Origin of the sequence: Amycolatopsis plumensis (assembly GCF_042652605.1) — a bacterium.
GTDB classification, from domain to species: Bacteria; Actinomycetota; Actinomycetes; order Mycobacteriales; family Pseudonocardiaceae; genus Amycolatopsis; species Amycolatopsis plumensis.
Window position 1 is genome coordinate 1,428,374 of sequence record NZ_JBHSJY010000001.1, and the last position, 55,784, is coordinate 1,484,157.

The window sequence follows — 55,784 nt, forward strand, 5'->3', positions numbered from 1 at the left end:
CGCGCTCGGCGAAGGCGCCGGACTGGCGCAGCATCGCGTCGACGAGGGTGGTCTTGCCGTGGTCGACGTGGGCGACGATCGCGACGTTGCGCAGGTCGGGCCGGGTCTTACCGGTCGGCCGGCCGGTTTCGACGGTAGCGCTGGCTGCGGGCACGCGAGAACTCCTGAACTTCAAGGGTTGGATGGCCGCGCACACCGTTCAGGCATCCCGTGACCGGCTCTGGTCACACGCGGACCTCACCCAGGATACCTGCCACCCCGTTGTGAGCGGCCCCACGCCCCCCTGGCGATTAGGCTGACCTAACGTGGAAACCCGGTGAAGTCGCCGATCCGGAAGGTGCGTGCGCGTGGGCAAGAAGCCGAAGGACCCGCGGAAGGTCGTGCGCAAGCTGATGAAGGCCGGCAAGGTCAAGAAGAAGTGCTGCCGGTCGAAGCCGCGCTGCAAGAAGTGCCCAGTATTGGCTCTGCAGAAGGCGAAGGCGAAGCAGGAGGTGGCCGCGTAGCCCTCAGTGGGGCACGGCCTCGTTGAGCAGCCGCAGCTCGGGTGCGGTCTTCGTCGGCGAGAACTCGATGACCTCGTACTGCGCCAGGTGCTTCACGCAGAAGGGGTCGGACGCCAGGATGGCGTCGAGCTTCCCGCGGGACATCGGCCGCGTGATGATCACACCGCCGGTGCGCGGGTTCCGCCGCCCGGACGCCAGGAAGTGGCCGTGCTCGTACTGCTTGTTCAGCCAGTTCTGGTGGTCCGGGAGCGCGTAGTCGATTTCTTCGATCGGTGCTGTGTAGTGCAGCAGGACGACATACATGGTTAGACGGTAGACCCGCACGCCCCCTCGCGCCTATGCTCGCCGTATGCACGCGCAGACGTCCAGCTGGTGGCCGCCCTCGGCGGCCGTTCCAGTCCTGCGCTGATCACCAGCGGCCGCCCCGGACGGGCGGCCTTTTTCGTTCCTTCTCCGGGGTGGTCCCACCGCGAAGGGAAGACACGATGAGCAAGCTGTCCGGTATCACCCCCTCCGGCCACGTCCACCTCGGCAACTACCTCGGGGCGGTCCGCCGCTGGGCCCGCGAGGGCGGTGCGGACGACCTGTACTTCGTCGCCGACCTGCATGGCATGACGACCCCGCACAACCCGGCGAAACTCCGATCCCTGGCCCGTGAGCAGCTGGCGGTGCTGATCGCCGCCGGCATCGATCCCGAGCACGTGTTCGTCCAGTCCGACCTGGCCCGCGAGCTGGGCGCGCTGACCTGGGTCCTGGAGTGCACCTGCAACTACGGCGAAGCGGCGCGGATGATCCAGTTCAAGGAGAAGTCCAAAGGTCAGGCCGGGGTGCGGCTGTCGCTGCTGACGTACCCGGCGCTGATGGCCGCGGACATCCTGCTGCAGGGCGCGGACGAGGTGCCGGTCGGCGAGGACCAGCGGCAGCACGTCGAGCTGACGCGGACGCTGGCCAAGCGCTTCAACAGCACGTACGGAGACGTTTTCACCATCCCGCGCGCGGTGCTGCCGCCGGCCGGCGCGCGGGTGAAGGACCTGGCCGACCCGACGCGCAAGATGTCGAAGTCCGCACGGGACGAGGTGGGCGTCGTGTTCGTGCTCGACGAGCCCGACCAGATCCGCCGCAAGATCCGCCGCGCGGTCACCGACGGCGGCTCGGTGCCGGTCCACGCCCCGGAGACCCGGCCGGGGATGGCGAACCTGCTGGAGATCCTGGCCGCCTGCCGGGGTGGCTCGCCCGCGGACCTGGCCTCGGAGTTCACCTCGTACGGAGCGGTGAAGGACGCGGTCGCCGACGCGGTGATCGAGGAGCTGCGGCCGTTGCGCGCGCGGGCGTCGGCGCTGCTCGACGACGTCGCCGAGCTGGACCGCGTGCGGAAGGCGGGCGCCGAGCGCGCCCGCGAGCGCGGCTCCCACCGGCTCGACGCGGCCCTGCGAATGATCGGCGCTGCTGCGCCGATCGGTTACCACTCCGGCCACAGCCACGGCCGCATGACTTCGTAGCAACGGTTACGTACCGAGCGCGGGGCGGCCTACTTTTGGCCGGACTGGTAACTGAGCAGCGCGCGGAAGGCCGGGAGCAGGATCCGGTCGGCGGGCAGCCAGTCGACGTCGTCGAGGTCGTCGGGCCCGAGCCAGCGCACGGCTCGGTGCTCGACGGCCCGCGGCTCTTCCCCCGGCGAAACGAGCGTCGCGGCGTAGATGCGGAGCACCTTCCCGCCGGGCAGCGCGATGTCCTCCCCGACCCGGCCGCCGACCTCGACGACGACGTCGAGCTCCTCGCTGCACTCGCGGGCCAGCGCGAAGGCCTCGGACTCCCCGTCTTCGACCCGGCCACCGGGCAGTTCCCACTGCCCCGCGTGCTTCGGCGGCCAAGCCCGCTGCTGGGCCAGCAGCTTGCCGTCCCGCACCAGGGCGGCTCCCACGATCACAGCGTTCACAGTCCCGGAACTTACCCGGAAGCCCCACCCCCAACCCGTCGTGAGTGGCAAAGCGGGTTCTAACCCGCCTTACCACTCACGACACGGGACCGGCCGCGCGCCAGACGACCACGAACCGGGCGCCGCCGTCCGGTGATTCGCTCACCTGGACCCGTCCTCCGCGGCGGCGCACCGTCTCCGCCACCATCGCCAGGCCCAGCCCCGTCCCACCGGACGACCGGGCCCGGTCGTCGGCTATCCGGTAGAACCGGTCGAACACCTTCTCGCGGTGCTCCGGCGCGATCCCGGGGCCGTCGTCGTCGACCACCACCCGCACCGAGGACCGCGACGCCAGCACCGACACCACGATCTGCCCGCGCGCGTAGCGGCACGCGTTGCGCAGCAGGTTGTCCAGCACCAGCTCCACCTCCGCGTGCGCCGAAGACGCCCACGCCTGCGCGACCGCCGTGCTCACCCGCGTCTCCGGCGCTCCCGCGGGCAGCCGCGCCACCGCCGAACGCACTTCGCTCACCAGCTCCACCGGGGAAGCCGGCGGCACCTCCCCCGCGTCCGAGCGGGCCAGCGACAGCAGGCCGTCCAGCAGCGACGACAGCCGTTCGGCCTCGGTCAGGATGTCCGACAGCGTCTCCTGCGCCAGCTCCGGATCCGGGTTGGTCACCGCCACCTCGGCCTGCACCCGGATCGACGCGACCGGCGACCGCAGCTCGTGCGCGGCGTCGCCGGTGAAGCGCCGGAGCCGGTCGCTGGCCTGTTCCTGCCGCTCCAGCAGCGCGTTGAACTCCTCCGCCAGCGCCCGCAGCTCGTCGTGCGAGTCCGGCAGCGCCAGCCGCGCCCCCGGCGGCAGCGACCGCACCGATCCCCGCATGCGCGCGACCGGCCGCAGCGAGAGGCGCACCACCAGCCAGGTCGCGAACCCCGCCACCAGCGCCCCGATCGCCGCGACGACGACCAGCCACACGCCGCCGTAGTGCACCGCGGCCGCGAACCCGACCAGGCCGGCCCCCGCGACGACCAGCCGTTGCGCCCCGTCCGGCGCGCTGACGACCGTGCCGAGGTACCGGGCGCCGTCCCGCTGCACCGGCTGCCCGGCCTTGAGCGTCGAGACGTCGGCGGGAGCCAGGCCCGTCGGCGTGCCGCCGTCCACCGGCGTGCCCGCGATGTCCAGCACCCGCAGCGTCACCGGCGCCGCGCCGGACAGCGGCCGCCCGGCGCCCACCTCGGCGCCGGCCGGGCCGAGCGCGGAGGAGAGCTCGCGGTCGACCGAGCCGATGAGCAGCGGCGAGAGGTTCGACGCGGCCAGTGTGGCCAGCCCGAGCAGGCAGGCCAGGGTGATCGTCGCGGCCAGCACGGTGATCCGGGCCTGCAGGGACCGGCCCCGCCACCAGGAGATCACGGCGTGATGACCTCGTCGAGCTGCGCGTCGGAGGCCAGGTAGCCGTGCCCGCGCACGGTCCGCAGCAGCGCGCCGGCCCCGACCGCGTCCAGCTTGCGGCGCACGTACCCGACGTAGACCTCGACGAGGTTGCGGGTCACGGCCTGCTCCTCGCCCCAGACCGCGCGCAGCAACTCGTCCTTCGTCACGACCGTGCCCGCCCGGCCGACGAGGACCTCCAGCAGCGCGAACTCCCGCGGGCTCAGCGCCACCTCTTCGTCGTGCCAGTGCACCTGCCGCAGCCCGCGGTCGACGGCCAGCGCGCCGAGCCTCAGCGTGCCGCGACCGGCTTCCGGCCCGGCCCGGCGCAGCACCGCGCGGACCTGCGCGACCAGCACCACGAACGAGAACGGCTTGACGAGGTAGCCGTCGGCGCCGAGGTCGAGGCCGTCGGCCTGGTCGATCTCGCCGTCCTTGGCCGAGACGAGCAGCACCGGCGTGGTGACGCCGTCCTTGCGCAGCCGCTCCAGCACGCGGTAGCCGGACAGGCCCGGCAGCATGATGTCGAGCAGGACGACGTCGAACGAGCCCGTGCCCGCCAGCTGCAGGCCGGTGGGCCCGTCCGCGGCGGTGACCACGTCCATGCCCTCCGCACGCAGCCCGCGTTGCAGGGCCTTGCGCACGCCCGGTTCGTCGTCGACCACCAGCACCCGAGGTTTCACGAGACTCATCATGGCCGGTTTGCGCAGGTCGTGCGTCGGTTCTCAGCGCGATCTCAGCCGGGGAGGGAGAACCTTCAGGGGTATCTCAGCCTCGAGAGGGAAGCGTCGGTGCCAGGGAGCCGGGCACACTCGAGCCCGGGAACACCACAGGGAGAGACGCATGAAACCGAAGACGAAGGGCATCACCGCCGCGGTCCTCGGCACCGCGCTCGGTGCCGGCGGGCTCGCGTTCGTCGCGATGCCGGCCAGCGCGGACGACAAGCCGGCGCTGCCGCAGGTGAGCGCCGAGGACCTGGTCCAGTCGGTGGTGAAGGCGAAGCCGGGCGCGTTCGACGGCACGCTGAAGGTGAGCAACGATCTGGGCCTGCCCGCGGTGGGGAACGCGGTGCCGGGCGCGCAGGCGCTCAACATGGACTCGGCGCACCTCTTCACCGACGGCGCGGGCAAGAGCCGGCTGGCCGTCACGCAGGGCGCGAGCCAGGAGACCGTGGTCCACGACGGCACCACCGTGTGGGACTACAGCTCCAAGACCAACACCGCGACCAAGGTGACCATCCCGGCCGACGTCGCCCAGCGGAAGGGCGCGGGCAGCGACAAGACCGCCGACCCGCTGGCGGCGTCGACGGAACTGCTCGCGAAGGTCCGCGAGAGCAGCACCGTCTCGGTCGACGGCACCGCGAGCGTGGCCGGCCGCCCGGCCTACGAGCTGGTCCTGACGCCGAAGCCGACCGAGCGGACGCTGCTGCGCGAGATCCGCGTCGCGGTCGACTCGCAGACGCGGATGCCGCTGCGGGTGTCGGTGCTGAGCAACGGCACGGCGACGCCGGCGCTCGAGGTCGCGTTCACCGAGATCGAGTTCAAGCAGCAGCCCGCCGACCTCTTCACCTTCACCCCGCCGAAGGGCGCCAAGGTGCAGGAGAAGACGCCGCAGGTCGACCAGCACGCCAAGGACCTGGCCGAGCAGGCCAAGCAGGACGTCAAGGTCGTCGGCGACGGCTGGGACACCGTCGTCACCGGCAAGGTCCCGGCGGACGCGCTGAACGCGGCGCCGAAGCAGCAGTCCGGCCGGGAGGGCCGGGGCGCCAACGCCGACCCGAAGGCGCTACTCGAGCGGTTCGGCAAGAAGGTCAACGGCGCCTGGGGCAGCGGCTACCTGTTCACCACGAAGGTGGGCAGCGCGGTGCTGACCGACGACGGCCGGTTCGCCGCCGGCGCGGTGCCGGAGCAGGTCCTGTACGAAGCGCTGGGTCAGAAGTGACCAGCACGGCTGTCCAGTCCGGGGCGGAGGTTTCTTCGGAGGCCTCCGCTCCGGCGGTCCCGCTCGCCGCGCGCACCCGGGGGCTGCGCAAGGTGTACGGCAGCACCGTCGCGGTGGACCACGTCGACCTCGACATCCCGGCCGGTGCGGTCGTGGGAATGCTCGGACCGAACGGCTCTGGCAAGACGACCACGATCCGGATGCTGCTCGGCCTGGTCCGGCCGACCGAGGGCGAGGTCGAGCTGCTCGGCCGTCCGATGCCGGACGCCGCCGCGCACGCGCTGCCGGACGTCGGCGCGCTGGTCGAGGGGCCGGGCTTCCACCCGTTCCTGTCCGGGCGCGACAACCTGCTGCGCTTCGCCGCGGCGGAACCGCGGCTGTCCTCGGCCGGGATTCCGTCCGCGGTGGACTCGGCGCTGGAGCGCGTCGGGCTGACCGGGGCGGCGCGGCGGCGGTACAAGGGGTATTCGCTCGGCATGAAGCAGCGGCTCGGGCTCGCTTCGGCGTTGCTGGTGCCGCGGAAGATGGTCGTGCTCGACGAGCCGACCAACGGCCTCGATCCTGCGGGTACCAGGGAGATCCGCAGGATCGTCGCCGAGCTGCACGCCGAGGGCGTCACCGTGCTGGTGTCGTCGCACCTGCTGGCCGAGGTCGAAGCGACCTGCACGCACGTCGCCGTGCTGCAGTCCGGGAACGTCGTCGCGCAGGGCGAGCTGGCGGAGCTGCTGGAGTCCGGGAACGCGGCCCTGCTGGTCCGCACGCCGGACGCGGAACAGGCGGTGGAAGTGCTGCGGGAGAACCGGATCGGCGCCCGGCTGACGCCGGACGGCATCCGGGCCGACCTCACCGCGGCCGAGGCGCCGCGGGTGCTGCAGGTCCTGGTGGGCGCGGGGGTCGCGGTCCACGAGGCGACGCGGGCCCGCACCGGCCTGGAAGACCTGTTCGCGCGGCTCACGGAGGGGGCGGAATGACGGCCGTCTTGGAGGCACCGGCGGTCCGCACGGGCCACGACACGGTGCCGTTGCCGCGGTTGCTCGCGGCGGAGCTGCGCTGGATCTTCCGGCGCCCGCGCACGCTGGCCGTGCTGGGGCTGCTGGCGCTGATCCCGGTGGTGATCGGCATCGGGCTGACGCTGGTCGACGACACGGGTCCGCAGGGTGGCGGCCCGAACGACGGCGGCGGAGCGCTGCTGGCGTCGGCGGTGAACAACGCGTTCGTGCTGCCGATCGCGGCGATCGTGATGTCGCTGGCGCTGCTGCTGCCGCTGGCGTCGGCGATGGCCGGCGCGGACGCGATCGCGGGCGAGACGTCCCACGGAACGCTGCGCGGCTGGCTGATCGCGCCGGTCGGCCGGGGGCGCCTGCTGGCGGTCAAGGCGTTCGGCGTCGCGACGGTGTCGGTGGTTTCGGTGCTGGCGATGTGCGTGACGGGCGTGGTGACCGGCCTGATCATCAACGGCACGGATTCGCTGTTCACGCTGTCGGGCACGACGTTGTCCCTCGGCGGCGCGCTGGTGCGGATCCTGCTGGTGGCCGGCTGGGTGGTGCTGCAGCTGTGGGCGGTCGGCGCGGTGGCGCTGGCCATCTCCAGCTGGACGGAACACCCGATGCTGGTGGTGGCGTCGGTGCTGGCGGGCGACATCGTGTTCACCATCCTCGGGTTCCTGACGTCGCTGGACTGGCTGCACCCGTTCCTGTTGACGCAGAACTGGTCGATGGCGCCGGCCGAGGTGCTGCAGGACCCGATGGGCACGCAGATGCTGGGCGAGGGCGCGTTGCGCGCGGCTTGCTACATCGTGATCGGGCTGTCGCTGGCCTACGCCCGCTTGTCCACCCGGGATGGCTGAGACCGGGTCGTGAGTGAGAAACAGTGTTAGAACACTGTTTCTCACTCACGACCTGCCGACCACCGCGAGGCCGTCGGGGTCCAGCTCCAGGTGCACTGCGTCGCCGGCGCGCAGGTCCGAGGCCGCGGGGGCGACCGCGTCCACAGTGGACTCCTTGAGGCGTACCACCAGCCGCACGTGTTCGCGCCGGTGCACTGCCGCGACGACCTCGCCCGGCACTCCGTCGGTCGCGACGCGCAGCGCGTGCGGCCGCAGGCCCAGCCGCACCGGGCCGTCGCCGACGTCCGGGAGGGTCACTTCGCCGAGGGACGTGCGCACGCGCCCGTCCGCGGCGGTGCCGTCCACGAACGTCGTCACGCCGAGGAACCGGGCCACGGTGTCGTCCGCCGGGTTCCGCCAGACCCTCCGGACCGCGCCCTCCTGGCGAACCTCACCCGCGTCCAGCACCGCGACCCGGTCGGCCAGCGTGAACGCCTCCTCCTGGTCGTGCGTCACCAGCAGGGCCGTGATCTTGCTGCGCCGCAACAGGTCCGCGAGGTCGATCGCCAGCTGCTCGCGCAAGCCCGCGTCCAAACCGGACAGTGGCTCGTCCAGCAGGAGCAACCGCGGCTTCGGCGCCAGAGCCCTGGCCAGCGCGACCCGCTGCGCCTGCCCGCCCGACAACTCCGTCACCCGGCGCTTCTCGAAGCCGGACAGCCCGACCAGCTCTAGCAGCTCGGCGACCCGCGGCGCCCACTGCGCGCGAGGGACGCCGTGCATGCGCAGGCCGAACGCGATGTTCGCGGCGACGTCGCGGTGGGTGAACAGCTGGCCGTCCTGGAACACCAGGCCGAGGCCGCGGCGGTGGACCGGGACCGCGCCGAGATCCTCGCCGTCCCAGCTCACCGAGCCGCGCGCGGACGGCTCGAGGCCGGTGATCGCGCGCAGCAGCGTCGACTTGCCCGAGCCCGACGGGCCGAGCAGGGCCAGCACCTCGCCGTCGGCGATGTCCAGCCGGACGTCCCGGACCGCCGCGAACGTTCCGTAGTGGACGGTCAGGTCCCGTACCGACAACGCCATCAGAACTCTCCCACCCCGCCGCGCCCGAGCCGGTCGATCAGGGCGACCGCCAGCACCGTCACGAGCATCAGCAGCGCGCACGCCGCGTACGCCATCTGGTTGTTCAGCTCGCCCGGGCGCGCCATCAGCGTCGCGACCGCGACCGGCAGCGTCGGCGCCGTCGGCCGGGCGAGGAAGCTCGTCGCGCCGAACTCGCCGAGGGCCACGACGAAGCCGAAGCCCGCCGCCGCGACCAGCGGCCGCAGCGTCAGCGGCAGGTCGATCTCCCGCCACACCCGCAGCGGGCTCGCCCCGAGCGTCGACGCAGCCTGCCGGAGCCGGACGTCGACCGAGCGCAGCACCGGCAGCACCATCCGCACGATCAGCGGGATGATCACCAGCGCCTGGGCCAGCGGCACCAGGTAGGGCGACGTCCGCAGGTCGCCGGGCAGCGCGTCGAGCGTCACCAGGTAGCCGAACCCGACGGTCACCGCGGACACCCCGAGCGGCAGCATCAGCACCGCGTCCATCGTCTCGCCCAGCCCGCGCGCGGCTCTGGCGGGCGAGCGCCGCAGCGCGACCAGCACGACGGAGGCGAGCACGCCGACGACCAGCGCGAGCAGCGTCGCGTCGATGGCCACCTTCAGCGAGTTCACCGCGGCGTCCCAGCCGGACACCTGGAGCGCGCCCTTCTCGCCGGTGCTCGTCAAAGCCCGGTATCCGGCGAAGCTCCAGCCGTCCTCTGTGGACACCGATTCGGCGAGGAGCGCGACGATCGGCGTCACCAGCAGCGCGAGCACCACGCCCGCGGCGCCGACGACCCACCATTCGCCGCCCCTCGGCCGCCGGGGCCGGACCGAGCCGATCCGGGCGCCGTCCCGGCGCCGCCGGGCCAGGCCGCCGACGACCAGCGCGGCGACCACAGCCGTGAACTGGATCAGCGAAAGCGCCGCCGCGCCCGAGAGGTCCAGGAGGTCGACGGTCCGCAGGTAGATCTCGGTTTCCAGGGTCCGGTAGCGGGCGCCGCCGAGGATCAGGACGACGCCGAAGCTGGTGGCGCAGAACAGGAACACCACGGCCGCGGCGGACGCGATCGCCGACGCCAGCGCGGGCAGCGTCACCGAGCGGAAGGCCCGCCACGGCGACGCGCCGAGCGCCCGGGCGGCGTCGGTCGTCCGTGCGTCGAGCCGCGCCCACAGCCCGGCCACGGTCCGTGCGACGACGGCGACGTTGAAGAAGGCGTTGGCCAGCACGATGGGCAGCACGCCGCCGTCCGGCCACAACGCCCGGAACGCCAGCCCGACGACGACGGTCGGCAGCACGAACGGCACGAGCACCAGCGTCCGCGCGAGGCCGACGCCGGGCAGCCGCACCCGCGCCAGCAGGAAGGCGACCGGCAGCCCGGCGACCACCGCGACCACCGTCGAGGCGGCCGCACTGGCGACGGTGAACCCGGCCAGCTGCCAGGTCCGCGGGTCGCCGAGGACGACGTCGAGGCCGCCCGCGGCGAACCCGCGGCCGATGATCGCCAGCACCGGCCAGGCGAAGAACACCACCAGGAATCCGATCGGAGCCAGGCCCAGCAGGGCCAGGCCGAGCCCGCGGACGGTTCGGGGCGGGGCTACTGCTGCACGAGCGTGCGCCATTCGCCGATCCACTTCTCGCGTCCGGCCTGCACCTGGTCCGCGGGCAGCGTCTGCGGCTTCTGCGGCAGCGGCGCGACCTGCGCCCAGCCCGGCGGCAGGTCGACGCCCTGGCGCGCCGGGTAGACGTACATGTTGGCCGCGACCGTCGCCTGGAACTGCTGCGACAGCAGGAAGTCGACCACCTTGCGCGCGTTCTCCACCTGCTTGCCGCCGGCCAGCACACCGGCGTACTCGACCTGCCGGTAGCAGGTGTCGAGCAGCGCCTTGGTGCGCGGCTTCCCGTCGTCGCCGACTTCGGCGGCCGGCGACGACGCGTACGAGACGACGATCGGCCGCGGCCCCTTGCCGGAGGAGCCCGAGAACTGCTTGGTGTAGGCCTCTTCCCAGCCGCTGACCACCTGGACGCCGTTGGCCTTCAGCTTCGTCCAGTAGTCCTTCCAGCCGGTGTCGCCGTACTTGGCGATGGTGCCGAGGAGGAACGCCAGCCCGGGCGACGCCGTCGCCGGGTCCTCGGCGACCAGCAGGTCCTTGTACTTCGGGTCGGCCAGGTCGTCGTAGGTCTCCGGCGCGGGGATGCCCTTGGTGGCGAAGTAGTTCGTGTCGACGTTGACGCAGACATCGCCGACGTCGACCGCGGACAGCCGGTGCTCGGGGTCGACGGCGTAGCGCTGCGGCCCGCGGTCGGCTTCCGGGCTGGTGTACGGCTCGAAGACGCCCTCGCTGAGCGCGCGCGAGGCGAAGGTGGAGTCGACGCCGAAGGCGACGTCGCCGATCGGGTTGGCCTTCGTCAGCACGAGCTTGTTGGTCAGCGATCCGGCGTCGCCCTGCTTGAGCACGGAGACCTTGATGCCCGACTGCTTCTGGAAGGCGTCGAGCACCTCCTGCGGCGCGAGGAACGAATCGTGCGTCACGAGGGTGACGGTGGGCGTCTGCTGCGTGCCACCGTCACCGCTCGACAGCGAGCACCCCGCGGCGACCACGCCGACGACGGCGATGGCCGTCGCAGCCCTGCTCTTCATCTACCCTCCTGCACTTCGCCGGACGCGGAGGGGAAGCCCTCCCGTCGCCGGCATGATCCGGTCAGGTGCGAACGGTCGCGGGTGACCCGCCTCTCAGCCCGGCTCACCGGACTCCCGTGGCAACCGTGCAGCGTAGTCCAGGACGGACGACCATGGAGACATGACGGAAATCTTGAGCGACTCCGAGGCCGATCTCCGCCTGCGCACCGGCTGGACCCGATCCGGCTCGGTGATCTCCCGCGAGGTGGAGCTGGCGAGCTTCCCCCAAGCGATCGAGGTGGTCGACCGGGTGGCGGAACTGGCGGAGGCCGCCGACCACCACCCGGACATCGACATCCGCTGGCGCACGCTGACCTTCCGGCTCTCCACGCATTCGGCGGGCGGCTTGACGGCGAAGGACTTCGACCTGGCTGCTCAGATCGACGAGGTCCTGGGTTCGGTGTGATCCTGGTTACCCTGGGTGCACTTTTGCCTGTTCGCGACGTCTCTCAGTTACCGGAACCTTTGGGAGGGAGACGAGAGATGACTCAGGCAATCGTGGTCGGCACGGCGGCGTTCGCATCGATGGTGGCGGCGGCCGGCGGGGTGCTCTGGTTCACCGCCCGCAACCGCCGTCACCAGGACGGCTGAGAGTTCGCTCACAGCTGTTAACGCGGGCCATGATCGGCGCGCTGATCCTGCGGAAGCATCGGTTCGACTTCGGGGATCGCCATGAACAGCACTCTCACCGCCGCCCAGCGCGCTTGGATCAACGCTCTCGCTCCGGCGGTGGTGCTGATCGCGATCGCGCTGCTGGGCCTGCTCGGCTGAGTTCGCTTCGGCCTGCCGGATCCACGGGTCCGGCAGGCTACCGGGCAATCTGCGCCGGCGGCGGGAACTCGGTCGCGGGCCGGTCTTCGAAGGTCCAGTACTCCAGACACGACAACCGGCCGCCGTCGACGAACACGATGAGCCCGCCGCCGGGAACGTCGGCCTCGACGGCGACCGATTTCCTCAGGGGCGCGCGTGGTGTTGCTTCGTTCACGACGAGGTCGATCGTGGGGCAGCCGCAGTCGCACCGGCCGATCACGCGGGCGGTTGGTGCCTGGGCCCGCAGTTCCGCGGCGCCGGGGAAGTCGCCGGACAGCAATGTGTCGAGGGTGATCCGCTCGTTCGGCGTCAGCGGCCGCGGGTTCCCCACGGTCAGTAGCGTGCCATGGCCGGGATCGTCACTCAGACGTTGAAGCGGAACTCGACCACGTCGCCGTCGGCCATGACGTAGTCCTTGCCCTCCATGCGGACCTTGCCCGCCGCCCTCGCGGCCGCCATCGAGCCCGCCTCCATCAGGTCGTCGTACGAGACGATTTCCGCCTTGATGAAGCCGCGCTCGAAGTCCGTGTGGATGACGCCCGCCGCCTGGGGGGCCGTTGCGCCCTGGGGGATCGTCCACGCGCGGGACTCCTTCGGGCCCGCCGTCAGGTACGTCTGCAGGCCGAGCGTGTGGAAGCCCGCGCGGGCCAGCGAGTAGAGGCCCGGCTCCGGCTGGCCGACCGACTCGAGCAGCTCGCGCACCGACTCCTCGTCGTCCAGCTCCAGCAGCTCGGCCTCGACCTTCGCGTCGAGGAACACCGCGTCCGCCGGCGCGACCAGCTTGGTCAGCTCCTCGCGGCGGGCCTCGTCGGTGAGCACCGACTCGTCGGCGTTGAAGACGTACAGGAACGGCTTTGTCGTCAGCAGGCTCAGCTCGCGCAGGGCCTCGAAGTCGACTTCCTTCTGCGCCTGGAAGAGCGTGCGGCCGGCGTCGAGGATTTCCTTCGCCTTCTGGGCGTTGTCCAGCGCCGGCTTGTTCTCCTTCTTCGTCCGGGCTTCCTTCTCCAGCCGCGGCAGCGCCTTGTCGAGCGTCTGCAGGTCGGCGAGGATCAGCTCCGTGTTGATCGTCTCGATGTCGCTCGAGGGGTCGATCCGGCCGTCGACGTGCACCACGTCCGGGTCGTCGAACACGCGGATGACCTGGCAGATCGCGTTGGCCTCACGGATGTTCGCCAGGAACTTGTTGCCCAGCCCGGCACCCTCGGACGCGCCCTTGACGATGCCCGCGATGTCCACAAAGGACACCACAGCCGGGACCGTCTTCTCCGACTTGTACAGCTCGGCCAGCTTGTCCAGCCGGGGGTCCGGCAGCGGCACGACACCGACGTTCGGCTCGATCGTCGCGAACGGGTAGTTCGCGGCGAGCACGTCGTTGCGGGTCAGCGCGTTGAACAGGGTGGACTTGCCGACGTTGGGCAGGCCGACGATACCGAGGGTGAGGCTCACGACCCCGCAGTCTACGTGGCTGCCCCGGCCGGGGCCCACGCACCCAACGCCGTGGCGGATTTCCGCCAGCGACCGCGCTGACCTGCTGGCATGCTCGGATCCATGGTCACCGAGACGCTCTCACTCTGGCGCGACGCCGAGCGCTGCTACCGCGTGGTCACCGCCCGCGACTCGCGCTTCGACGGCCAGTTCATCATGGCGGTCCGCACCACCGGGATCTACTGCCGCCCGTCCTGCCCGGCGTCGACGCCGAAGGTGCAGAACGTCCGCTTCTTCCCGACGTCGGCGGCCGCGCAGGCCAACGGCTTCCGCGCCTGCCGCCGCTGCCTGCCGGACGCCGTGCCCGGCTCGCCGGACTGGAACGTGCGCGCCGACCTGGCCGCGCGGGCGATGCGCCTGATCTCCGACGGGACCGTCGAGCGCGAAGGCGTCCCGGGGCTCGCCCGGCGGCTCGGGTACTCGGAACGCCAGCTCGGCCGGGTGCTCACCGCCGAGCTGGGCGCGGGCCCGCTCGCGCTGGCCCGGGCGCACCGCGCGCACTCGGCGCGGCTGCTCATCGAGATGTCGGAGCTGCCGCTGACCGACGTCGCCTTCGCGGCGGGGTTCTCCAGCGTGCGGCAGTTCAACGAGACGATCCGCGAGGTGTTCGCGACGACGCCTTCGCAGCTTCGCGTCTCCGCGGCTTCTCGACGCGGCCGACAGAGCGACGTCACCGGGACCCGGCTCAGCCTGCGGTTGCCGTTTCGGCCGCCCTTCAACGCTGCGGGATTGCTTCGCTTCTTCGCGGACCACGCGATTCCGGGCGTCGAGGAAGTCACCTCGGAGTCCTACGCGCGCACCCTGCGGCTCGCTCACGGCACCGGCGTCGTGCGGCTGACGCCTTCGCGCGACCACGTGCGCTGCGAGCTGATGCTCACCGACCTGCGCGACCTCGGCAGCGCGGTCAGCCGGGTGCGCCGGCTGCTCGACCTCGACGCCGACCCCGCCGCGGTCACCCGCGTGCTCGCCGCCGATCCGGCGTTGGCCCCGTTGGTCGCGGCCGCGCCGGGGATCCGGGTGCCGGGTGCGGTGGACGGCGAGGAACTGCTGCTCCGCACCCTCCTGAGCGAGGTGCCGCCCGGCGAGGAGGTGCCGGGAGAGTGGGGCGTGACGCGGCTGTTCCCGACCGCGGCCCAGGTCGCGGCCACCGGACACCCCGTCGCCGCCGCGCTGGCCGAAGGACGGCTGGACGTGCACGTCGGCAGGGACGCCGCGGAGCTGCGAGCGGAGCTGCTGACGTACGTCGACGCGTCGACCGCGGACTACGTCGTGATGCGGGTCCTCGGCGCGCCGGACGTGCTGCTCGCCGACGACGCGGAAGTCCGGCGTGGCGCCGAGGCGCTGGGCCTCTCCCCGGATGCGCTCGGCGAGCGGGCCCGCGCGTGGACGCCGTGGTGCTCCTACGCCGGGATGTACCTCCGGCGCGCGGCCGCTTAGCCCTGTTCGCCCCGCCACAGCACGGCCTGGGCGGCGATGACCTGTTCACCGTCGTAGGTCACCGCCGGCGAGCCGTAGAGGCGGTAGCCCATCTCCAGCGCCTCGCTGACCCGGTGGCAGAACTTCGCGTCGTCCGGGCCGGTGAGCATGCGGTAGCGGGGCAGGCCGTTCGGCGGCTGGTCGGTCATGGCTTCATCTTGGCCGGACGATCAGCCCGCGCGCACCTCCAATGTCGAGCCCGTGCGGGACTTGCGGACGCGCAGCCGGGTGGGGATGCGCTGCCGCAGCTCCTCGACGTGCGACACGAGCCCGACCACCCGCCCCCCGGCCCGCAGCTCGTCGAGGATGTTCATCACGACGTCGAGGGTTTCGGCGTCCAGCGTGCCGAACCCTTCGTCGACGAACAGCGTGTCCAGGAGCGCGCCACCGGCCTCGCCCGCGACGACGTCGGCCAGCCCCAGCGCGAGGGCCAGCGACGCGAGGAACGATTCGCCGCCGGACAAGGTCTTCGCCGGGCGGATGATGCCCGAGTAGTCGTCCAGCACGTCGATGCCGAGCCCGCCGCGGGTGCCGCGCGCCCCGGCCGCGTCCGAGTGCACGAACGAATACCGGCCCTGGCTCATCGTGCGCAGCCGGTGCGTGGCGGCCACGGCGACTTCTTCGAGCCGCGCGGCCAGCACGTACGACCGCAGCGACATCTTGCGGCTGTTCTGCCCGCGCCCGTTGACGACCTCCGCGAGCGCCCGCAGCTCGGCGTACTCCGCTTCGGCCGGCGCGAGGCCGGCCAGCGCCGTGCGCAGCAGACCGGCCAGCCGGCTCAGCTCCTCGTGCTGCGCGGTGGCCGCCCGCAGTGCCGCGTACGCGGAATCGGCGCGCGCCCGGGCCAGCTGGGCCGCGTCGGCCGCGCGCCCGACGTCCGCGACGTCGTCCGGCGCGATCCCGAAGAGGTCCGGTTCGGCCAGCAGCGCCCGCGCGCCCGCGGCGGCCGCCTCGGCTTCGGCGATGCCCTGCTCCAGCTTCTCGATCTGCTCGTCCGGCAGCATCGCGGCGCGCGCCTTCTTCAGCGACGTGAACCCCTTCGCCTGCACCGCCGCCTCGACCAGCGTCTTCTGCTGAGCCACGCGTTCGCGGGCGCCGACCACCGCCGTGCGCGCCTCCGCGACCGCCTCCAGCGCCTCCGCCAAGCCGAGCAGGTGCTGCCGCCGCGCGCCGACGTCGGCGAACTCGCCCCGCCCGGCGACAAGCCGACGTTCGCGCTCGGCCAGCCGTTCCTCCAGGGCGCGGACGTCGGTCGTGGCTTCGGTGGCCGCCTGTTCGGCCCGGCGCAGCCGTTCGCTCCGCGCTTCCAGGTCGCGCTCCAGCAGGACGACCTGTTGCCCCAGCTTCGCCTTGTTGGCGGCCTGACCGGCCAGCTCGGCGACGGTGGCCCGGGCTTCGGCCAGCTCCGCGGTGATCGACTCGGCCGTGCGCCCGGCCAGCCGCTCCCCCAGCCCGGCCAGCCGCGCCTTCGCCTCTTCCAGCGCGACGACGACACGCTGCCGCAGCACGTCCGCCGCCTGCTCGGCCTCCTCGGCCGCGCGTTCCTCGGCCGGATCGACCAGCTCGACGTCCCGGGTCGCCTTCGCCGGGTGCTCCGCCGACCCGCACACCGGGCACGCCTCGCCGTCGGCCAGCGCGGCGGCCAGTTCGGCCGCCATCCCGTCCAGCCGCCGCTCCCGCAGGTCGAGGCGGCGCTGCCGGGCCGCCTGGTGCGCGTCGACGACTTCGCGCAGCTTCGCTTCCCCCCGCAGAACCTTCGCCTGCGCCTCGGGCAGCTCCGCCGCGTCGCGCGCAAAGCCGCGCAACTCCTCCACCTTCGCCTTCGCGCCTTCGAGCTTCGCCTCGGCTTCGGCGGCTTCGAGGGCGTCTGCCCGCAGTTTGGCCAGCTGGCCGGGGATCGCGGCGAGTTCGGCGGTCAGCTCCTCGACCTGCTGCCGGGCCGTGACGGCGGCCAGCTTCCGGTCGTCCCGCCGCATGACGTCGAGCTCCTGCTGCTCGGCCTCGGCGACCAGCTCCGCGACCGCGCCCGCCTCTTCGCGCGCGGTGGCCGCCCGCGCCTTCAGGTCGCCGGTGGCCCGGGTGCCGAACTCCCGCAGCCGGGCACCGCGCTCCTTCTCCGCCTGCTCGGCCTCGACGAGTTCGGCGGCCCGCCGGTCGAGCAGGTCGGCCTCCACGGCGACACCCGCCGCCCGCCGCGCGGCCGCGACCTCCTGCGCCCATTCGGCCCGCTGCGGCGCCTGTTCGGTGATCTCGAGCAGCCGCAGGTGTGCCGTGCGGACGCGGCGGATCTTTTCCGCGCCCGCACGCTCCTCCTGCAGGTGGACGTCCGCTCGCTGCGCCGCCGACCGGGCCCGTTCCTCCTCGGCCGTCACCTGCCCGACGCGGGTTTCCGACTCGGTGAGCACGGCGCCGACCCACTCGGCCACGTCCGTCTCGGGCGGGTCCTGCTGGGCCTCCTGCGCGTAGCGGGCCAGCAGCTCCCGGACGTCCCGCTGCCGCGCCTCCAGCTCGCGGCCGCGCTCGGCACGCAGGTCGGCGAACCAGCGTTCGACGTCGGCGAAGCGCTCGGTGCCGAACAGCCGCTCCAGGAGCTTCTCGCGCTCGGCGGTGTCCGAACGCAGGAAGCGGGCGAATTCGCCTTGCGGCAGCAGCACGACCTGGAAGAACTGGGCCGCGGTCATCCCGAGCAGCCGCTCGACGGTGCGCGCGACCTCCTCGATCCGGATCAGGCCCTCCGGCGCCAGCCCGGCGGGCGCGGTGCCGATCCAGCTCAGCGACACCCGCGCCTGCTGGGTGGTGGTGCCCTCGCCGCGCCGCTTGGGCCGCTGGTACTCCGGGTTGCGCACGATCTTCAGGCGGTGCCCCTGCACGGTGAGCTCCAGCGCGACCTCGGTGACCTGGTCGGGCTCGGCGAGGTCGCAGCGCAGCCGCTTGGCCTCGTTGCGGGCGCCGGGGACCACGCCGAAGAGCGCGAACGCGATCGCGTCGAGCAATGTCGTCTTGCCCGCGCCGGTTTCGCCGTGCAGGAGGAAGAGACCGTCGGCGCCGAGCACGTCGAAGTCGACCACTTCGCGTGCGCAGTACGGCCCGAAGGCTTCCACCTCCAGCCTGTGCAGCCTCATTTCGCGAGGGCCCCCCGGTCGGCCGCTTCCAGGGCCTGGAACAGGAGCCGCTCTTCGCGCTCGGTCGGCGGGGCGCCCCGGCAGTCGTCGAGGAAGCTGCGCGAGACCTCGATGTCGGACCGGCCGCGGACGGCCTCGGTGTAGCGCAGCGGGGCGCCGGCGTGCCCGCCCGCGGGCTCCCACTCCAGGTGCACCGCGTGCGGGAACCGCTCGCGCAGCCGCCGCATCGCGTCGACCGGGCGCACCCGGTCGGTGACCGTGACCGACAGGAAGTGGTCGAGGTAGGCGTCGTGCTCCGGGGCTGTCATGAGGTCCTCGAGCTCGCCGGTCAGGGTGGCGAGCTTTCGCGGGACCGGCAGTTCGTGCCGGCGGACCTCGTGCAGGCCGTGTTCGTCCAGGTCGACGAGCCAGACGGATTTGCGTTGGCGCGCCTCGGAAAACGAGTACGCCAGGGGGCTGCCGGAGTAGCGCAGGTGCTCGGCGAGCGTCTGCGGGCCGTGGAGGTGGCCGAGGGCGACGTAGTCGACGCCGTCGAAGACCGAGCCGGGCACCTGCTCGACGCCGCCGACCGCGATGGTCCGTTCGCTGGCGGTGGGTTCGCCGCCGGTGACGAAGGCGTGCGCGAGCACGACCGATCGGACGCCGGGCCGGGTTTCGAGGTCCGCGCGGATGCGGCGCATGGCCTCGGTGAGCACGCCGGTGTGGCCGCGCGCCTCCGGCACGCCGAGTGCGTGGCGCGCCGGTTCCGGTTCCAGGTAAGGGATGCCGTAGACGGCGACCGGGCCGTGGGCGCCTTGGAGGAGCACGGGTTCGGCCAGCCCGGCGACGGTGGTGCGCAGGTGGAGGCCGCCGGCCGCGGCGAACTCCGCGAAGGCGCCGAGGCGGGGCGCCGAGTCGTGGTTTCCCGGTGTGACCACGAGTTGCGCGCCGGCCGCGCGGATCCGGGCGACGGCTTTCGTGGCCACCCGCACGGCTTCCGCCGAGGGCACCGCGCGGTCGTAGATGTCGCCTGCCACCAGGACGGCGTCGATCGCCTCGCCGGCCACGAGGTCGGCGAGGTGCCCGAGCACCGCTTCCTGTTCCGCGAGCAGGTCGGCGCCGTGGAACGTGCGGCCGACGTGCCAGTCGGAGGTGTGCAGGAATCTCACGGTGGCCAAGGTACGACCCGCCTCCGACGAAATCGCGCAGGCACGCCGCCGTCTCACTCGAACGTGTGTACTAACACGAGCGTGCAGGATCGGACACGCCCTGCGCGGAATCGATGTGTTCGCAGGTCAGCTACCCAGAGCGACGGATCGGGTGCGATTTTTGTCGGTGCGGTCCGCCATGATGTCTGCGAGCCCGGACCTCGGAGGGAGGCGACGAAGTGGCGACGGTGCTGACGACCGCGGCGATCGTGCTGGCGGTTCTGCTGCTGTTCGCCGTCGCGGTGCTGTGGCGGCTGTACCAGGACGGCATGCGTCGGGCGGACGCGGCGGCCCGGCTGGTGGCGGCCGAGCGGGCCAAGGCGGACCAGCAGCAGCTGGCGCTGCGGCGCTACGAGGTCGCGTTCGCGTCGATCAGCGGCCGGGGCGAGCTGGGCGAGCAGGTGCTGGTCGAGACGGCCCGCGCGCTGGGGCTGCGCGAGGACCTGCACTTCACGCTGCAGACGGACCTGGGCGGCGGCGGCTCGGCGAAGCCGGACATGGTGCTGCGGGTCGGCGGCGACCGCACGGTCCCGGTGGACGCGAAGGCGAGCATGGCGACGTGGTCCGAGGCGGTGGAGACCGACGACCCGGACGAACGGCTGGACGCGTTGCGCGCGCACGTGCGGCAGATCCGGTCCCGCGCGGCGGAGCTGGCGGGCAAGGGCTACCAGCGCTGGGCGGACGCGATCTACGGCACGATCATGTTCGTCCCGTCCGACGCCGCGGTGGTCGCGGCCATGGACACGGACCCGGAGCTGCTGCGCTGGCTGATCGACCGGAGGGTGTTCCTGTGCGGCCCGACGGGCTTCGGAGTGCTGGCCTCGGCGGCGTTGTTCGCGGCGAGCGACCGGACGCTGGAGGCGGACGTCGAGCAGGTCCGCACCGGAGCGGCGGCGGCCCACCGGGCGGCGGGCGGCGCAGTGGAGGCGCTGAACCTGTCGAGCACCCACCTGCAGCGGTTCCTGTCGGCCCGACGGCGGGAGCTGGAGGCGCTGGAGACGTTCCGGGCGACGGTGGCCCCGCTGACGGAGGCGTCAGGGAGTCCGGCCGCGTTGCCGACGGTGCGGAAGGGAGACGAGCTGGCGGCCAGCTGAGCGGTTCGCCAAGCCGCGTACCCCGAGGGTCGGCTTGCGTACCTGGACAGTCGGCTTGCGTACCTGGGGAGTCGGCTTCCTGCTCGGCAGATCGGTCGGCGAACCGACTGTGCGGGTACGCAGGCCGACCGTTCGGGTACGCAGGCCGACTGTGTGGGTACGCAGGCCGACTGTGTGGGTGCGTGAGCCGACTGTGTGGGTGCGTGAGCCGAGCGTGAGCGGAGGGGTCTGACCTGCGGTGATTGGGCCCGGTCGGGGTGCTTGCCGCAGGGTGGCGTGAACGTCCGGCCGATGGCGGGTTGGCCTAGGTGCCCTGGTCCAGGCACTCTGGGCTCAGCGGGCCGCCGGCTCGCTCCACCGCCGCTACCCGGCGCCACCGGATCAACCCGTCGGGTGGCTGTCGGCCCACGTCGGCGGCGGTGCTGGCAAGATCTTCACAACCACGAGATACGGTGTTGCCCTGTGACCGCGATTCGCGATCGCCAGAGCGATCCAGATGCCGACGACGTCCCCGTTCCGTGGGATGAGCGTCCCGTCGTCGGTTCGAGGCGCGGACTGCCCTGGTGGGCGGCGGTCCTGGTCGGCTTCGGCCTGGCCATCGTGGGCGCCCTCCTGGGCAAGCCGAACCAGGCGAACATCCCGGTGGTCTTCGTCGTCTGCTACATCGCCGGGGCCGTGATCGCGGTCTGCGTGGTGCGCCGGCGGGGGCTGTTCGGGCCCATGGTGATGCCGCCGCTCGTGCTGGCCGTCACGGTGCCCGGGGTGATCCTGCTGACCTCGGGCTCGGGCGCGCAGGGCGACGACATGCTGTCGAAGGCCCTGAACATCGGCACCCCGCTGATCAACAGCTTCCCCATGATGGCCATCACCACCGGCATCACGCTGCTGATCGGCTTCGTCCGGATCTTCCGCGAGCGCGACCCGGACGCCCCGAAGAAGATCAAGAAATCCGACCGCCTGCCCGACGAGGACGACGAGAAGCCGCGCGCCGCGGCCGGCCGCCCCCGTCCGGCCGGGTCGAACCGCACCGGCCAGACGCCGCTGCCCCAGGGCGCCCGCCGGGGCCGGGAAGGCGAACCGCCGCGGCGGCCCCGCCCGCCCGCGGAGGGTGAACGCCGTTCTCCCCGAGCCGGCGCGCCCGCCGAGCGCGAGCGTGACCGCGAGCGCGATGCGGGAACCCGCGGCACGCGCAAGCCGCCCCCGCCGAACCGCCGGACGCCGCGTCCGGACGACGGCGACCCGCGCCGTCGCGAGCCGCGTGGTGACGCCCCGCGGCGGCGTCCGCGTCCGCCCGAGGACGGCCGGGACACCCCGCCGCCCCGCCGCCCGTCCGGGGGGCGGAACGCTCCGCCGCGGCGGAATCGTCCCTGGGACGAAGAACAACGCTGACGAACGGCGGTCACCTCTCGCGAGGTGGCCGCCGTTTCGCGTGTGCCGAGAGGCATTTCGCGTGTGCCGAAAGGAATCACGCGTGATCAGAGAGGCATCACGCGTGATTGGAGGGGCATCAGGGCGGCGAGCCGGGGAAGCGACCCGCCGCCGGTGCCCTCAGACCTTGCGCAGTTCCTTCGGCGGGGCGAAGGTGATCTTCTCGTTGGCCGTGGTGACTTCATTGACGTCTCCGTAGCCGCGCTCGGCGAGCCAGGCCAGGAGGTCCATCACCAGCTCGTCCGGCACCGAGGCGCCCGACGTGACACCGACCGTCGTGACGCCGTCGAGCCACGCCTCGTCGACCTCATGCGCGAAGTCGACCAGGTACGAAGCGCGGGCGCCGGCCTTCAGGGCCACCTCGACCAGGCGCTTCGAGTTGGACGAGTTCGTCGAGCCGACCACCAGCACCAGGTCGCACTCGGCGGCCATCGCCTTGACCGCGACCTGGCGGTTCGTCGTCGCGTAGCAGATGTCGTCGCTCGGCGGGTCCAGCAGGTTCGGGAAGCGCTCGCGGAGCTGGTCGACACGCTCCATCGTCTCGTCGACCGACAGCGTCGTCTGAGACAGCCAGATCACCTTCGACGGGTCGCGCACCTCGACCTTGTCGACGTCCTCGGCCTTGTCGACCAGCTGCACCTTGTCCGGCGCCTCGCCGGCGGTGCCCTCGACCTCTTCGTGGCCTTCGTGGCCGATCAGCAGGATGTCGTAGTCGTCGTTCGCGAACCGGTTGACCTCCTTGTGCACCTTCGTCACCAGGGGGCAGGTCGCGTCGATCGTGCGCAGGTTCCGCTCGGCCGCCTCCTGGTGCACCATCGGCGAGACGCCGTGGGCGGAGAACACCACCAGCGCGCCCTCGGGCACCTCGGACGTCTCGTCGACGAAGATCGCGCCGCGCTCACGCAGCGTCTCGACCACGTGCTTGTTGTGCACGATCTCCTTGCGGACGTACACCGGCGCGCCGTAGACCTCGAGGGCCTTCTCGACGGCGATCACCGCGCGGTCGACACCCGCGCAGTAACCACGGGGTTTGGCGAGCAGCACCCGCTTGCCGGAAGCGGTTCCGGTGATCGTCGGGGTACCCGCGGGTTCGATTCCGGGACTCGCTGAACTCATGCCTCCAGGGTACGGGCAGCCCCGACACGGCCTCGAAGTCCCTTTCGGGTGAGCTTCGTCCCTCTCCCGGGCTGTGCCGCCCGTCACGCACTGCGCCCGTCCGGTTGGGCAGGAGCGGCCGTCATGCGGCAGGCTGGACCCCATGAAGCCATTCCCGCTCCCCCTCCGGGTCGCCGCGGGCCTCGCCGTCTCCACCGCCGAGCGGGTTCGCGAACTTCCCCGGCAGCTGGCCGGGCTCCCGGTCACCGTGGTCAGCCAGGTGCTGCAGGCCTCCATGCGGGTCCAGCAGCACGTCACCGAGCTGGCGATCAAGGGCGACAGCGCCCTGTCCAGCCTGCGCCCGATCGAGGACACGCCGAGCTGGGCGACCTTCGACGAGGACGCCGAACTGGGTGACGTCCCGCCGGCCCGGCCGAAGTTCGCCGACGTGCCCGAGCCGCGTTCGGAGATCAACGGCCGCGTGCCGTCGGCGGCCGAGCTCGAAGCCGAACTCGGCGATCCGTGGGCCGACGAAGAGCGCGCGCTCGCCGAGGACCACGCCGACGGTGAGAACGACAGCGAGGACGAGCCGCCGAAGAAGCCGAAGCCGGGCACGCCCAAGGTCGACAAGAAGACCAAGAACGAGACGCCGCGGACCAGCGCCGCGGGGTACGAGGGTCCGGCCGGGCTGACCGGCTACGACCAGCTCACCCTCCCGCAGCTGCGGGCCCGGCTGCGCCAGCTGTCGATCGAGCAGCTCGAGACGATCCTCGAGTACGAGCGCGCCCACGCCGACCGCTCGTCGTTCACCGGCATGCTGTCCCGCCGGATCGCCAACGCCCGCAAGACGGAGCAGGACAAGGAAGACGGCGCGGAAGACCGGTGAGCACCGAGTCCGCACAGGCTCCCGCGAGCACCGCGGAAGCGCCGTGGCCGGTCCGGACCGTCGCGCGCAAGATCGGCGACTGGATCCACCGGCTCGGCGCGGTCTGGGTCGAGGGTCAGGTCACCCAGGTGAACTCCCGGCCCAACACCCAGACCGCGTTCCTGACCCTGCGCGACCCTTCGGCGGACGTCTCGATGTCCGTGACCTGCCCGAACTGGCTGATCCGCGAAATGGAGCCGCCGCTGCGGGAGGGCGCGAGCGTCGTCGTGCACGCCAAGCCGTCGTACTTCTTCGGCCGCGGCACGATCAGCCTGCGCGCCGACCAGATCCGCGCCGTCGGCATCGGTGAGCTGCTGGCCCGGATCGAACGGCTCAAGAAGCTCCTGACCGCCGAAGGGCTCTTCTCGGCGCAGCGCAAACGGCCGATCCCGTTCCTGCCGAAAGGCGTCGGCCTGATCACCGGCCGCGCGTCGGCGGCCGAGCGGGACGTCCTGGCCAACGCGCAGGGGCGGTGGCCGCACGTCCGGATCAAGGTGCTCAACACGGCCGTGCAGGGCTCGCAGGCCGTCCCGCAGGTCATGCGCGCGCTGCGGATCTTCGACGCCGACCCCGAGATCGACGTCATCGTCATCGCCCGCGGCGGCGGCAGCGTCGAGGACCTGCTGCCGTTCTCCGACGAAGCGCTCTGCCGCGCGGTGTCGGCCGCGGGCACGCCGGTGGTCAGCGCCATCGGGCACGAGCCCGACACCCCGCTGCTCGACTACGTCGCCGACCTGCGCTGTTCGACGCCGACCGACGCCGGCAAGCGGATCGTGCCCGACCTCCGCGAGGAGACCGAGCGGGTCCGCCAGATGCGCGACCGCGGGCGCCGCGCGCTGCACGGCTGGGTCGACACGCAGGCGCGGCTGCTCAACCAGATCCGCAGCCGCCCGTCGCTGGCCGACCCGCTGGGCCCGGTCGAGCGCCGGCAGGACGACGTCGACGTCCACCGCGAACGCGCCCGCCGCGCCATGCTGACGCTGCTGGCCAAGGACCAGGCCGAGATCGCGAGCGCGCGAGCCCGGCTCACCGCGCTCGGCCCGGCGGCGACGCTGGCCCGCGGGTACGCGGTCGTGCAGTTCGTCGATTCCGAAGGCAACCTCCAGGTACTCCGCTCCGTCTCCGAAGTCGAGGCCGGTGCCCAGCTGCGCGTGCGCGTGGGCGACGGCGCGATCAAGGCGGTGGCGGAAGGAGAGCAGGAGTGAAGGTGACGTTCCTCCCGCTCACCGTGGACGCCGCCCGCAGGCTGGGCGCGCGTCCGCTGCTGGACCAGGCGGTCCGCACCGACCGGGCGGCCGCCGAGTGCTGGACGGCCCTGCTGGCCGGCTGCGGCACCGCCGCCCGCCGCGACCTCGGGCCGCAGCTGCGGCGGCTGTCCGAGGCGACGTCGATGCAGGTCGGCTCGCGGTGGTGGTTCGCCGAGGGCGCGGGGCACCGGAAGCGGGTGGCGGGCGCGCAGGAGAACCTCGAAGAGGCGATCGCGGACGGTGACGGGCAGGAGTTCGCGCTGGCGTTCGTCGGGTACGACCACGCCATGGCCAGCGCGGTAGTGTGCGCGAACAGCGTGCAAGCCCGGAAGGTCGGAGAACACCGAGCGTGAGTGAAACAACCGGCGAGGAACTCGGCTACGAGCAGGCTCGCGACCGGCTCGTCGAGGTCGTCCGCGAGCTCGAGGCGGGTGGGCTGTCCCTCGAGCAGTCGCTCGCGTTGTGGGAGAAGGGCGAGAAGCTCGCGAAGGTCTGTGAGCGCCATCTCGAAGGTGCCCGCGAGCGAATCGAGGCTGCATTGGCGTCCGTGGAGGACGACTCCGAGCAGTGAGGTAGGCCATGCCGTCGGTATCTGGAAACACGGCCGGTATCTGACAGACTGGCTACCCGCCAGTTCCACGATCCGGGAGGCACAGATGCCCGCCGCAGACAGTCGTCGTGAAGCGCCCGACCGCAACCTCGCGATGGAGCTGGTCCGGGTCACCGAAGCCGCCGCGATGGCGGCCGGCCGCTGGGTCGGCCGCGGCGACAAGATCGGCGGGGACGGCGCGGCTGTCGACGCGATGCGCCAGCTCGTCTCGACGGTGTCGATGCGCGGGGTCGTGGTGATCGGCGAGGGCGAGAAGGACGAAGCGCCCATGCTGTTCAACGGCGAAGAGGTCGGCAACGGCGACGGACCGGACTGCGACGTCGCGGTCGACCCGGTCGACGGCACCACGCTGATGGCCAAGGGCATGCCGAACGCCCTCGCCGTGCTCGCGGTCGCCGAACGCGGCGCAATGTTCGACCCGTCCGCGGTGTTCTACATGGAAAAGCTGGCCGTCGGGCCGGACGCGGCGGGCAAGGTCGAACTCGGCGCGCCGATCGCGGAGAACATCCGCCGCGTCGCCAAGGCCAAGCACAGCAGCGTCAGCGACGTCACCGTGTGCGTCCTGGACCGCCCGCGGCACGAGCAGATCATCAAGGAGATCCGCGACGCCGGCGCGCGGATCCGGTTCATCTCCGACGGCGACGTCGCGGGCGCGATCGCCGCGGCCCGCCCGACCACCGGCGTCGACATGCTGATCGGCATCGGCGGCACCCCCGAAGGCATCATCGCGGCCTGCGCGATGAAGTGCCTCGGCGGCGAGCTGCAGGGCCGGCTGTGGCCGAAGGACGACGCCGAGCGCGAGAAGGCCCTCGCCGCCGGCCACGACCTCGACCGGATCCTGCTCAACGACGACCTCGTGCGCGGCGACAACGTCTTCTTCTGCGCCACCGGCGTCACCGACGGCGACCTGCTGCGCGGCGTCCACTACCGCGAAGGCGGGGCGACCACGCAGTCCATCGTGATGCGGTCCAAGTCCGGGACCGTCAGAATGATCGACGGCTACCACCGGCTGAACAAGCTGCGGGCGTACTCCTCGGTCAACTTCGACGGCCACCTGGACGCGCCCGACGACGACGTCGTGCCCCCGCTGCCGTAAGGAGTTCCGTGACCAGGCGAGTGCTGGTTCTGCTGGCCCTGCTGTCGGTACTGGTCCCGGGCACCGCCGCGGCCGCCCCCGCGATCGTCGGGGGCGTCGTCGCGGACCAGCCGTACCCGTTCACGGTGTCGCTGCACACCGCATCGGGCAAGCTCTTCTGCGCGGGCGCGCTGATCGCGCCGACCTGGGTGGTCACCGCCGCGCACTGCGCGTACGGCAAGGCCCCCGCCGACATCTCGCCGCGGACGGGCACGAACGACGTGGGTCAGGGCGGCGAGGTCGCCCAGATCGCCGGGATCGTCGTGAACCCGGCGTTCAACACCCAGAGCCCGGCCGGCGACATCGCGCTGCTGCGGCTGACGGCGCCGGTCACGGCGGCCCCGATCGGGCTCGCGACGGCCGCGTCGCCGGGCACCGCGACCCGGATCGTCGGCTGGGGCCAGACCTGCCCGAAGCTGAACTGCGGCGGGCTGCCGACGGCGTTGCAGCAGCTCGACACGAAGATCGTCGAAGGCTCGAAGTGCAGCTCGGGGTTCGACGGCACGGCCGAGCTGTGCACCGACAACCCCGGTGGCAAAGCCGGCGCCTGCTTCGGCGACTCCGGCGGTCCGCAGATCGTGCGCGACGGCGAGCGCTGGCTGCTCGTCGGTGTCACCAGCCGTCCGGGCAACAACGAGCCGGAATGCGCGACGGCGCCGTCGATCTACACCTCCGTGGTCGCCTACGCGCCGTGGATCGCGGAGAAGACGAAGGCCTGAGTCACTCGGCGTTGCTGGAGTGGCCCGGGAACAAGTGGGCCTCCGGGTCGAGCGCGACGGCGATGTTGTTGACGGCCGTCGCGGCCTCGCCGAAACCGGTCGCGATCAGCTTCACCTTCCCCGGGTACGCGGCGACGTCGCCCGCGGCGTAGACGCGTTCGCGCGCGGTCGCCATCGTCGAGTCGACGGCGATGGCGCGGTGGCTGATCTCCAGGCCCCAGCTTTCGATCGGGCCGAGGTCGGCGGTGAACCCCAGCGCCGCGACGACGGCGTTGGCCGGCAGCCGTTCCTCGCCCGCGCCCTTGATCGAGACGTCGACGGCTTCGAGCGTGCCGTCCGGCGCTTCGACGAACCGCGTGACCTCGGCGTCGGTGATGATCCGGGTGCCGAGCTCGCGCGCCTGCCGGACGATCGACTCGGCGGCGCGGAACTTCGCGCGCCGGTGCACCAGCGTCACGCTCGCCGCGACCGGGTGCAGCGCGAGGATCCAGTCGAACGCCGAGTCGCCGCCGCCGACGACCACGACGTGCTGCCCCGCGTGTGCCTGCAGGGACGGCACGAAGTGGACCATGCCGCGGCCGAGCCAGCCGTCGCCGGCCGGCAGCGGGCGCGGGGTGAACTCGCCGATGCCGGCGGTGATCAGCACCGCGCGGGCGCGCAGCGTCTCGCCGCCGTCGAGGGTCAGCTCGAGGCCGTCCGCGGCCGGCGCCAGCTTCTCGGCCTTGCGCCCCAGCAGGTACTTCGGCTTGAACGGGGCGGCCTGCTTCACCAGGCCCTCGACCAGGTCTCGGCCGCGGACCTCGGCGAACCCGCCGACGTCGTAGATCATCTTCTCCGGGTACATCGCGGTCACCTGGCCGCCGGGCTCGGGCAGCGAGTCGACCACCGCCGTCGAGAGGCCGCGGAACCCGGCGTAGTAGGCGGCGAACAGGCCCGTCGGGCCCGCTCCGATGATCACGAGGTCGTACGGATCCCCGGCAACGTCAGTCATGCTCGCTCCAGCCAGTGGTGGATGGCAGTGATCGAGAACACATCCGATCCTAGCGTCGCGGGCGGTCCAGGGTGGGCGACGCCACCACGCGGGCCGGCGCGAAGAGGGCCAGAATCGGGGGCATGGCTGATCAGGAATACCGGATCGAACACGACACCATGGGCGAGGTCCGCGTGCCTGCCGACGCGCTCTACCGCGCGCAGACCCAGCGGGCCGTGGAGAACTTCCCCATCTCCGGCCGGGGCCTGGAGCGCGCCCAGATCCGCGCGCTCGGCCTGCTCAAGGCCGCCGCCGCGCGCGTGAACCACAAGCTGGGCGTGCTCGACGCCGACGTCGCGGAGGCCATCGCGGCCGCCGCCGACGAGGTCGCCGACGGCAAGCACGACGCGCACTTCCCGATCGACGTCTTCCAGACCGGGTCCGGGACGTCGTCGAACATGAACGCCAACGAAGTCATCGCGACGCTGGCTTCGCGGGCCCTCGGCCGGGACGTCCACCCGAACGACCACGTCAACGCTTCGCAGTCGTCGAACGACACCTTCCCGACGACCATCCACGTCGCCGCGACCGAAGCCGTGCTCAAGGACGTCATCCCGGCGCTGGAGTACCTGGCCGGCGCGATCGAGGTCCGCGCCGCCGAGTGGGCCGACGTGGTGAAGTCCGGCCGCACGCACCTGATGGACGCGGTGCCGATCACGCTCGGCCAGGAGGCCGGCGCGTGGGCGTCGCAGGTCCGCTTCGGCGTCGAACGGCTGAAGTCCGGCCTGCCGCGGCTGGGCGAGCTGCCGATCGGCGGCACGGCCGTCGGGTCGGGGCTCAACGCGCCGGACGGCTTCGGCTCGTCGGTGGCCGCGGAACTCGCCACGGTGACCGGGCTGCCGCTGACCGAGGCCCGCGACCACTTCGAGGCGCAGGCGACGCAGGACAGCGTCGTCGAGACGTCCGGGCACCTGCGCACGGTCGCGGTGTCGCTGAACAAGATCGCCAACGACCTGCGGTGGCTGGGTTCCGGCCCGCGCACCGGCCTGGCCGAGCTGGCGCTGCCGGACCTGCAGCCGGGCTCGTCGATCATGCCGGGCAAGGTGAACCCGGTGATCCCGGAGGCGACGCTGCAGGTGGTCGCGCAGGTGATCGGCAACGACGCGGCGGTCGCTTTCGCGGGCGCGGCGGGCAACTTCCAGCTGAACGTGAACCTGCCGGTGATCGCCCGGAACGTCCTGGAGTCGGCGCGGTTGATCGCGGCGGTTTCGCGGCTGCTGGCGGACAAGGTGTTCGCGGGCATCACGGTGAACACCGAACGGACGCGGACCTACGCCGAGGGGTCGCCGTCGATCGTGACGCCGTTGAACAAGTACATCGGCTACGAAGAAGCGGCCGCGGTCGCGAAGCAGGCGTTGAAGGAGCTCAAGACGATTCGCGAAGTCGTCATCGAGCGCGGGTACGTCCGCGACGGGAAGCTCACGGAGGAGCAGCTCGACGAGGCGCTCGACGTGCTGCGCATGGCCCGCGGCGGCCGGTGATGAGTGACGCCGCCGAGCTCGGGGCCTTCCTGAAGGCGCGCCGGGCCGCCCTCGATCCCACCGACCTGGGCCTGCCCGCCGGGGTCACGCACCGGCGGGTCAAGGGCCTGCGCCGGGAGGAGCTGGCCCAGCTGGCCGGCATCAGCGTCGACTACTACACGCGGCTGGAGCAGGGCCGGGCGAAGAACGTCTCGGACGCGATCCTCGACGCGCTGGCCCGTGCCCTGCGCCTCACCGACGGCGAGCACGCCTACCTGCGCAACCTCGCCGCACCGCAGCGCCGGGAGAAGCCCGCGCCGCGCGGGGTCCGGCCCGAGCTGCAGCAGCTGCTGGACGCCATCCAGGCGCCCGCGTTCGTCTTCGGCCGGTACCTGGACGTGCTGGCCTGGAACGCCCTCGGCGGCGCGGTCGCCTTCGATTTCGGGAACCTCGGCGAGCGCAACATCGCCAAGCTGTCGTTCCTCGGCGACCGCGGGAAGGAGCTGTACCCGGAATGGGACGCGGTGTCCCGCGAGGTCGTCGCCAACCTGCGGGCCGAAGGCGGCAGGCACCCCGGCGACCCGGAGTTCGCCCGGCTGGTCGACGAGCTTTCCCGGGGCAGCGCCGAATTCCGCGCCCTTTGGGCCGAGCACGCGGTCGTGGAGAAGGCCCAGGGGTGGAAGGTGCTGGCGAACCCCGTGGTCGGCGAGCTGCGGCTGCGGTACGAGACGCTGCGGCTGCCCGACGACCCGGACCAGGGCCTGGTGATCTACCACGCCGAACCGGGGTCGGAGAGCGAACGCGGGCTGCGGCTGCTGGCCAGCTGGGTCGCCGAGACGCCGGTGACCAGGGAAAACACCCGGCCGATCTGAAATTGTCGGTGGTCCGGGTCATGATGTCCGGGTGCTGCTGAGCGAGTTGGTCCGCGCGTCCGCCGAACTGGCGGCGACCAGGTCCAGGAAGGCGAAGATCGCCGTCCTGGCCGCCGTGCTGCGCGCGGCGGAGATCGCCGAGCTGACCGCGGTGGTCGCCTACCTCACGGGGCAGACGGCGCAGGACAGGCTGGGTGCGGGCTGGCGCACCCTGGCCGCGCTGGGCGCCGATCCCGCACCGGAGCCGGTGATCCCGGTGCTCGAAGTGGACGCGGCCCTGACGGCGGCCGCGGGCGTGGCGGCGGGCACCGGGTCGAACACGCGGCGGCAGGAGGTGCTGCGCGCGCTGTTCACCCGGCTGACGAAGGACGAGCAGCAGTTCCTGTTCCGGCTGGTCACCGGCGAGCTGCGGCAGGGCGCACTGGAGGGCGTGATGGTCGACGCCATCGCGGCCGCGGCCGCGGTGCCGGCCGAGGACGTGCGGCGGGCCTTCATGCTGTCCGGCAAGCTCGGCGTCACCGCAGTCGCGGCGCTGACCGGCGGGCAGGCGGCGCTGGCGGAGTTCCGGCTCACCCTCGGCACGCCGATCAAGCCGATGCTGGCGTCGCCGGCGGAGTCGCTCGACGAAGCCGTCGCCGAGCACGCCGAGGCGATCGTCGAGTACAAAATGGACGGTGCGCGGATCCAGGTGCACCGCCAGGGCGACGAGGTGCACGTCTGGACGAGGACGTTGCGCGAGATCACCGGGAGCGTGCAGGAGCTGGTGGAGCTCGTGCGGGCGCTGCCGTGCGAGTCGGTGGTGCTCGACGGCGAAACCCTGGCCCTGACCGACGCCGGGCGACCGCGGCCGTTCCAGGACACGATGAGCCGCTTCGGCAGCACCCGCGAGGAACAGGTCAAGGCGCTGCTGCTGCGGCCGTACTTCTTCGACTGCCTGCACCTCGACGGCGTCGACCTGCTGGACGCGCCGCTCTCGGAGCGCAACGCGGCGCTGCGCAAGGTCGCCGGGGCGCACGTGATCCCCGGCGAGGTCGGCACCGCGGGGGCCGCCGCCGTGCTGGAGGCGGCGATGGAAGCCGGCCACGAAGGGGTGATGGTCAAGGACCTGGCGTCGCCGTACGCGGCCGGGCGGCGCGGGCGGGCGTGGCTGAAGGTCAAGCCGGTGCACACGATCGACCTGGTGGTGCTGGCGGCGGAGTGGGGCCACGGCCGGCGCACCGGCACGCTGTCGAACCTGCACCTCGGCGCCCGCGATCCGGACGGCGGCCCGCCGATCATGGTGGGCAAGACGTTCAAGGGCATGACCGACGAGCTGCTGGCGTGGCAGACGAGGACGTTCCAGGAGATCGAGACCCACCGCGACGACTGGACGGTGTACGTCCGGCCGGAGATCGTGGTGGAGATCGAGCTGGACAGCGCGCAGGTTTCCACGCGCTATCCCGGTGGCCTGGCGCTGCGGTTCGCCCGGGTGGTGCGCTACCGCCCGGACAAGGACCCCGCCGAGGCCGACACGATCGACACGGTCCGCGGCCTGCTCCACGGCGACCGGACGGAAGGGGGCTGACGAAGGTCGGTGGTGCCCGCTCGCCGGCCGAAGTGGACGTCACCGGGGCGCACCCACCCCGACGGTCCACAGTGGAGTTAAGCTCCGCGGATGCGCAGCGAGAAGCTCACCCGGGCCTGGTTCGCGGTCACCGCCGTCGTCGCACTGGCCGGGCTGGTCACCCAGGTGGTCGCGACGGCCACCGACGCCGACGGGCAGGTCGCGAACCTGCTCTGCTTCTTCACGATCGACTCGAATCTGCTGGTCATGATCACCGCGGCCCTGGTCGCGCTGGGCCGGGCCCGCGGCCGGCTGTTCACCGTCCTCTGGCTCGACGCGCTGGTCGGCATCATCGTGACCGGCATCGTCTACCAGGTCGCCTTGGCCGGCCTGTACGAGCTGCACGGCCTTTCGCTCGTGTCGGACACGATGCTGCACAAGGTGACACCGATCCTGTTCGTGCTCGGCTGGCTCCTGACCGGCCCCCGCGGAGCCCTGACGTGGCGCACGGTCTGGTGGTCGCTGCTGTACCCGCTCGCCTGGCTCGCGTTCACGCTCCCGCGCGGGGCGATCACCGGCTTCTACCCGTACCCGTTCGTCGACGCGGGCGCGCTCGGCTACGGCCAGGTGACGCTCAACTGCGTGTTCATCGGGCTCTTCTTCACCGCGCTCGCCGCGGGCGCGTTCCTGTACGACCGCCGGTTCGCGCGGGCCGAAGCCGCTTAACCGCGGACGCGGCGGAACGCGTTGAGCCCGTCGGTCAGCCCGGCCCGCACCAGCGTCGGCAGCGCGCCCCGCCGGTCGACCGGCTTGCCGGCCGCGATCCGGTGCATCTGCCGCGTGTGCCACTGGATCTCCAGCAAGCTGTCGGCCAGCCGGATGCCGGTCTTCGGGCAGAGCCGCTCCGCGCGGGCGTCCTCGCCGTCGAGCAGCCGGGCCGGCAGCCCGGGGTCGACGACCAGCGGCCGGCCCAGCCCGATCACGTCCACTTCGCCCGAGCGCAACGCGGCTTCCATCCCGCCCGCGGTGGTGAACCCGCCGGTGACCATCAAAGCGACGTCGGAGATTGCCCGCGCTTTCGCCGCGTACTCCAGGAAGTACGCCTCGCGCGCCTGGCTGCTCGCGCGTCCGGAGCCCATCATCGCGGCCTTCTCGTAGGTGCCGCCCGAGACTTCCAGCAGGTCGATGCCGGCTTCGCCGAGTTCCCGCACGACCTCCAGCGACTCCTCCTCGGTGAAGCCGCCGCGCTGGAAGTCCGCGCTGTTCAGCTTCACCGACACCGGTACGGCGTCCCCGACGGCCGCGCGCACCCGTCGGACCACCTCGAGCAGGAACCGGCGGCGGCGGACGGCGTCACCGCCCCAGGCGTCCGTGCGGAGGTTCGTCAGCGGCGAAAGAAACTGGGACACGAGGTAGCCGTGCGCGCCGTGGATCTGGACGCCGTGAAAGCCCGCGTCGGCGAAAGTCCGCGCCGCCACGGCGAAGCGCTCGATGATCGCTTCGATCTCCGAGCCGGTCAACGCGCGCGGCGGCGCGAAGGCGGTCCGGATGCCCCGGTTGCCGAACGGCACGGCGGAGGGCGCCACCGGTTCGCGCGAAAGGTACCGCGGGCTCTGCCGCCCGGGGTGGTTCAGCTGCACCCACAGCTGGGTGTCCGTGCCCTCGACCGCGCGCGCCCAGTGCCGGAAGCCGCGCGGATCCGCGGTCGCGGCGACGTTGCGCGGCTCGCCGAGCGCGGCCGGGTCGACCATGACGTTCCCGGTGACCAACGCGCCCGCCCCGCCGCGGGCCCAGGTCCGGTACAGCTCGAACAGTTCGCGAGTCGGGGCGTTGCGGCGGTCGCCGAGCTGCTCGCTCAAGGCCGACTTCACCAGGCGGTTCGGCAGGACCGCTCCGCACCGCAGCTTCAGCGGTTCCGCCGTGAGCGTCATCGCGACACCTCTCCAACTTACTCTCGGTAAGGTGACTCGACGGTAGCATACCGTCGGTATGTCCTCCACCCGGCGAACGACCACTAGATGGTTGATTCCGTGAAGATCACGTGAAGGAGGCCGCTGTGCGGGCATGGGGGGAGGGTGTCCAAGATCGAACTGTGACGAAAGACCTGAACACCCTCCTGACCGCACTTTACGTGCTGATCGACGACCACGTGGTCCCGCCCCGTACCGGCCGTGGCCGGCGACCGGAGCTGACCGACAGTGAGCTGATCACCATGGCCGTGGCTCAGATGCTGCAGCGCTACGACAGCCACCGGCGCTGGATCCGGCACATCCACGCCGACACCGAGTGGCGCGCGATGTTCCCGGCCATGCTGACCCAGTCCGGCTACCACAAACGGCTCAAGTCATCACAGCCTTTGTTGTGCAAAGCGATTCTCACACTGGCCGCGTGCAGCCCGTCCTGGTTCGACGACCTGTGGATCACCGACGCGACCCCGGTGTCGTGCGGGATGTCGCGGGAAACGGTCAAGCGCTCCGACCTGGCCGGGCTGGCCAGTTACGGCTACTGCGCATCACACTCCCGGTGGTACTGGGGCCTGAAGCTCTACCTCGTCTGCGCCGGTGGCGGGATGCCGGTCATGTGGTGCCTGGCCAACCCAAAACTCGGTGAACGCGAAGTCCTGGCCGCCCTGCTCGAGAACAACCTTCACCTCATCCGAGACGGCCAGACCCTGCTGGCCGACAAAGGCTTCGCCGGCAAGGAGTTCAAGCAACTGACCGCAGCGAAGGGCCTGCAGCTGCTGCGCCCCGACCGCCGCGACGAGACCTACCGCAACGGTGATCTCGGCGGCGTTCGCCAGCGCATCGAATCGGTCAACCAGACCCTCAAAGGCCAGCTTGGCCTCGAAACCCACGGCGGACGCACACCGGCAGGAGTGTTCACCCGGGTCGCCCAACGCCTGCTGGCCATGGCCGCCGCCATCTGGCACAACTGGACCACCGGCCTGACCAGCAAACGCTCACTCATCGCCTACGACCACTAGGGCCTGTATCGAAGTGGGTCAGAGCCATTCGTTGATCGCGGCGACGTGCACGGTGGCTTCGTAGCGGACGGCGAGTTTGTCGTAGCGGGTGGCCACGCCACGGTGGCGTTTGAGCCGGTTGATGCCGCATTCCACGGCGTGCCGCTGTTTGTAGGTTTCGGGGTCGAAGGCCGGTGGCCGGCCGCCCTTCGACCCCTTGGCCTTGCGGTGCGCGTCCTGATCAGCCTTGCTCGGAATGGTCGCCTTGATCCCACGTCCGCGCAGGTGAGCCCGGTTGGCTTTTGAGGTGTAAGCCTTGTCCGCCAGGACCCGGTCCGGACGCGTCCGCGGCCGCCCACCACCGGTCAGCCGGGGCACCCGGATCCCGGCCAGGACGGGGATGAACTGCGGGCTGTCGCCGCGCTGCCCGGCGGTCAGCACGATCGACAACGGCTTCTGGCCCTGCTCACAGCCCAGATGCAGCTTCGTGGTCAGGCCACCGCGAGACCGGCCCAACGCATGATCCTCCGGCTCGACGGTGACCCCGCCCGGCGGCTCGACCTGCAGATCCCCCTTTTCCGCGCCCCCGCGGCATGCTGATGAGCCCGCGCGATCGTGGAATCCACGCTGACATCCCACGTGATCCGCCCCTGGGCTTCGGCCAGAGCCTGCAACGCGGTCAAAATCCGCTGCCAGACCCCCGCCCGCTGCCACCGCCGAAACAACCCATAAACCGCCGCCCACGACCCATAAACCTCGGGCATGTCCCGCCACGGCGCACCGGTGCGCACCCGCCACCGGATCCCATCGATCAACTGCCGTCTGCTCCACAACGACGGCCGACCCGGCCGCGACGGCACCGGCAGCAACGGCTCCAGCACCGCCCACTGCTCGTCAGTCAGGTCGAACCGCCCCGCCACCGCTAAGGTGTCCACGAGGTCTCCGGTAGTACTTAGGTTCTTCTTGGTCGACGAACCAACTACCGGAGACCTCACCCATTTCCGGTCACCAACACGCCCAACCCAGCCGACTCCAGCTCAACTGCCCGAGCCGACTTCGATACAGGCCCTAACACCAACTTCACGGAATCACTCATCTAGGGTCGGGCGCATGACGGCGATCGTGCAGAACCTGGTGACCTCTGGCGTCTTCCGGCTCGACGGGGGCAGCTGGGACGTCGACAACAACGTCTGGCTCCTCGGCGACGACACGGAGGTGATCGTGATCGACGCGGCACACGACGCGAAGGCCATCGCCAACGTCGTGGGCGAACGGAAGCTGGCCGCGATCGTCTGCACCCACGCGCACAACGACCACGTCAACGCCGCACCGGAACTGGCGGCCGCGACCGGCGCGCCGATCCTGCTGCACCCGGACGACCGGGTCGTCTGGGACCTCACGCACCCGGACCGCGCCCCGGACGGCGAACTGGCCGACGGCCAGAAGCTCACCATCGCGGGCACCGAGCTCCGCGTCATCCACACCCCGGGGCACGCGCCGGGCGCGGTGTGCCTGTACGCGGCGGAGCTGGGTGTCCTGTTCACCGGCGACACGCTGTTCCACGGCGGCCCGGGCGCCACCGGCCGGTCCTATTCGGACTACCCGACGATCGTGCGGTCCATCCGGGAAAAGCTCTTCGCGCTCCCGGAGGCGACGAAGGTCCACACCGGACACGGCGAAGGCACGACGATCGGCGCCGAGAAGGCCGCGTCGGACGGCTGGGAACAGCCCCAGGCGGAACTTTCATAGGGAAAGTGACACTTCAGGAGGTGTGCTTCCGGGCGACGAGGGCGAACTCCTCGATCGCCCGGTCGAAGGCGGCGCTGGCCTCCCGAACCGGCGTGGGCAGGAATCTCCGGTCGAACTTCCCGTCGTCGTCGAGCTCCCACCGGGTGTGGTGGAGCTCCATCTCCTTCCGGCGGAGCACGTTCGCCTGCTCGACCAGCTCGTCCGGCCCGCTCATCACGAGCAGCCCGTAGAACGCCCGCATCTCGGTGCGAGCCGTGTAGTACGCGTCTTCGAACTCGATCTCGCGCTGTGCATCGGTCTCGGCCTCTTCGTGCAGCCGCCGGCGACGGTGGATCACGTTGATGTCGACGATGTGCTTGCGAGCCCGCGTCGCGGCCTCGATCAGCCCGGCACAGCGGTCGGCGCGGTCCTGCCGCAGCTTCGCCCGCCGCGCCGCGTTCAGCTTCAGCGGCTCGAGCAGCGCGCCCAGCGTCACGCCGACCAGCGAGGCCATCGCCGCAATGACCGCGGCCCCGAGGGCCGTCAGCACGTCAGCCGCGGCGCGCTCGGCGACACCCGGACTCGCGACTTCGCTTCGGCCGCGAGCGCGAGCGCCCACTCCTGCAGCCCGGCGACGTCGATGCCGTGCGGTGGGCCGTCCCGGAACGGCTCGATGTTCGCCGCCCCGCGCTCCAGCAGGGACGCCGCGCCGACGTTGTTGCCGCGCGCCGCGTGCGTCAGGCCCACCGCGAGCTGGGCGAGGCCGCGCCAGAGCTCGCGGTCGGGGCCGTCGGTGGTCTTCCAGGCGTCTTCGAAGACCTCGTGCGCGTGGAACGGCTTGCCGTCGTCGAGCAGCCGCTGGGCCTCCGCGAGCGTTTGCGCGGGGGTGCGCTCGATGCCTTCGGGCTGGCGTTCGACGCCGTCCGCGCCGTACGGCAGCGGCCGGCCGAGGCCGTCGCGCGGCCGTGCGTTGCGTGCCCGTCCCTCGGCGTCCCGGTCGCGGCGGCTCATGCCCCCGATCCTGCCACGGGCCCGGCAGGTAGTCTGGTGACTCGTGCGTTTCCTCGACGGCCACCGGCCTGCCCACGACCTGACCTACGACGACGTGTTCCTGCTGCCGAACCGTTCGGACGTGGAGTCCCGCTTCGACGTCGACCTCGCCACCGCGGACGGCACCGGTGCGACGATCCCGATCGTGGTCGCCAACATGACCGCGGTCGCCGGCCGCCGGATGGCCGAGACCGTCGCCCGCCGCGGCGGGCTGGTCGTGCTGCCGCAGGACGTCGACAGCGCCGCCGTCGCCGAGATCGTCGGCTGGGTCAAGAGCCGCCACACGGTGTGGGACACGCCACTGGTGCTCACCGGCGGTGACGCGGTCGCCGACGCCCTCAACCTGGTCCACAAGCGGGCCCACGGCGCTGTCGTCGTCGTGGACGGCGAAGGCCGCCCGGTCGGCATCGTCGACGAAGCGGCCTGCGCGGGTGTCGACCGCTTCGCGCGGCTCGCCGACGTCGCGCAGCCGCCGACCGTCGCGGTTCCGCTCACCACGTCGGCGCGCGAGGTGTTCGAGCTGCTGAACAGCCACGGCGCCCAGCTGGCGCTCGGCCTCGACGCCGACGGCCGGCTCGCGGGCGTCCTCACCGCCGTCGGCGCTCTGCGCGCGGAGATCTACACCCCGGCCGTCGACGACGCGGGCAAGCTGCGCGTCGCCGCCGCGGTCGGCGTCAACGGCGACGTCGCGGCCAAGGCCGAGGCGGTCCTGAAGGCCGGCGTCGACGTGCTGGTCGTCGACACCGCGCACGGGCACCAGGAGAAGATGATCGCCGCGCTGAAGGCCGTCCGGTCGGTGTCGCCGCAGGTCCCGGTGGTCGCCGGGAACGTGGTCACCGCCGAGGGCACGCGTGACCTGATCCAGGCCGGCGCCGACGTCGTCAAGGTCGGCGTCGGGCCGGGCGCGATGTGCACCACCCGGATGATGACCGGCGTGGGCCGCCCGCAGTTCTCCGCGGTCGCCGACTGCGCGGCCGCCGCGCGCGAGCTGGGCAAGCACGTCTGGGCCGACGGCGGCGTCCGCCACCCGCGTGACGTCGCGCTGGCGCTGGCCGCCGGCGCGTCCGCGGCGATGGTCGGCTCGTGGTTCGCCGGCACCTACGAATCCCCCGGCGACCTGCGGTTCGACGAGCAGGGCCGCCCCTACAAGGAGTCGTTCGGCATGGCGTCGAAGCGCGCGGTGGGCGCGCGGACCCGCACGGACAACTCGTTCGACCGCGCGCGCAAGGCGCTGTTCGAAGAGGGCATCTCGTCGTCGCGGATGTCGCTGGACCCGCAGCGCCCGGGTGTCGAGGACCTGCTGGACTCGATCGGCTCCGGCGTGCGCTCGTCCTGCACCTACGCGGGCGCGCGGACCCTGGAAGAGTTCCACGAGCGCGCGGTCTTGGGTGTCCAGTCGGCGGCCGGCTTCGCCGAAGGCCGCCCCCTCCCCTCCGGCTGGTGACCGCGGTCGTGAGTGCGTAACAGTGTTAGAACACTGTTACGCACTCACGACAACTGCGGGAGGGTGCTCAGCCCGCGCAGCAGACGTGTTCGGACCACTCCGGAACGTGCCACCAGTGCTGTTTCTCCGCTGACCGGGCCGCGGGCGCCACTTCGGTGGCCGCCCGGGGGCTCGGCTGGTTCCGGTAGGGCGCCAGCAGTTCGCCGACCGTGCGCAGCACCCCGCCGACCAGCACGGAACGGACGTTCGCGGCCGCCTTGATGTCCTGCAGCGGGTTGCCGCTGACGAGCGACAGATCGGCGTACGCCCCTCGCTTGAGCACCCCGATCCGGTCCTCCAGGCCCAGCCACCGCGCCGGGTTGCGGGTGGCGGTGGTCAGCGCCTCGTACGGCGTGAACCCGAACGCCACCATCGCCCGCAGGTTCTGGTGGGTGGACACGGCCACGTTGTCCAGCGGGGAGTCGGTGCCGGTGACCACGAACCCGCCCGCCCGGTGGATCCGCAGCACCATGTCGACGTTCCCGGCGAGGACCTGGCGGAGGTAGGCGTTCTCCGGGTTGCCCGCGGTGTCCGCCGTGGTCTTGAGCTGCTGGTACTCCCACGGCGGGAAGAGGACCTCGGTGCGCTCGTCGGTCACCAGCGACTTGTCGTCCGCGTACAACGCCCTCGAGGTGAACAGCGTCGGCGTGATCGACATCCCCGAGCGGACGAACAGCGCGATCGCGTCCTGGTACGACCGGCCGATCCGGCTGACCGTGTGCGAGTAGCCGAGCCGGTTGGTGGCACCGGTGTGCTCCATCGCGTCCATGCCGATGTTCGCCGCCGGGTACAGGTAGTGCGACGACAGCGGGATGCCCGCCCGGTGCGCGGCCCGGACCACGGCCTGCTGGTACGCCACGGGAAGCCGGACGTACGTCTTGATCATGTCGTACTCCAGCTCGACCGCGCGGGACAGCTCCAGATCGAGCTGCTCGGGCGAAAGCGTCGGCCGCATGAAGTTGTAGTAGATCCGGGAGCCGTCGATGGCTTCCCCGGTGCCGAAGTACCTCGGCCCGACCCGGTTTCCGGATTCCAGGGCTTCGCGCGTCTCCAGCATCTGGTACACCGGGTCGCCGGGCGAGCGGGTCGTGGTGATGCCGTAGGACAGCCACAGCCTGCCCTGCCGGTCGCCCCACTGCCGGCCGCGCAGGTGCCAGTGGTTGTGGAGGTCGACGAGCCCGGGCATGGCGGTCAGGTCACGCGCGTCGACGGTCCCCGGTGCGTGCTGATGCGGCCGGACGTCGGCGATCCGGCCGCCGTCGACGACGATGTCGACGTCCCGCCGCAGTGTCCGGGCGACGCCGTCCCACGCCGCGCCGACGTGGATGACGGTCCGGCGCGGCGGGCGCGGCCGAGCCCAGGTGAAGTCGAGCCGGATCGTGCGCGGCTCGCCACCGGTGATCTTCTGGGCCTTGAGCTGCCCCTTCGACAGGTACACCAGCGTGTCGTTCCCTCGCCAGGCCAAGGAATCGGTGACGTCGTGGGTGACCTGCCGCGGCGCCCCGATCAGCCGTCCACCGCCGTCGACCGGGGCGATCCAGGCGACGCTTTCGACCGTGAACGCGAGGTACCGCCCGTCGGGTGACCACAGTGGACCGTCGTCGCCGCGGGTGGCGAGCGACCGGAACGGCATCGGCTCGGCGTAGCGGAGTTCGTGCGTCTTCAGGTCGACCGTGAGGATCTGGCTGGTGCCTTCGCGGTACCGCCGCGAATACGGCTTCACCGCGGCCAGCGCGAGCACCGACCCGTCGGGCGACCAGGTGGGCCGGCCCGGCATGAACAGCGGCGGCGTCACCTGCTGGGCCGTGGCCGCGGCCACGTCGTAGACCCACGTGGCGCCGTCCTGGTCGGCGTAGGCCACGCGGCCGCCGTCGGGCGACCACCGCGGCGCTACCTGCGCGCCCGCCTGCTGGGTCAGGACGGTGTCCTGGCCGGTGCCGAGGTCACGCACCCACAGGTCGGCGGTGCCGAGCCGGTCGCTCGTGTAGAGCAGCTTCGTGCCGTCCGGGTGGAAGTCCGGGTCGGAGTTGAAGTAGCCGTCGCCGATCAGCCGCTGCGGCCTGCCTCCGGCCGCCGCGACGACGTAGATCGCGTTGAGGGCCCGGAACGCGATCCGCTTGCCGTCCTTGGACACCACCGGACCGGCGAGGCCCCGGACGGGCTTCGGTGCGGCCGAATCCAGGTCGCGGATTCGCCGCCGGTAGTCACGCGGAGCCGTGGACACGCCCGCTTCGAACGGGATGTCCTTGACGGCGCCGGAAAGTTCGCGCCGCCGGAGGTGCCCGTCGGCGGTGTAGAGCACGGCCGACCCGGTCCAGTTGGCGGGGAAGCCGAAGACGTCCTCGCCCTGGGTGAGCTGCCGGTCGCCGAGCATGAGGTCCGCTTCGGCGCCGCGCAGCCGCAGGTAGCTGGGCTGGTCGCCGGGGCCGAAGGCGGGGCCGTAGAGCTTGTCGGTGCCGGTCGCGGTGACCAGGCGCGTGCGGGCGCCCGTGGCCGGGGTGACGACGTCGATGGCGGTGTCGTTCACCGTGAAGACGAGCTTCGTGCCGTCGGCCGACCACCGCGGCGACGCCTCTTCGTCGGCGGTGGACACCACCGTGCTGATCGCTCCGGAGGCGACGTCGAGCAGGTGGATGCCGTAGCTGCCGTCGCGGTCGCTGCTGAAGGCGAGCTTGGTGCCGTCCGGCGAGAACGCGGGCTCGCGGTGGTCGAACCGCCCGCTGGTGAGCCGGCGCGGCGGCCCGCCGGCGGCGTCGACGACGTACAGGTGGAAGTTGCCGTCGCGGTACGACTGGAACGCGATCCGGCGGCCGTCCGGCGACCAGCTGGGGAGGGTGGCGTCCTGCAGGTCGTCGGTGAGCCGCCGGGCGCGGCCGCCGCCCGCGGGCAGGACCCAGATCCCGGTGACCAGGTCGACCGCGATCCACCGGCCGTCCGGTGACAGCGCGGCGGCCATGTTGGTGCCCTCCCGCAGCACCACCCCGCCCGGTCCGGCGTCCGGTTCGGCCTCGGCCACCCCCGCCCCGGCCACGGTCAGCGCGGCAGCGGCGGCACCACTGCGGACGAGAAGCTCACGACGAGAAAGGTTTTCCGGCCCCATCCGGCCCACTATGCCCAGCGCCGGATCGACCGCATAGCGCCCGAGCGGGTCTTTCACCGGAAGCCCGGCAAGGGCGAGAAGAACTACCAGGGCCGTCGTGAGTGCGTAACAGTGTTAGAACACTGTTACGCACTCACGAGCCACTCGGTCAGCCGTGGTCCTCCAGCATTTCGGTGACCAGGGCGGCGATCGGCGACCGCTCCGAGCGCGTCAGCGTGACGTGCGCGAACAGCGGGTGGCCCTTCAGCTTCTCGATCACCGCCGAGACGCCGTCGTGCCGTCCGACGCGCAGGTTGTCACGCTGGGCGACGTCGTGCGTGAGCACCACCCGTGACGCCGTGCCGAGCCGCGAAAGCACCGTGAGCAGCACGTTGCGCTCCAGCGACTGGGCCTCGTCGACGATCACGAACGTGTCGTGCAGCGAGCGGCCGCGGATGTGGGTCAGCGGGAGCACCTCGAGCATGCCGCGGTCGAAGACCTCGTCGAGGACGTCCTGGCTGACCAGCGCGCCGAGGGTGTCGAACACCGCCTGCGCCCACGGCTGCATCTTCTCGCTCTCGGACCCGGGCAGGTAGCCGAGGTCCTGGCCGCCGACCGCGTAGACCGGCCGGAACACCACGACCTTGCGGTGCTGACGGCGTTCCATCACCGCCTCCAGGCCCGCGCACAACGCGAGCGCCGACTTGCCGGTGCCGGCCCGGCCGCCCAGCGACACGATGCCCACGTCGGAGTCGAGCAGCAGGTCGAGCGCGACGCGCTGCTCGGCGCTGCGGCCGTGCAGGCCGAACGCCTCGCGGTCGCCGCGCACCAGCCGGATGCGCTTGTCCGCCGTGATCCGCCCGAGCGCGCTGGAGCTGCCCGCGAGCAGCCGCAGCCCGGTGTGGCAGGGCAGCCCGGCGAGCTCGTCCATGCCCCATTCGACCGGGTCGACGGTGCTGCCGCCGAAGAGCGCGTCGATGACCTCCTGCTGGACGTCGACGTCGGCCATGCCCGTCCAGCCGGACGGCGTCACTTCCTGCGCGCGGTACTCGTCCGCCTCGAGACCGACGGCCCCGGCCTTGACCCGCAGCGGGATGTCCTTCGTCACCAGCGTGACCGCCTGGTTCTCGGCCGCGAGGTTGAGCGCGCAGGCGAGGATGCGGTGGTCGTTGGAGTCGGTCCGGAACCCGGACGGGAGCACCGACGGGTCCGAGTGGTTCAGCTCCACCTGCAGCGTGCCGCCGTGGTCCCCGATCGGGAGCGGCGCGTCGAGCCTGCCGTACTGCCGGCGCAGGTCGTCGAGCATGCGCAGGGATTCCCGGGCGAACCAGCCCAGCTCCGGGTGGTGGCGCTTCGCCTCCAGTTCACTGATGACGACCAGCGGCAGCACGACGGCGTGCTCGGCGAACCGAGTCACGGCCCACGGGTCCGAAAGGAGGACCGACGTGTCGAGCACGTACATGTGCTGCTGGGATTCGGGCGAGGTCGGGACTTTCTCCGGGCCGGAAACGGCACCGGTCGAAGAGCGGCCAGAGGCCTTACGGGGCAAACGCTGCGCAGTCACGACGGCATCTCCCTCGAGGGCGTGTGCACCTCACGCCCGCACTCGCTGGGCCGGGCACCTCCCTGGCTGGACCACTCCTCCTGACCGGGGTCAGGTGGCGCGGCCACGAGGGCCGGGTGCCGGCCCCCTCGAGCGTCTCGTGGGCGGCTGAGCCGCCCCCTCGATCACCGCCACGACCAGGGCCTCCCGCGAGGACCCGCACGGAACGCGCGCCCTCACCTCGGAAGGTACCCACGAATGCGGGATCGCGCAGGGAGCCAACACGGTGATTCGCCAGATCGTCACCTCACCGTCGGTCGTCCGAAATCAACTCTCGGTGCGCTCCAGGGCCGGTGACCAGCGGCTTTTCGAGTGTTTCACGAGCCGAACCGGCGGTGCCGCCAGGCGTAGTCGCGGATGGCACGCAGGAAGTCGACCCGGCGGAACGCGGGCCAGTACGCCTCGGTGAACCAGAACTCCGAGTGCGCGGACTGCCACAGCAGGAACCCGGAAAGCCGTTGCTCGCCCGAGGTCCGGATGATCAGGTCCGGGTCCGGCTGGCCCGAGGTGTAGAGGTGCTCGGAGATGTGGTCGACGTCGAGGATCTTCGCCAGCTCGTGAATGGACGTTCCCTCGTCGGCGTGCTGGCGCAGCAGCTTGCGCACGGCGTCGGCGATTTCCTGGCGCCCGCCGTAGCCGACCGCGATGTTGACCTCCATCCCGCTGCGCCCCTCGGTCCGGGCGGCGGCCTCGCTCAGTCGCTTTGCGACATCGGCGGGGAGCAGGTCGAGCGCGCCGACGATCCGCAGCCGCCACGGCGTGCCGGGGGCCGCGAGCTCGTCGGTGACGTCGGTGATGATCTTCAGCAGCGGCGTGAGCTCGTCCGGGTCGCGGTTGAGGTTGTCGGTGGACAGGAGCCACATGGTGACGACCTCGACCTCGGCCTCCCGGCACCAGCTCAGGAAGTCCGCGATCTTCTTCGCCCCGGCGCGGTGACCGTCCGAAACGTCCGCGAAGCCCGCTTCCCGGGCCCACCGGCGGTTGCCGTCGAGCATGATGGCGATGTGCCGGGGATGCCGGCCGGCGGCCTGCTGGATGAGGCGCCTGCCGTAGGCGCTGTACACGACGTCGGACAAGAAGGAGCGAACACTCACGTCGAGTCAGCCTACGCACCCCGGTGTGAGGCGTGTGACTTGAGCACTGCCGGAGAACCTACGCTGCCGTAACCTGGATGGGTGAGCCTGATGACGGAACCACCTGAGCCTGTCGTGGACCTCCGCCCCCGGCTGCGCGGGCACATCCACTTCTGGACGTTCTTCGGTGCCCTGGTCGCGGCGGCGACGCTGATCAGCCTGGCGGCGTCCACAGTGTCCCCGGTCGCCGCGCTGGCGACGTCGGTGTACGGGCTGACGGTGCTCGGCCTGTTCGGCGTGAGCGCGCTGTACCACCGCAAGTTCTGGAGCCCGCGCGCGTACAAGTGGATGAAGCGCGCCGACCACTCGATGATCTTCTTGTTCATCGCGGGGACGTACACGCCCTTCACCCTGCTGGCGATGTCGAAGCCGACGGGCTACGTGATCCTGTCGATCGTCTGGGGCGGCGCGATCGCCGGGGTGGCGCTGAAGATGCTGTGGCCGCACGCGCCGCGGTGGCTCGGCGTGCCGATCTACATCGCGTTGGGCTGGGTTGCGGTGTTCGTCTTCCCCGAGCTCGCTTCGCACGCCGGGGTCGCCGCGCTGGTGTTGTTGTGCGTGGGCGGGTTGTTCTACACGCTGGGTGCGGTTTTTTACGCCGTGAAGTGGCCGAACCACTGGCCGGAGACTTTCGGGTACCACGAGTTCTTCCACGCCTGCACGGTATTGGCCGCGGTTTCGCACTACATCGCGATCTGGCTGGCCATGTACGCCTGATCCGGAAACGCAAAAGCGCGGCCCCCGCTCGATTTCGAGCGGGGGCCGCGCTTTCTCCTGACTCCAACCGAGTGTCCTCAGCCGAACATCCCCGGCTGGTACTCGCCCGCCGGGTTGCGGACGATCACGTTCACCCGGTTCCACGCGTTGATCGTCGCCACCAGCGCGATCAGCGCCCCGATCTGCTCGTCGTCGTAGTGCTTGCGCACCGCGGCCCACGTCTCGTCGCTGACGCCGGTGTGCGCGTCCGCCAGGCGGGTGCCCTCCTCCGCCAGCGCCAGGGCCGCGCGCTCCGCCTCGGTGAACACCACCGCTTCGCGCCACGCCGCCACCATCGCCAGGCGGACCGCCGTCTCGCCGGCCGCCGCCGCGTCCTTCGTGTGCATGTCGAGGCACATGCCGCAGCCGTTGATCTGGCTGGCGCGGATCTTCACCAGCTCCTGGGTCGCGTGCGGCAGCGAGGACTCCTCGACCGGGCGGGACGCCGCGATCAGGCGCTTGACGAACTTGCCGGTGATCTCGTTCTCGAACATGTTGATCCGGGCTTCCATGGCCGTTCCCCTTCCATCGTCTGCTTCACCCCCTTGACGACCCGGGCGACGGCGTTGTGACAGCACCCCGCGTGACGCCGGTCACGCCGAAATTCAGGTCCACACCTTCGCGTCCCCCTCCCGGCCGCCGGTCACGCCGGCGGTACCGCACCCGACCTGCGGACAGCACCCGGTCTGGCCAGCGGGCGGCGCTTCAAACGATCACGTTCGGGGGTCACCCACGGGGACACCACGACGGTTGCCGGGGCCGCCGGCGCGGCCGACGGTGGCCTCACCAAGGAATCGACTGTGGAAGGAGCACGACCGCGATGGCCAGGACCCTGCAGCCCCAGGAACTCATCGACAGCGCCGTGGTCGACCCGGCAGGCAACAAGCTCGGGAAGGTCGGCAACGTCTACCTCGCCGACGCGACGCACCAGCCCGAGTGGATCACGGTCAAGACCGGCCTGTTCGGCACCAAGGAGAGCTTCGTCCCGCTCTCCGGCGCGCACACGGACAAGGACGGCGTCCACGTCCAGGTCGACAAGGAAAGCGTGTCCGACGCGCCCCGCATCGACGCCGACGGGCACCTTTCGCCCGAAGAGAGCACGCAGCTCTACCAGCACTACGGCCTCCCCGTGCCGCGCATGTCGCCGGACGGGCGGATGGGCCGGGACAAGGCCGCCACGGGCGAGCGCGGGAAGCGCGACGACCGCACCATGACGCGCTCCGAGGAACGGCTGAACGTCGGGACCGAGCAGGTCGAGACCGGGCACGTGCGGCTGCGCAAGTACGTCGTCACCGAAGAGCAGCAGGTCACCGTGCCGGTGCGGCACGAAGAGGTGCGCATCGAACGGGAGCCGATCACCCGCGGCGACGGACCGGCGGAGATCGGCGAGGCCGAGCAGGACGTCGTCCTGCACGCCGAGAAACCGGTGGTGCGCAAGGAAACCGTGCCCGTCGAGCGGGCGCGCCTGCGGAAGGAGACGGTCAGCGACGAGCAGACCGTGTCCGGCAAGGTCCGCAAGGAGCAGTTCGAAGTCACCGACGACGACCGCAAGCACCGCCGGTCGTGAAGGCTCCCGGGCGGGTGGCCGGTCCCCGATACCGGCCACCCGCCTGGGTCACCACCGTCAGGACGTCAGCATCGGCGCCGCGAGGAACTGCTCCGGGATCGCGAACGCGTCCACCAGCGTGCGCGCGTGCGGGCGCAGCTCCGAGCACAGCCGGTTCACCGCCGACGTGATCGCCTTCGCGCGCGAGGCCGTCAGGCGGCCGTGGCCGAGGAACCAGGCCAGGTCCTCTTCGATCGCCGACAACGCGTACAGGTCGCAGACGCGCTCCAGCAGTGAACGCGCGTCGGGGTCTTCGCAGCGCTCGATGCCGGCCACGAACGCCTCCAGGACCAGCCGCTCGACGTGGACGCGGCCCGCGCGCAGCACGTGGTCCTGCGCCGAGTTGAACACGCCGAACGGGTCCGACGCCGCCTTGCGCAGGCGCTTCGCCACGCCTTCGACGACGTGCTCTTCCCGGTCCTCGAACAGCCGCAGCTGCCACTCGCGGCGGAAGAAGACGTCCGAGTCGGACCCTTCCGTGAGCGACTCGAGTGCCTTGCGGACCGACGTCCGCTCCAGGAGCGTGTTGACCACCTGATCGGTGAAGAACCGGGCCGTCGCCAGCGGCGAGAGATCTTCGAAGTCCTGCTTGTAGCTGGTCAGCAGGCCCTTCGCGACCAGCTGCAGCAGCACCGTGTTGTCGCCTTCGAACGTCGTGAAGACGTCGGTGTCGGCCTTCAGGCCCGGCAGGATGTTCTCCGCCAGGTAGCCCGCGCCGCCGCAGGCCTCGCGCGCGGCCTGGATCGTCGCCGTCGCGTGCCACGTGTTGAGGGCCTTCAACCCGGCCGCGCGCGACTCCAGCTCGCGCTGCTCCTCCTCCGGCGCCGACGTGTCGATGTCGTGCAGCTTCGACACGAGCTCTTCTTGGGCGAAGTTCAGCGCGTACGTCTTGGCCAGCGCCGGCAGCAGCTTCCGCTGGTGGCCGAGGTAATCGAGGATGACGACCTCGTCGCCGTCCGGCTTCATGAACTGGCGCCGGTGCTCGGCGTAGCGGACGGCCAGGGCCAGCGCGCGCTTGGTCGCGCTCCCCGCGCTGCCGCCGACGCTGACCCGGCCGCGGATCAGCGTGCCCAGCATCGTGAAGAACCGGCGGCTGTCGCTTTCGATCGGGCTCGAGTACGTCCCGTCTTCGGCGACGTCACCGAAGCGGTTCAGCAGGGCTTCGCGCGGGACGCGGACGTTGTCGAACGCCAGCCGTCCATTGTCGACACCGTTGAGCCCGGCCTTCGGCCCGCAATCCTCGATGGACACTCCCGGCATCGGTGTGCCGTCTTCGTCGCGGATCGGGACGAGGAACGCGTGCACGCCGCGCTCCTCGGAGCCGGTGATCAGCTGCGCGAAGACCACCGCCAGCCGGCCGTCGCGGGCGGCGTTGCCGATGTATTCCTTGCGGGCCATCGAATCCGGCGTGTTGATGACGAACCCGCCGTCCACGTAGGTCGCCGTGGTGCGCAGGTGCTGGACGTCGGAACCGTGGCCGTGCTCGGTCATCGCGAAGCAGCCCAGCACGTCGAGGTTCATGATCCCGCGCAGGTAGCGCTCGTGGTGGCGTTCGGTGCCGAGCAGCTGGACGGCGCCGCCGAACAGGCCCCACTGGACGCCGGCCTTCACCATCAGCGACAGGTCGCCGTAACCGAGCAGCTCGAAGGACGTCACCGAGCCGCCGACGTCGCCACCGCCGCCGTAGGCCGGGTCGAAGCCCAGGCCGGGGCGGTCGGTCGCGGCGAGCGCGCGCAGCTGGTCGAGCACCTGGGCGCGGTGCGCCTCGATGCCGAGGTCCACCGGGTCCCGGAACTCGGCGTCGGCCATCTGCGCCCGCACCCCGCGGCGCAGCTCGGCCCAGCGACCGTCGAGGACGGCGGTCAGTGCGTCCGGATCCACCTTCGAGGGCACTTCGGGGACGTCCACGGCTACCTCCGGAAAGGACGAACGGCAGGCTTCCTACTCGTTGGTAGTAAGCCTGCCGCAGCGCGGGCGATCCCGCAGGTTCAGATCGGCTCGCCGTTGATCGTCACATTCGTGAAGCGCGCGTTGTCCACGTACTTCAGCGTGTTCGACGTGTCCGCCACGCCTTCAAACGTGGAGTTCGCCACGGCGAACCCGTGCACGTGGGCGTTCGAGAGCCCGCTGATGTCGAAGGTCTTACCGGCGATCTTCGTGCTCGAGCAGTTGCTGATCGTGAACGGCCCGAACGAGGGGACGAAGCTGCCGGTCTGGCTGTTGTAGGTGGACGTCACGAACACGAAGTTCCGCGCGAAGGTGCCGGACACGCTGTCGAGGTTGATGTTCTCGGAGAACCCGCCACGCAGCGTGTTGGACTTCACGTACAGCGCGAACTTCGTGTCACCCTTCACGGTGAGCCGGTAGGCGTAGACGTTGCGGATCCCGCCGGTCTGCTCGCTGCCGCAGGTGATCGCGCCCCAGTTGCCGTTCATCACGCAGTTCACGACCACGAGGTTCTGGCACGGGACGTTCACCCGGCGCCCGTCCGCGTCGCGGCCGGACTTGATGGCGATGTTGTCGTCGTGCGCGCCCAGACTGCAGTTGGCGATGACGACGTGGTCGCACGACTCCGGGTCGCAGCCGTCGGTGTTGCTGTGCGCGGTGCTCGGGTCGGTGCTGACGCCGTCGACCGTGACGTTGCGGCACAGCGTCGGGTGCAGCTGCCAGAACATGGAGTTCTTCAGCGTGACGCCCTGGATCAGCACGTTCTCGCAGGCGTACGGCTCGACGAACGCCGAGCGCATCGTGTGGCCCGAACCCGGCACCACCCGCTTCTCCGGCGGGATTCCCTTGGCCACCAGGGATTCCAGGTACGCGCGGTCGCTGCCCTTGTTCCACGACGACGTGGCCGCCGCGTCGAGCGTGCCGCTGCCGGTGAGGCCGATGTTCTTCTGCCCGTGTGCGTAGATCATCGGCGAACGGTTGACGCACTCGATGCCTTCGTAGCGCGTCAGGACGTTCGGGAACTTCGCGGCGTCGCCGCTGAACATGAGGACCGCGCCCTTTTCCAGGTGCAGATCGACGTTGCTCTTCAGGTGGACGGCGCCGGTCAGGAAACTGCCGCCGCCGGGCACGATCACGTGGCCGCCGCCGGCCGTGGCGCAGGCGTCGATCGCCTTCCTGATCGCCTCGGTGTTGTCGGTCTTGCCGTCGTTCTTCGCGCCGTAACCGGTGATCGGGAAACTGCGATCGGGAAACACGGGAATCGTCGTGTTCGCGACGATGTCGTTCGCCGCCGGCCACGGGAGCGCCGGTACGTCGATGCGGGGCGCCGCCGAAGCGACCGCCGGGAGCAGCGGCACCGCCGCCACCGCGAGTCCGCCCTTCATCAGCTGCCGCCGGGTGAACCTGCCGTCCATGAACACATCCTTCACGGGAAAGACGGTGCGACGGCGGATCCGCGGCACGGACCGCGGGCACGATGAACTCTAGGCGGGAAAGAGGTGCCGGGTCCAGGCTTGCGCGATCGGCGAACCGGCTGTCATGATCGGGGCATGTCGATTCGAAAGGGCGTGCGCGCCCTCGCGCTTTGAGCGCCCCGCGGCGGCCGGACCGCCGATTCCCTGAATTTTCCGAGTGGCTGAACCACGCCTTCTGCACGGATCCCGCGGATCGTCCCGCGGCCGAAGACGCCATCAGCCGGCTCTACGCCCTGCTGGGCGAGCCACCGCCCCGGTTCGTCTGGGTCGCTTCCCCGAGCGCGGCCGTGCCGCAGCTGCGATCGGTGCCGGACCGGTCCACGGAACCGGTGGAAGCCCGCATGGCGACCCGGGTGGCCGCGCTGCGGAAACGCCGTCGCGCGCTGTCTCCCGATGCGCAGCAGACCATCAAAGACGCCATCGCCGGCCTGATCCGCACCGGCATCCGGGAGTCGCTCGGCCTGTACTGGTACGGCCAGCAGGACGCCTACTGGGTGACGCCGGACTCGGGTGACCCGGAGCTGGAGCTGTGGGCGGCCCTCGTCCGCTCCTGCGGCTGGTGGTGGCCGCGAGACGGCGTCTGCGTCGTCGCCGAACGGCCACTGGCGATCCGCACGGACGGCTCGCGGCTGCACAGCGAGTCCGGGCCTGCGGTGGTCTACCCCGACGGCTGGGGCGTGTACGCCTGGCACGGCACGCGGGTGCCGTCGTGGGTGATCGAAGACCCCACCGCGGACCGGATCAACCGCGAGTTCAACGTCGAGGTGCGCCGCTGCGCCGTCGAGCACCTCGGCTGGACGGCGTACATCGAGCAGGCCGGGCTGCGGATCCTGAGCCGGGCGCCCGATCCCGGCAACCCGGGTTGTGAACTGCAGCTCTACGACCTGCCGCCGCAGAAGTGGCACGCGCCTTCGCGGCTGCTGCTGGCGGTGAACGGCTCGGTGGAGCGCGACGGCACCCGCCGCCGTTACGGGCTGCGCGTGCCCGCCGAATTCGACCATCCCCTCGACGCGGCCGGCTGGTCGTACGGGCTCACCGGAGCCCAGTACGCGTGCCTGCAGCGCCGGACCTGATTTCTCGAGGTGATCACATGTTTCTTGCGGAGTTGCTGGACCGGACCGGACTCGACGTCCTCGACCACCTGGACCGCCAGGTCACCGTGCCGGTGATCGACGGGCTCCAGGCCCAGGGTGACCTGATCGTGCTGCCTCTGGCGTTGCTGGGCTCGGCGCCCACGCGGGGCTCTTGGTGGGACCTGCCGGCGGAAGGGCGCGAACTGGTGCGCGGGGAAGCGGGCAACAACCCGCACACGCTCGTCGCGGACCGCGGGACGTGCCGCATCTTGACGTGGCTGAACGACCCCGAACGGCTGGCCATCGCGGCGTTCCGGAACACGGCCCCGGCGTGGCTGATCCACCCGGAGCACGGGGCGACCGGAATCGCCCCCGGCGCGTGGTTCGTGCGGCGGCAGCGGGAGCTGGGGGCCGGGTTCCGGAAACCGGTGCTGATCGCCGACTGACGCAGTCGTGAGTGGTAAGGCGGGTTCTAACCCGCTTTACCACTCACGACCAGCCGCGGGAGAGTGCCGGGCCGCGGGGTGTTGCCGAGGGGGCAGCACCGCGCGGCCCGGGCCCGGCTCCGGTGGGGAGCGGGAGCGCCGCTTGCGGGAGTGGCGCTCCCGGATGTCAGGAATGAGTCATTCACTGCGCCCCACGCCAGGAATGAGTCATTCCTGGCGCTCAGCTCAGCCCAGGTCCGGGCCCTTCGCGCGCAGGTCGTCGACCTTGGTCATCGCCTCTCGCAGCTCTCCCAGCCAGCTGTCCGCGTGCTGGCCGACCAGCCGCACCGCCCACGCCAGCGCGTCCGAGCGCGACCGGGCCACGCCCGCGTCCACCAGCGTGTCCAGCACCAGGCGTTCCGGCTGGCGCAAGCGCGTCATCACCGGGGCCGAGTGCGTCGTGAACAGCGCCGTCGTGCCGCCCAGCCGCGCGCCCCAGGCCACCTTGCGCTGGTAGCGGTGCTCGGCCTGCCGCGCGATCTCGATGCGCTCGTCGCGCGTCTCCTCGCGGTACCGGCTGATCCGGCCCTCCTCGGCCGCCGCGCGGGCGGCGTCGTCCGGGTACTCCTCCGTCAACGCCGGGAGCTCGCCGACCACGATGATCTCTTCGCGGTCGACCGTGACCTCCGGTGCGCCCGTGAACCAGCCGTCGGGCAGGCGGCCGCCGAACCAGGCCGCCGCGTCGTCCGCCGGTGGTACCTCGGCCTGCTGCCAGCCTCGGCTTCCGCGCCATCCGCGTCCCATGTCGTACCTCCGGGATTACATGATTACATCGCTACCGAAGTTACGCCGAAGACACCGGGGACCGACACCGCGTTCTCCCAGGGCGATCAGAGCTGGGCGGTGAGCTCCTCGGCGGAGGTGACCGGACGGTCGCAGACGTACCCCCGGCACACGTACGCCGCCGGGGCGCCGCCGACCAGCGGGCGGTCGGCCAGCAACGGGACGCCCGGCGCGTCCGGCTCGCCGGCCAGCACGATGCCGCCGCCGTGCACGCCCCGCGCGGCCGCGCGAAGCAGCTCCGGGTCGGCGCCCACGACCGCCACCTGCACCGGGCCGGCCTGCAGCGCTTCGGCCACCGACAGCCAGTGCCCGGCGAACCGCGGCACCCGCCCGGCCAGCACCCCGGCCCGGCGCAGCGCCTGCTCGGCCGCCTCCCGGTAGCGCGCCGCGCTGTCGTACCCCGCGAGCGCGGACGCCGTCAACAGCGCGCCGGCCAGCGCGGACGCTCCCGACGGGCTCGCGTTGTCCCCCGGGTCCGCCGGGCGCTGCACCAGCGTCTCCGCGTCGTCGGCCGTGTCGAAATACGCGCCGGGGACGTCCGGGGACGCGAAGTGCGCCAGCGCCAGGTCGAGCAGCCGGGTCGCTTCGGTGAGCCACTGCGCCTCACCGGTCGCCTGGTGCAGGGCGAGGAACCCGTCGGCGACGCAGGCGTAGTCCTCCAGCACCCCGGCGGACTCGCCGACGACGCCGTCGCGCGAGCTGCGCCGCAGCCGTCCGCCGACGACGTGCACCCGCAGCAGCAACCCGGCCGCCTCGACCGCCCATTCGATCCACTGTGGACGATCCAGGGCCACCCCCGCTTCGGCCAGCGCCGTGATCGCCAGGCCGTTCCACGACGCGATCACCTTGTCGTCCCGGCCCGGCTGGGGTCGCTTCGCGCGCGCCTCCAGGAGCTTGACGCGCAGTGGCTCGGGCAGGTCGCCGAACAGGCGCAACGTCGACGCACCTTCCTCGAAGGTGCCTTCGGGAGTGACGCCGAACAGTTCAGCGGCCGAGTCGTCACCGACCACCTCACGCAGCTGCTCCGGCGTCCAGACGTACGTCAGGCCTTCGACGCCTTCGGTGTCGGCGTCCAGCGAAGACGCGAAGCCACCTTCGGGCGTCCGCAAGCTTTCGAAGAGGAACTCCGCCGTGCCGGTCGCGACCCGCAATGCCGTCGCCGAGCCGGTGCGCCGCCAGAGGTGGGCGTAGAAGCGCAGGAGCAACGCGTTGTCGTACAACATCTTCTCAAAGTGGGGCACGATCCACTCGGCGTCGACGGAGTAGCGCGCGAAGCCGCCGGCCAGCTGGTCGTACAGGCCGCCGCGGGCCATCGCCTCGGCCGTCTTGTCCACCAGGGACAGCGCAACCGAAGAACCCGTGCGTTCGTGGTGGCGCAGCAGGAACTCCAGGACCATCGACGGCGGGAACTTCGGCGCGCGGCCGAACCCGCCGTTGACCGGATCCGCCTCCTGCTGGAGCTTCCCGACCGCGCCGGCGAGCACCGCTTCGTCCACAACGGACTCCTGCAGCGGCCCGGTCTGCTCGGCGAGGTGCGCGACGATCTGCTTCGCGCCGTCCAGCAGCTCGTCCGGCCGCTCCTGCCACGCCTGGACGACGGCGGCGAGCAGCTGCCGGAACGACGGCATCCCCGGCCGCGGCGACGGCGGGTAGTAGGTGCCGCAGTGGAACGGCTCGCCGTCCGGGGTCAGGAAACAGGTCATCGGCCAGCCGCCCTGGCCGGTCATCGCCTGGGTGGCGGCCATGTACACCGCGTCGATGTCCGGCCGCTCCTCGCGGTCGACCTTGATGTTGACGAAGTTCCCGTTCATCAGGGCCGCGGTCCCGGCGTCCTCGAACGACTCGTGCGCCATGACGTGGCACCAGTGGCAGGCGGCGTACCCGACGGAAAGCAGGATCGGCACGTTCCGCCGTTTCGCCTCGGCGAGCGCTTCGGGTCCCCACGGCCACCAGTCGACCGGGTTGTCCGCGTGCTGGAGCAGGTAGGGGCTGGTCGCGCTGGCG

The 55,784-nt window shown here is 71.6% G+C and carries 53 protein-coding genes (2 of these 53 running past the window's edge); 26 read left to right on the forward strand and 27 right to left on the reverse strand.

Annotated elements, in window-relative coordinates; all coding sequences use genetic code 11:
• A protein-coding gene (gene typA / locus ACFPLC_RS06410) for a translational GTPase TypA (RefSeq protein ID WP_378189015.1) crosses the window boundary here: on the reverse strand, positions 1-154 show its 5' portion. 1,772 nt of this gene lie to the left of the window's left edge; only the first 154 of its 1,926 coding nucleotides appear in the window; it begins with the start codon at positions 152-154; the stop codon falls past the left edge of the window.
• A gap of 193 nt (positions 155-347) precedes the next feature.
• On the opposite strand from typA, the gene ACFPLC_RS06415 reads away from it, so the two are divergent.
• Positions 348-503, forward strand: a complete 156-nt coding sequence (locus tag ACFPLC_RS06415) for a hypothetical protein (protein WP_378189016.1) — start codon at positions 348-350, stop codon at positions 501-503.
• A gap of 3 nt (positions 504-506) precedes the next feature.
• On the opposite strand, the gene ACFPLC_RS06420 is transcribed toward ACFPLC_RS06415, so the two are convergent.
• Positions 507-806 carry a YciI family protein gene (locus ACFPLC_RS06420; RefSeq protein ID WP_378189017.1) on the reverse strand — a complete coding sequence of 100 codons (300 nt, stop codon included), beginning with the start codon at positions 804-806 and terminating at the stop codon, positions 507-509.
• Between the two features lie 182 nt (positions 807-988).
• Between ACFPLC_RS06420 and trpS the strand changes: the two genes are divergently transcribed.
• Entirely contained in the window at positions 989-2,002 is a 1,014-nt protein-coding gene (gene trpS, locus ACFPLC_RS06425; RefSeq protein ID WP_378189018.1) for a tryptophan--tRNA ligase, read from the forward strand.
• Between the two features lie 29 nt (positions 2,003-2,031).
• Here trpS and ACFPLC_RS06430 read toward each other — a convergent pair whose 3' ends face one another.
• From ACFPLC_RS06430 to ACFPLC_RS06440, 3 genes are all read right to left on the reverse strand, one after another.
• Positions 2,032-2,439, reverse strand: coding sequence for an NUDIX domain-containing protein (locus ACFPLC_RS06430; protein ID WP_378189019.1), 408 nt, complete (start codon positions 2,437-2,439; stop codon positions 2,032-2,034).
• Positions 2,440-2,515: 76 nt separating this feature from the next.
• The gene (locus ACFPLC_RS06435; RefSeq protein ID WP_378189020.1) at positions 2,516-3,832 is read right to left on the reverse strand and encodes a sensor histidine kinase; all 1,317 of its coding nucleotides are present in this window, start codon (positions 3,830-3,832) and stop codon (positions 2,516-2,518) included.
• Entirely contained in the window at positions 3,829-4,545 is a 717-nt protein-coding gene (locus ACFPLC_RS06440; RefSeq protein WP_191314849.1) for a response regulator transcription factor, read from the reverse strand. Before ACFPLC_RS06440 ends, ACFPLC_RS06435 begins: the two co-directional genes overlap by 4 nt.
• 148 nt (positions 4,546-4,693) lie before the next feature.
• Here ACFPLC_RS06440 and ACFPLC_RS06445 point away from each other — a divergent pair, with 148 nt between their 5' ends.
• Genes ACFPLC_RS06445 through ACFPLC_RS06455 form a run of 3 tightly spaced genes read left to right on the forward strand, consistent with a single transcriptional unit; the run spans position 4,694 to position 7,637 of the window.
• A complete protein-coding gene (locus tag ACFPLC_RS06445) occupies positions 4,694-5,791 on the forward strand; it encodes a LolA family protein (protein ID WP_378189021.1) in 1,098 nt (365 codons plus the stop codon).
• Positions 5,788-6,762 carry an ABC transporter ATP-binding protein gene (locus tag ACFPLC_RS06450; RefSeq protein WP_378189022.1) on the forward strand — a complete coding sequence of 325 codons (975 nt, stop codon included), beginning with the start codon at positions 5,788-5,790 and terminating at the stop codon, positions 6,760-6,762. Before ACFPLC_RS06445 ends, ACFPLC_RS06450 begins: the two co-directional genes overlap by 4 nt.
• A complete protein-coding gene (locus ACFPLC_RS06455) occupies positions 6,759-7,637 on the forward strand; it encodes an ABC transporter permease (RefSeq protein WP_378189023.1) in 879 nt (292 codons plus the stop codon). Before ACFPLC_RS06450 ends, ACFPLC_RS06455 begins: the two co-directional genes overlap by 4 nt.
• Before the next feature lie 45 nt (positions 7,638-7,682).
• Here the strand turns inward: ACFPLC_RS06455 and ACFPLC_RS06460 are convergent, their stop codons facing one another.
• Genes ACFPLC_RS06460 through ACFPLC_RS06470 form a run of 3 tightly spaced genes read right to left on the reverse strand, consistent with a single transcriptional unit; the run spans position 7,683 to position 11,340 of the window.
• Positions 7,683-8,696: an ABC transporter ATP-binding protein gene (locus tag ACFPLC_RS06460; protein WP_378189024.1), complete on the reverse strand. Its 1,014-nt coding sequence runs from the start codon at positions 8,694-8,696 to the stop codon at positions 7,683-7,685.
• Positions 8,696-10,252 (reverse strand): ABC transporter permease, encoded by a 1,557-nt coding sequence (locus ACFPLC_RS06465; protein ID WP_378189080.1) that lies wholly within the window; start codon positions 10,250-10,252, stop codon positions 8,696-8,698. Before ACFPLC_RS06465 ends, ACFPLC_RS06460 begins: the two co-directional genes overlap by 1 nt.
• A gap of 44 nt (positions 10,253-10,296) precedes the next feature.
• On the reverse strand, positions 10,297-11,340 hold the full coding sequence (locus tag ACFPLC_RS06470; RefSeq protein WP_378189025.1) for a thiamine ABC transporter substrate-binding protein: 1,044 nt from the start codon (positions 11,338-11,340) through the stop codon (positions 10,297-10,299).
• A gap of 160 nt (positions 11,341-11,500) precedes the next feature.
• Here ACFPLC_RS06470 and ACFPLC_RS06475 point away from each other — a divergent pair, with 160 nt between their 5' ends.
• Positions 11,501-11,785 (forward strand): 4a-hydroxytetrahydrobiopterin dehydratase, encoded by a 285-nt coding sequence (locus ACFPLC_RS06475; protein ID WP_378189026.1) that lies wholly within the window; start codon positions 11,501-11,503, stop codon positions 11,783-11,785.
• Positions 11,786-12,187: 402 nt separating this feature from the next.
• Here the strand turns inward: ACFPLC_RS06475 and ACFPLC_RS06480 are convergent, their stop codons facing one another.
• Both ACFPLC_RS06480 and ychF read right to left on the reverse strand, forming a co-directional pair.
• Positions 12,188-12,520: a hypothetical protein gene (locus ACFPLC_RS06480; protein ID WP_378189027.1), complete on the reverse strand. Its 333-nt coding sequence runs from the start codon at positions 12,518-12,520 to the stop codon at positions 12,188-12,190.
• Between the two features lie 32 nt (positions 12,521-12,552).
• Positions 12,553-13,635, reverse strand: a complete 1,083-nt coding sequence (ychF, locus tag ACFPLC_RS06485; RefSeq protein WP_176174966.1) for a redox-regulated ATPase YchF — start codon at positions 13,633-13,635, stop codon at positions 12,553-12,555.
• Positions 13,636-13,725: 90 nt separating this feature from the next.
• Between ychF and ACFPLC_RS06490 the strand changes: the two genes are divergently transcribed.
• On the forward strand, positions 13,726-15,111 hold the full coding sequence (locus ACFPLC_RS06490; RefSeq protein WP_378189028.1) for a DNA-3-methyladenine glycosylase 2 family protein: 1,386 nt from the start codon (positions 13,726-13,728) through the stop codon (positions 15,109-15,111).
• On the opposite strand, the gene ACFPLC_RS06495 is transcribed toward ACFPLC_RS06490, so the two are convergent.
• The 3 genes from ACFPLC_RS06495 to ACFPLC_RS06505 are packed head-to-tail and all read right to left on the reverse strand — an operon-like array spanning position 15,108 to position 19,420.
• On the reverse strand, positions 15,108-15,299 hold the full coding sequence (locus ACFPLC_RS06495) for a DUF1737 domain-containing protein (RefSeq protein ID WP_191314862.1): 192 nt from the start codon (positions 15,297-15,299) through the stop codon (positions 15,108-15,110). The two genes, ACFPLC_RS06490 and ACFPLC_RS06495, sit on opposite strands and share 4 nt — an antisense overlap.
• 21 nt (positions 15,300-15,320) lie before the next feature.
• The gene (locus tag ACFPLC_RS06500; protein ID WP_378189030.1) at positions 15,321-18,272 is read right to left on the reverse strand and encodes an AAA family ATPase; all 2,952 of its coding nucleotides are present in this window, start codon (positions 18,270-18,272) and stop codon (positions 15,321-15,323) included.
• Entirely contained in the window at positions 18,269-19,420 is a 1,152-nt protein-coding gene (locus tag ACFPLC_RS06505) for an exonuclease SbcCD subunit D (protein ID WP_378189032.1), read from the reverse strand. Before ACFPLC_RS06505 ends, ACFPLC_RS06500 begins: the two co-directional genes overlap by 4 nt.
• 218 nt (positions 19,421-19,638) lie before the next feature.
• On the opposite strand from ACFPLC_RS06505, the gene rmuC reads away from it, so the two are divergent.
• Positions 19,639-20,553, forward strand: a complete 915-nt coding sequence (gene rmuC, locus ACFPLC_RS06510; RefSeq protein ID WP_191314865.1) for a DNA recombination protein RmuC — start codon at positions 19,639-19,641, stop codon at positions 20,551-20,553.
• A 462-nt stretch (positions 20,554-21,015) separates the two neighbouring features.
• Complete coding sequence (locus tag ACFPLC_RS06515; RefSeq protein ID WP_378189034.1) at positions 21,016-21,942, forward strand: DUF6542 domain-containing protein; 927 nt, start codon at positions 21,016-21,018, stop codon at positions 21,940-21,942.
• A gap of 159 nt (positions 21,943-22,101) precedes the next feature.
• On the opposite strand, the gene ACFPLC_RS06520 is transcribed toward ACFPLC_RS06515, so the two are convergent.
• Entirely contained in the window at positions 22,102-23,097 is a 996-nt protein-coding gene (locus ACFPLC_RS06520) for a 4-hydroxy-3-methylbut-2-enyl diphosphate reductase (RefSeq protein WP_378189036.1), read from the reverse strand.
• A gap of 142 nt (positions 23,098-23,239) precedes the next feature.
• Between ACFPLC_RS06520 and ACFPLC_RS06525 the strand changes: the two genes are divergently transcribed.
• The 6 genes from ACFPLC_RS06525 (at position 23,240) to ACFPLC_RS06550 (ending at position 27,712) form a co-directional block, all read left to right on the forward strand.
• Positions 23,240-23,962 (forward strand): lipid droplet-associated protein, encoded by a 723-nt coding sequence (locus tag ACFPLC_RS06525; protein ID WP_378189038.1) that lies wholly within the window; start codon positions 23,240-23,242, stop codon positions 23,960-23,962.
• Positions 23,959-25,206, forward strand: a complete 1,248-nt coding sequence (xseA, locus tag ACFPLC_RS06530) for an exodeoxyribonuclease VII large subunit (RefSeq protein WP_378189040.1) — start codon at positions 23,959-23,961, stop codon at positions 25,204-25,206. The genes ACFPLC_RS06525 and xseA overlap by 4 nt, the downstream gene beginning before the upstream one ends.
• A complete protein-coding gene (locus tag ACFPLC_RS06535) occupies positions 25,203-25,601 on the forward strand; it encodes a hypothetical protein (protein WP_176174957.1) in 399 nt (132 codons plus the stop codon). The genes xseA and ACFPLC_RS06535 overlap by 4 nt, the downstream gene beginning before the upstream one ends.
• Complete coding sequence (locus ACFPLC_RS06540; RefSeq protein WP_043786198.1) at positions 25,598-25,819, forward strand: exodeoxyribonuclease VII small subunit; 222 nt, start codon at positions 25,598-25,600, stop codon at positions 25,817-25,819. Before ACFPLC_RS06535 ends, ACFPLC_RS06540 begins: the two co-directional genes overlap by 4 nt.
• An 85-nt stretch (positions 25,820-25,904) precedes the next feature.
• Positions 25,905-26,954 carry a class II fructose-bisphosphatase gene (gene glpX, locus ACFPLC_RS06545; protein ID WP_191314871.1) on the forward strand — a complete coding sequence of 350 codons (1,050 nt, stop codon included), beginning with the start codon at positions 25,905-25,907 and terminating at the stop codon, positions 26,952-26,954.
• An 8-nt stretch (positions 26,955-26,962) separates the two neighbouring features.
• Complete coding sequence (locus tag ACFPLC_RS06550; RefSeq protein ID WP_378189042.1) at positions 26,963-27,712, forward strand: S1 family peptidase; 750 nt, start codon at positions 26,963-26,965, stop codon at positions 27,710-27,712.
• 1 nt (position 27,713) lies between these two features.
• On the opposite strand, the gene ACFPLC_RS06555 is transcribed toward ACFPLC_RS06550, so the two are convergent.
• Positions 27,714-28,703, reverse strand: coding sequence for an NAD(P)/FAD-dependent oxidoreductase (locus ACFPLC_RS06555; protein ID WP_378189043.1), 990 nt, complete (start codon positions 28,701-28,703; stop codon positions 27,714-27,716).
• Positions 28,704-28,825: 122 nt separating this feature from the next.
• On the opposite strand from ACFPLC_RS06555, the gene ACFPLC_RS06560 reads away from it, so the two are divergent.
• The 4 genes from ACFPLC_RS06560 to ACFPLC_RS06575 all read left to right on the forward strand — a co-directional run bounded on the left by ACFPLC_RS06560 (position 28,826) and on the right by ACFPLC_RS06575 (position 33,343).
• Positions 28,826-30,223 carry a class II fumarate hydratase gene (locus ACFPLC_RS06560; protein ID WP_378189044.1) on the forward strand — a complete coding sequence of 466 codons (1,398 nt, stop codon included), beginning with the start codon at positions 28,826-28,828 and terminating at the stop codon, positions 30,221-30,223.
• Positions 30,223-31,074, forward strand: a complete 852-nt coding sequence (locus ACFPLC_RS06565; RefSeq protein WP_378189045.1) for a helix-turn-helix transcriptional regulator — start codon at positions 30,223-30,225, stop codon at positions 31,072-31,074. Before ACFPLC_RS06560 ends, ACFPLC_RS06565 begins: the two co-directional genes overlap by 1 nt.
• 31 nt (positions 31,075-31,105) lie before the next feature.
• Positions 31,106-32,638 (forward strand): ATP-dependent DNA ligase, encoded by a 1,533-nt coding sequence (locus ACFPLC_RS06570; protein WP_378189046.1) that lies wholly within the window; start codon positions 31,106-31,108, stop codon positions 32,636-32,638.
• 90 nt (positions 32,639-32,728) lie between these two features.
• Positions 32,729-33,343 carry a Pr6Pr family membrane protein gene (locus ACFPLC_RS06575; protein ID WP_378189047.1) on the forward strand — a complete coding sequence of 205 codons (615 nt, stop codon included), beginning with the start codon at positions 32,729-32,731 and terminating at the stop codon, positions 33,341-33,343.
• Here the strand turns inward: ACFPLC_RS06575 and ACFPLC_RS06580 are convergent.
• Positions 33,340-34,548: an NADH:flavin oxidoreductase/NADH oxidase family protein gene (locus ACFPLC_RS06580; RefSeq protein ID WP_378189048.1), complete on the reverse strand. Its 1,209-nt coding sequence runs from the start codon at positions 34,546-34,548 to the stop codon at positions 33,340-33,342. The genes ACFPLC_RS06575 and ACFPLC_RS06580 overlap by 4 nt on opposite strands.
• Before the next feature lie 161 nt (positions 34,549-34,709).
• On the opposite strand from ACFPLC_RS06580, the gene ACFPLC_RS06585 reads away from it, so the two are divergent.
• A complete protein-coding gene (locus ACFPLC_RS06585) occupies positions 34,710-35,600 on the forward strand; it encodes an IS982 family transposase (protein WP_378189049.1) in 891 nt (296 codons plus the stop codon).
• Between the two features lie 18 nt (positions 35,601-35,618).
• Here the strand turns inward: ACFPLC_RS06585 and ACFPLC_RS06590 are convergent.
• A protein-coding gene (locus ACFPLC_RS06590) for an IS5 family transposase (RefSeq protein WP_417281639.1) occupies positions 35,619-36,499 on the reverse strand; the annotation gives its coding sequence in 2 pieces (ribosomal slippage) (positions 35,619-36,106 and positions 36,106-36,499; 882 coding nt in all).
• A gap of 190 nt (positions 36,500-36,689) precedes the next feature.
• Between ACFPLC_RS06590 and ACFPLC_RS06595 the strand changes: the two genes are divergently transcribed.
• Positions 36,690-37,328, forward strand: coding sequence for an MBL fold metallo-hydrolase (locus ACFPLC_RS06595; protein WP_378207287.1), 639 nt, complete (start codon positions 36,690-36,692; stop codon positions 37,326-37,328).
• Positions 37,329-37,341: 13 nt separating this feature from the next.
• Here ACFPLC_RS06595 and ACFPLC_RS06600 read toward each other — a convergent pair whose 3' ends face one another.
• Together ACFPLC_RS06600 and ACFPLC_RS06605 are read right to left on the reverse strand one after the other, a co-directional pair.
• Positions 37,342-37,926, reverse strand: coding sequence for a hypothetical protein (locus ACFPLC_RS06600; protein ID WP_378235728.1), 585 nt, complete (start codon positions 37,924-37,926; stop codon positions 37,342-37,344).
• Positions 37,851-38,318: a DUF309 domain-containing protein gene (locus tag ACFPLC_RS06605; RefSeq protein WP_378207282.1), complete on the reverse strand. Its 468-nt coding sequence runs from the start codon at positions 38,316-38,318 to the stop codon at positions 37,851-37,853. Before ACFPLC_RS06605 ends, ACFPLC_RS06600 begins: the two co-directional genes overlap by 76 nt.
• Before the next feature lie 43 nt (positions 38,319-38,361).
• Here ACFPLC_RS06605 and guaB1 point away from each other — a divergent pair, with 43 nt between their 5' ends.
• Positions 38,362-39,801: a GMP reductase gene (guaB1, locus tag ACFPLC_RS06610; protein WP_378207279.1), complete on the forward strand. Its 1,440-nt coding sequence runs from the start codon at positions 38,362-38,364 to the stop codon at positions 39,799-39,801.
• Positions 39,802-39,868: 67 nt separating this feature from the next.
• Here the strand turns inward: guaB1 and ACFPLC_RS06615 are convergent, their stop codons facing one another.
• The 3 genes from ACFPLC_RS06615 to ACFPLC_RS06625 all read right to left on the reverse strand — a co-directional run bounded on the left by ACFPLC_RS06615 (position 39,869) and on the right by ACFPLC_RS06625 (position 45,616).
• On the reverse strand, positions 39,869-42,940 hold the full coding sequence (locus tag ACFPLC_RS06615) for an amidohydrolase family protein (RefSeq protein ID WP_378207276.1): 3,072 nt from the start codon (positions 42,938-42,940) through the stop codon (positions 39,869-39,871).
• Between the two features lie 148 nt (positions 42,941-43,088).
• Entirely contained in the window at positions 43,089-44,381 is a 1,293-nt protein-coding gene (locus ACFPLC_RS06620; RefSeq protein WP_191314883.1) for a PhoH family protein, read from the reverse strand.
• A gap of 458 nt (positions 44,382-44,839) precedes the next feature.
• Positions 44,840-45,616 (reverse strand): isoprenyl transferase, encoded by a 777-nt coding sequence (locus ACFPLC_RS06625; protein WP_378207272.1) that lies wholly within the window; start codon positions 45,614-45,616, stop codon positions 44,840-44,842.
• Positions 45,617-45,706: 90 nt separating this feature from the next.
• On the opposite strand from ACFPLC_RS06625, the gene trhA reads away from it, so the two are divergent.
• Entirely contained in the window at positions 45,707-46,372 is a 666-nt protein-coding gene (trhA, locus tag ACFPLC_RS06630) for a PAQR family membrane homeostasis protein TrhA (RefSeq protein ID WP_378207269.1), read from the forward strand.
• Between the two features lie 77 nt (positions 46,373-46,449).
• Here the strand turns inward: trhA and ACFPLC_RS06635 are convergent, their stop codons facing one another.
• On the reverse strand, positions 46,450-46,923 hold the full coding sequence (locus tag ACFPLC_RS06635; RefSeq protein WP_378207266.1) for a carboxymuconolactone decarboxylase family protein: 474 nt from the start codon (positions 46,921-46,923) through the stop codon (positions 46,450-46,452).
• Between the two features lie 308 nt (positions 46,924-47,231).
• On the opposite strand from ACFPLC_RS06635, the gene ACFPLC_RS06640 reads away from it, so the two are divergent.
• The gene (locus tag ACFPLC_RS06640; RefSeq protein ID WP_378207263.1) at positions 47,232-47,978 is read left to right on the forward strand and encodes a DUF2382 domain-containing protein; all 747 of its coding nucleotides are present in this window, start codon (positions 47,232-47,234) and stop codon (positions 47,976-47,978) included.
• A 57-nt stretch (positions 47,979-48,035) separates the two neighbouring features.
• On the opposite strand, the gene ACFPLC_RS06645 is transcribed toward ACFPLC_RS06640, so the two are convergent.
• Both ACFPLC_RS06645 and ACFPLC_RS06650 read right to left on the reverse strand, forming a co-directional pair.
• Positions 48,036-49,925, reverse strand: a complete 1,890-nt coding sequence (locus ACFPLC_RS06645; RefSeq protein ID WP_378207260.1) for an acyl-CoA dehydrogenase family protein — start codon at positions 49,923-49,925, stop codon at positions 48,036-48,038.
• Between the two features lie 80 nt (positions 49,926-50,005).
• A complete protein-coding gene (locus ACFPLC_RS06650) occupies positions 50,006-51,379 on the reverse strand; it encodes a glycosyl hydrolase family 28 protein (protein WP_378207258.1) in 1,374 nt (457 codons plus the stop codon).
• 170 nt (positions 51,380-51,549) lie between these two features.
• Between ACFPLC_RS06650 and ACFPLC_RS06655 the strand changes: the two genes are divergently transcribed.
• Both ACFPLC_RS06655 and ACFPLC_RS06660 read left to right on the forward strand, forming a co-directional pair.
• Positions 51,550-52,512 carry a DUF6745 domain-containing protein gene (locus tag ACFPLC_RS06655; protein WP_378207255.1) on the forward strand — a complete coding sequence of 321 codons (963 nt, stop codon included), beginning with the start codon at positions 51,550-51,552 and terminating at the stop codon, positions 52,510-52,512.
• A 17-nt stretch (positions 52,513-52,529) separates the two neighbouring features.
• Positions 52,530-52,958: a hypothetical protein gene (locus tag ACFPLC_RS06660; RefSeq protein WP_378207252.1), complete on the forward strand. Its 429-nt coding sequence runs from the start codon at positions 52,530-52,532 to the stop codon at positions 52,956-52,958.
• A gap of 225 nt (positions 52,959-53,183) precedes the next feature.
• On the opposite strand, the gene ACFPLC_RS06665 is transcribed toward ACFPLC_RS06660, so the two are convergent.
• Together ACFPLC_RS06665 and ACFPLC_RS06670 are read right to left on the reverse strand one after the other, a co-directional pair.
• Entirely contained in the window at positions 53,184-53,741 is a 558-nt protein-coding gene (locus ACFPLC_RS06665; RefSeq protein WP_086842098.1) for a hypothetical protein, read from the reverse strand.
• A gap of 86 nt (positions 53,742-53,827) precedes the next feature.
• Positions 53,828-55,784, reverse strand: the 3' portion of a protein-coding gene (locus ACFPLC_RS06670) for a thioredoxin domain-containing protein (RefSeq protein WP_378207249.1). Its footprint extends 11 nt past the window's final position; 1,957 of the gene's 1,968 nt are visible here — the last part of the coding sequence; its start codon lies beyond the right edge, outside the window — the gene reads right to left on this strand; it ends in the stop codon at positions 53,828-53,830.

Bases quoted from the DNA above. Each gene is read 5' to 3' on its own strand.
- ACFPLC_RS06560 (WP_378189044.1), top strand. From the start codon at position 28,826: ATGGCTGATCAGGAATACCGGATCGAACACGACACCATGGGCGAGGTC.
- ACFPLC_RS06650 (WP_378207258.1), bottom strand. From the start codon at position 51,379: ATGGACGGCAGGTTCACCCGGCGGCAGCTGATGAAGGGCGGACTCGCG.
- ACFPLC_RS06665 (WP_086842098.1), bottom strand. From the start codon at position 53,741: ATGGGACGCGGATGGCGCGGAAGCCGAGGCTGGCAGCAGGCCGAGGTA.
- ACFPLC_RS06445 (WP_378189021.1), top strand. From the start codon at position 4,694: ATGAAACCGAAGACGAAGGGCATCACCGCCGCGGTCCTCGGCACCGCG.
- ACFPLC_RS06615 (WP_378207276.1), bottom strand. From the start codon at position 42,940: ATGGGGCCGGAAAACCTTTCTCGTCGTGAGCTTCTCGTCCGCAGTGGT.
- ACFPLC_RS06475 (WP_378189026.1), top strand. From the start codon at position 11,501: ATGACGGAAATCTTGAGCGACTCCGAGGCCGATCTCCGCCTGCGCACC.
- ACFPLC_RS06490 (WP_378189028.1), top strand. From the start codon at position 13,726: ATGCTCGGATCCATGGTCACCGAGACGCTCTCACTCTGGCGCGACGCC.
- ACFPLC_RS06470 (WP_378189025.1), bottom strand. From the start codon at position 11,340: ATGAAGAGCAGGGCTGCGACGGCCATCGCCGTCGTCGGCGTGGTCGCC.
- trhA (WP_378207269.1), top strand. From the start codon at position 45,707: ATGACGGAACCACCTGAGCCTGTCGTGGACCTCCGCCCCCGGCTGCGC.
- glpX (WP_191314871.1), top strand. From the start codon at position 25,905: ATGCCCGCCGCAGACAGTCGTCGTGAAGCGCCCGACCGCAACCTCGCG.
- ACFPLC_RS06420 (WP_378189017.1), bottom strand. From the start codon at position 806: ATGTATGTCGTCCTGCTGCACTACACAGCACCGATCGAAGAAATCGAC.
- ACFPLC_RS06440 (WP_191314849.1), bottom strand. From the start codon at position 4,545: ATGATGAGTCTCGTGAAACCTCGGGTGCTGGTGGTCGACGACGAACCG.
- ACFPLC_RS06525 (WP_378189038.1), top strand. From the start codon at position 23,240: ATGAAGCCATTCCCGCTCCCCCTCCGGGTCGCCGCGGGCCTCGCCGTC.
- ACFPLC_RS06455 (WP_378189023.1), top strand. From the start codon at position 6,759: ATGACGGCCGTCTTGGAGGCACCGGCGGTCCGCACGGGCCACGACACG.
- ACFPLC_RS06555 (WP_378189043.1), bottom strand. From the start codon at position 28,703: ATGACTGACGTTGCCGGGGATCCGTACGACCTCGTGATCATCGGAGCG.
- ACFPLC_RS06660 (WP_378207252.1), top strand. From the start codon at position 52,530: ATGTTTCTTGCGGAGTTGCTGGACCGGACCGGACTCGACGTCCTCGAC.
- ACFPLC_RS06605 (WP_378207282.1), bottom strand. From the start codon at position 38,318: ATGAGCCGCCGCGACCGGGACGCCGAGGGACGGGCACGCAACGCACGG.
- ACFPLC_RS06595 (WP_378207287.1), top strand. From the start codon at position 36,690: ATGACGGCGATCGTGCAGAACCTGGTGACCTCTGGCGTCTTCCGGCTC.
- ACFPLC_RS06575 (WP_378189047.1), top strand. From the start codon at position 32,729: ATGCGCAGCGAGAAGCTCACCCGGGCCTGGTTCGCGGTCACCGCCGTC.
- ACFPLC_RS06495 (WP_191314862.1), bottom strand. From the start codon at position 15,299: ATGACCGACCAGCCGCCGAACGGCCTGCCCCGCTACCGCATGCTCACC.
- ACFPLC_RS06520 (WP_378189036.1), bottom strand. From the start codon at position 23,097: ATGAGTTCAGCGAGTCCCGGAATCGAACCCGCGGGTACCCCGACGATC.
- ACFPLC_RS06640 (WP_378207263.1), top strand. From the start codon at position 47,232: ATGGCCAGGACCCTGCAGCCCCAGGAACTCATCGACAGCGCCGTGGTC.
- trpS (WP_378189018.1), top strand. From the start codon at position 989: ATGAGCAAGCTGTCCGGTATCACCCCCTCCGGCCACGTCCACCTCGGC.
- ACFPLC_RS06500 (WP_378189030.1), bottom strand. From the start codon at position 18,272: ATGAGGCTGCACAGGCTGGAGGTGGAAGCCTTCGGGCCGTACTGCGCA.
- ACFPLC_RS06635 (WP_378207266.1), bottom strand. From the start codon at position 46,923: ATGGAAGCCCGGATCAACATGTTCGAGAACGAGATCACCGGCAAGTTC.
- ACFPLC_RS06460 (WP_378189024.1), bottom strand. From the start codon at position 8,696: ATGGCGTTGTCGGTACGGGACCTGACCGTCCACTACGGAACGTTCGCG.
- ACFPLC_RS06565 (WP_378189045.1), top strand. From the start codon at position 30,223: ATGAGTGACGCCGCCGAGCTCGGGGCCTTCCTGAAGGCGCGCCGGGCC.
- ACFPLC_RS06620 (WP_191314883.1), bottom strand. From the start codon at position 44,381: ATGTACGTGCTCGACACGTCGGTCCTCCTTTCGGACCCGTGGGCCGTG.
- ACFPLC_RS06580 (WP_378189048.1), bottom strand. From the start codon at position 34,548: ATGACGCTCACGGCGGAACCGCTGAAGCTGCGGTGCGGAGCGGTCCTG.